39 protein-coding genes (1 of these 39 only partly in view) are annotated in these 57671 nt (G+C 58.0%); 32 read left to right on the top strand and 7 right to left on the bottom strand.

Features of this window, described 5'->3' with window-relative positions; all coding sequences use genetic code 11:
- Positions 1-896 carry the 3' portion of a class 1b ribonucleoside-diphosphate reductase subunit beta gene (gene nrdF, locus HMPREF2765_RS04190; RefSeq protein WP_049358354.1) on the top strand. It extends 82 nt beyond the left edge of the window, so 896 of the gene's 978 nt are visible here — the last part of the coding sequence; its start codon lies beyond the left edge, outside the window; its stop codon occupies positions 894-896.
- 256 nt (positions 897-1152) lie between these two features.
- Here the strand turns inward: nrdF and HMPREF2765_RS09180 are convergent, their stop codons facing one another.
- Both HMPREF2765_RS09180 and HMPREF2765_RS04180 read right to left on the bottom strand, forming a co-directional pair.
- The gene (locus tag HMPREF2765_RS09180; RefSeq protein WP_141749083.1) at positions 1153-1629 is read right to left on the bottom strand and encodes a hypothetical protein; all 477 of its coding nucleotides are present in this window, start codon (positions 1627-1629) and stop codon (positions 1153-1155) included.
- Between the two features lie 13 nt (positions 1630-1642).
- A complete protein-coding gene (locus HMPREF2765_RS04180; RefSeq protein ID WP_070604370.1) occupies positions 1643-1957 on the bottom strand; it encodes a hypothetical protein in 315 nt (104 codons plus the stop codon).
- Between the two features lie 583 nt (positions 1958-2540).
- On the opposite strand from HMPREF2765_RS04180, the gene HMPREF2765_RS04175 reads away from it, so the two are divergent.
- The 5 genes from HMPREF2765_RS04175 to HMPREF2765_RS04155 all read left to right on the top strand — a co-directional run bounded on the left by HMPREF2765_RS04175 (position 2541) and on the right by HMPREF2765_RS04155 (position 11851).
- Positions 2541-3584, top strand: coding sequence for a zinc-dependent alcohol dehydrogenase family protein (locus HMPREF2765_RS04175; RefSeq protein ID WP_049358353.1), 1044 nt, complete (start codon positions 2541-2543; stop codon positions 3582-3584).
- Positions 3585-3817: 233 nt separating this feature from the next.
- The gene (locus HMPREF2765_RS04170; protein WP_005508799.1) at positions 3818-5530 is read left to right on the top strand and encodes a formate--tetrahydrofolate ligase; all 1713 of its coding nucleotides are present in this window, start codon (positions 3818-3820) and stop codon (positions 5528-5530) included.
- 1359 nt (positions 5531-6889) lie between these two features.
- Positions 6890-7663, top strand: coding sequence for an MBL fold metallo-hydrolase (locus tag HMPREF2765_RS04165; protein ID WP_049356807.1), 774 nt, complete (start codon positions 6890-6892; stop codon positions 7661-7663).
- A gap of 140 nt (positions 7664-7803) precedes the next feature.
- Positions 7804-10692 carry an excinuclease ABC subunit UvrA gene (gene uvrA / locus HMPREF2765_RS04160; protein ID WP_070604368.1) on the top strand — a complete coding sequence of 963 codons (2889 nt, stop codon included), beginning with the start codon at positions 7804-7806 and terminating at the stop codon, positions 10690-10692.
- Positions 10693-10720: 28 nt separating this feature from the next.
- On the top strand, positions 10721-11851 hold the full coding sequence (locus tag HMPREF2765_RS04155) for a GNAT family N-acetyltransferase (RefSeq protein WP_070604366.1): 1131 nt from the start codon (positions 10721-10723) through the stop codon (positions 11849-11851).
- Between the two features lie 186 nt (positions 11852-12037).
- Here HMPREF2765_RS04155 and HMPREF2765_RS04150 read toward each other — a convergent pair whose 3' ends face one another.
- On the bottom strand, positions 12038-13519 hold the full coding sequence (locus tag HMPREF2765_RS04150) for a glycoside hydrolase family 1 protein (protein ID WP_070604393.1): 1482 nt from the start codon (positions 13517-13519) through the stop codon (positions 12038-12040).
- 192 nt (positions 13520-13711) lie between these two features.
- Entirely contained in the window at positions 13712-15193 is a 1482-nt protein-coding gene (locus tag HMPREF2765_RS04145) for an anion permease (RefSeq protein WP_070604364.1), read from the bottom strand.
- Between the two features lie 391 nt (positions 15194-15584).
- Here HMPREF2765_RS04145 and HMPREF2765_RS04140 point away from each other — a divergent pair, with 391 nt between their 5' ends.
- The 9 genes from HMPREF2765_RS04140 to HMPREF2765_RS09365 all read left to right on the top strand — a co-directional run bounded on the left by HMPREF2765_RS04140 (position 15585) and on the right by HMPREF2765_RS09365 (position 28390).
- A complete protein-coding gene (locus tag HMPREF2765_RS04140; protein WP_049342038.1) occupies positions 15585-16283 on the top strand; it encodes a lipoate--protein ligase family protein in 699 nt (232 codons plus the stop codon).
- A 68-nt stretch (positions 16284-16351) separates the two neighbouring features.
- Positions 16352-17242, top strand: a complete 891-nt coding sequence (locus HMPREF2765_RS04135) for a fumarylacetoacetate hydrolase family protein (protein ID WP_005505816.1) — start codon at positions 16352-16354, stop codon at positions 17240-17242.
- Between the two features lie 919 nt (positions 17243-18161).
- The gene (locus tag HMPREF2765_RS04130; protein ID WP_070604362.1) at positions 18162-20726 is read left to right on the top strand and encodes a Rib/alpha-like domain-containing protein; all 2565 of its coding nucleotides are present in this window, start codon (positions 18162-18164) and stop codon (positions 20724-20726) included.
- A gap of 128 nt (positions 20727-20854) precedes the next feature.
- A complete protein-coding gene (locus HMPREF2765_RS04125; RefSeq protein ID WP_049350122.1) occupies positions 20855-21280 on the top strand; it encodes an ArsR/SmtB family transcription factor in 426 nt (141 codons plus the stop codon).
- A gap of 132 nt (positions 21281-21412) precedes the next feature.
- Positions 21413-23446: a threonine--tRNA ligase gene (gene thrS / locus HMPREF2765_RS04120; protein ID WP_049350123.1), complete on the top strand. Its 2034-nt coding sequence runs from the start codon at positions 21413-21415 to the stop codon at positions 23444-23446.
- A 261-nt stretch (positions 23447-23707) separates the two neighbouring features.
- A complete protein-coding gene (locus tag HMPREF2765_RS04115; RefSeq protein WP_141749082.1) occupies positions 23708-24274 on the top strand; it encodes a hypothetical protein in 567 nt (188 codons plus the stop codon).
- Between the two features lie 1147 nt (positions 24275-25421).
- The gene (locus HMPREF2765_RS04110) at positions 25422-27188 is read left to right on the top strand and encodes an AIPR family protein (protein WP_070604359.1); all 1767 of its coding nucleotides are present in this window, start codon (positions 25422-25424) and stop codon (positions 27186-27188) included.
- Between the two features lie 315 nt (positions 27189-27503).
- Positions 27504-27929 carry a hypothetical protein gene (locus HMPREF2765_RS04105; RefSeq protein WP_070604357.1) on the top strand — a complete coding sequence of 142 codons (426 nt, stop codon included), beginning with the start codon at positions 27504-27506 and terminating at the stop codon, positions 27927-27929.
- Positions 27911-28390 carry a hypothetical protein gene (locus HMPREF2765_RS09365; RefSeq protein ID WP_246824918.1) on the top strand — a complete coding sequence of 160 codons (480 nt, stop codon included), beginning with the start codon at positions 27911-27913 and terminating at the stop codon, positions 28388-28390. Before HMPREF2765_RS04105 ends, HMPREF2765_RS09365 begins: the two co-directional genes overlap by 19 nt.
- Positions 28391-28496: 106 nt before the next feature.
- On the opposite strand, the gene HMPREF2765_RS04095 is transcribed toward HMPREF2765_RS09365, so the two are convergent.
- From HMPREF2765_RS04095 to HMPREF2765_RS09175, 3 genes are all read right to left on the bottom strand, one after another.
- Complete coding sequence (locus HMPREF2765_RS04095; RefSeq protein WP_070604355.1) at positions 28497-31406, bottom strand: FAD-binding and (Fe-S)-binding domain-containing protein; 2910 nt, start codon at positions 31404-31406, stop codon at positions 28497-28499.
- Between the two features lie 363 nt (positions 31407-31769).
- Positions 31770-32765, bottom strand: coding sequence for a restriction endonuclease (locus HMPREF2765_RS04090; RefSeq protein ID WP_070604353.1), 996 nt, complete (start codon positions 32763-32765; stop codon positions 31770-31772).
- Positions 32766-32905: 140 nt separating this feature from the next.
- Positions 32906-33136 (bottom strand): hypothetical protein, encoded by a 231-nt coding sequence (locus tag HMPREF2765_RS09175; protein WP_141744435.1) that lies wholly within the window; start codon positions 33134-33136, stop codon positions 32906-32908.
- Positions 33137-33249: 113 nt separating this feature from the next.
- Between HMPREF2765_RS09175 and HMPREF2765_RS04085 the strand changes: the two genes are divergently transcribed.
- The 17 genes from HMPREF2765_RS04085 (at position 33250) to HMPREF2765_RS04005 (ending at position 57625) form a co-directional block, all read left to right on the top strand.
- Positions 33250-34962, top strand: coding sequence for a potassium channel family protein (locus HMPREF2765_RS04085; RefSeq protein ID WP_070604351.1), 1713 nt, complete (start codon positions 33250-33252; stop codon positions 34960-34962).
- A 493-nt stretch (positions 34963-35455) separates the two neighbouring features.
- Positions 35456-36118 (top strand): hypothetical protein, encoded by a 663-nt coding sequence (locus HMPREF2765_RS04080; protein WP_049345526.1) that lies wholly within the window; start codon positions 35456-35458, stop codon positions 36116-36118.
- 87 nt (positions 36119-36205) lie between these two features.
- Entirely contained in the window at positions 36206-36781 is a 576-nt protein-coding gene (locus HMPREF2765_RS04075) for an HIT family protein (protein WP_049342029.1), read from the top strand.
- Between the two features lie 501 nt (positions 36782-37282).
- Complete coding sequence (locus HMPREF2765_RS04070; RefSeq protein ID WP_049342028.1) at positions 37283-38464, top strand: hypothetical protein; 1182 nt, start codon at positions 37283-37285, stop codon at positions 38462-38464.
- A 78-nt stretch (positions 38465-38542) separates the two neighbouring features.
- Entirely contained in the window at positions 38543-39826 is a 1284-nt protein-coding gene (locus HMPREF2765_RS04065) for a Mur ligase family protein (protein WP_070604348.1), read from the top strand.
- On the top strand, positions 39826-40593 hold the full coding sequence (locus HMPREF2765_RS04060; RefSeq protein ID WP_070604346.1) for a type 1 glutamine amidotransferase: 768 nt from the start codon (positions 39826-39828) through the stop codon (positions 40591-40593). Before HMPREF2765_RS04065 ends, HMPREF2765_RS04060 begins: the two co-directional genes overlap by 1 nt.
- Positions 40594-40725: 132 nt before the next feature.
- The gene (locus HMPREF2765_RS04055) at positions 40726-41484 is read left to right on the top strand and encodes a YebC/PmpR family DNA-binding transcriptional regulator (RefSeq protein WP_049342025.1); all 759 of its coding nucleotides are present in this window, start codon (positions 40726-40728) and stop codon (positions 41482-41484) included.
- A gap of 298 nt (positions 41485-41782) precedes the next feature.
- A complete protein-coding gene (gene ruvC / locus HMPREF2765_RS04050; RefSeq protein ID WP_049353273.1) occupies positions 41783-42439 on the top strand; it encodes a crossover junction endodeoxyribonuclease RuvC in 657 nt (218 codons plus the stop codon).
- Positions 42440-42653: 214 nt separating this feature from the next.
- On the top strand, positions 42654-43274 hold the full coding sequence (ruvA, locus tag HMPREF2765_RS04045; protein ID WP_005505871.1) for a Holliday junction branch migration protein RuvA: 621 nt from the start codon (positions 42654-42656) through the stop codon (positions 43272-43274).
- 171 nt (positions 43275-43445) lie between these two features.
- On the top strand, positions 43446-44432 hold the full coding sequence (ruvB, locus tag HMPREF2765_RS04040) for a Holliday junction branch migration DNA helicase RuvB (RefSeq protein ID WP_172855776.1): 987 nt from the start codon (positions 43446-43448) through the stop codon (positions 44430-44432).
- Between the two features lie 366 nt (positions 44433-44798).
- The gene (gene yajC / locus HMPREF2765_RS04035) at positions 44799-45158 is read left to right on the top strand and encodes a preprotein translocase subunit YajC (RefSeq protein ID WP_044150403.1); all 360 of its coding nucleotides are present in this window, start codon (positions 44799-44801) and stop codon (positions 45156-45158) included.
- Between the two features lie 99 nt (positions 45159-45257).
- Positions 45258-46949: a protein translocase subunit SecD gene (gene secD, locus HMPREF2765_RS04030; protein WP_070599942.1), complete on the top strand. Its 1692-nt coding sequence runs from the start codon at positions 45258-45260 to the stop codon at positions 46947-46949.
- A gap of 2 nt (positions 46950-46951) precedes the next feature.
- On the top strand, positions 46952-48139 hold the full coding sequence (gene secF / locus HMPREF2765_RS04025; protein WP_070604345.1) for a protein translocase subunit SecF: 1188 nt from the start codon (positions 46952-46954) through the stop codon (positions 48137-48139).
- 281 nt (positions 48140-48420) lie between these two features.
- Positions 48421-50898 carry a RelA/SpoT family protein gene (locus tag HMPREF2765_RS04020; protein ID WP_070604343.1) on the top strand — a complete coding sequence of 826 codons (2478 nt, stop codon included), beginning with the start codon at positions 48421-48423 and terminating at the stop codon, positions 50896-50898.
- A gap of 327 nt (positions 50899-51225) precedes the next feature.
- Complete coding sequence (locus HMPREF2765_RS04015; RefSeq protein WP_044150405.1) at positions 51226-52851, top strand: type I restriction-modification system subunit M; 1626 nt, start codon at positions 51226-51228, stop codon at positions 52849-52851.
- A 2-nt stretch (positions 52852-52853) separates the two neighbouring features.
- Positions 52854-54125: a restriction endonuclease subunit S gene (locus tag HMPREF2765_RS09360; RefSeq protein WP_083303615.1), complete on the top strand. Its 1272-nt coding sequence runs from the start codon at positions 52854-52856 to the stop codon at positions 54123-54125.
- A gap of 182 nt (positions 54126-54307) precedes the next feature.
- The gene (locus tag HMPREF2765_RS04005; RefSeq protein WP_052265074.1) at positions 54308-57625 is read left to right on the top strand and encodes a type I restriction endonuclease subunit R; all 3318 of its coding nucleotides are present in this window, start codon (positions 54308-54310) and stop codon (positions 57623-57625) included.
- Positions 57626-57671: the final 46 nt, after the last annotated feature.

Below are 57671 nucleotides of genomic sequence, written 5' to 3'. Positions count from 1 at the left end.
TTTGGGATCGTCTGACCGGTAACTTCTGGCTGCCGGAAAAGGTGCCGCTGAGCAACGACGTGCCCTCCTGGAAGACCCTGACCGAAGAAGAGAAGCAGCTGACCATGCGCGTCTTCACCGGTCTGACCCTGCTGGACACCATCCAGGGTACTGTCGGTGCCGTGTCCCTGCTGCCGGACGCTGTGACCGCGCATGAAGAGGCCGTGTACACCAACATTGCGTTCATGGAGTCCGTGCACGCAAAGTCGTACTCCTCGATCTTCTCGACCCTCGCCTCCACCAAGGAGATTGACGAGGCGTTCCGCTGGGCTTCTGAGAATGAGCACCTGCAGAAGAAGGCGAAGATCGTTCTGTCCTACTACATCGGTGACGACCCGCTGAAGAAGAAGGTTGCCTCCACTCTGCTGGAGTCCTTCCTGTTCTACTCGGGCTTCTACCTGCCCATGTACTGGTCTTCGCACGCGAAGCTGACCAACACCGCTGACCTGATCCGTCTGATTATTCGTGACGAGGCAGTGCACGGCTACTACATTGGCTACAAGTTCCAGCGCGGCCTGGCGAAGGAATCCCCGGAGCGTCAGGCAGAGCTGAAGGAGTACACCTTCAACCTGCTGTACGAGCTGTACGAGAACGAGGTGGCGTACACCCACTCCCTGTACGACGGTGTGGGTTGGAGTGAGGACGTTAAGAAGTTCCTGCACTACAACGCTAACAAGGCTCTGATGAACCTGGGCTACGAGCCGATGTTCCCGGCGACCGTGACTAACGTGTCCCCGGCAATCCTCTCGGCACTGTCCCCGAACGCTGATGAGAACCACGACTTCTTCTCCGGTTCCGGCTCTTCCTACGTCATTGGTAAGGCCGTGAACACTGAGGACGAGGACTGGGACTTCTAATAATCTCTTATAACAAGGGTGTCAGGTGAACATTTCAGATGTTATCTGACACCCTTGTTGGTTCTCCTCTCCGGGGAGGACAAACCATGAAAATTAGCCTATTTAGCGTGACAATAAGTATATGTGATGCTAAATCTTGGATTCAGACTTTGAATAACGAGTTGATAATTCAATGGCTGACTACGGTATAGCATAAAGGGGCCCCGTCACTATTAATAATGATAGAAACGGGCCCCCTTTATTTAAGCGTATTTAGTTATCTAATAGACTTTGGCTTCCACCTAAGTCCTTCCTCGGAAAGAGCAACGTCCACGATTCGCGCAGCCTTATCATAAGCATCAGCAGCATCGATAATAACTTCTCCAGGAAGAGAACCATATCTAGCATCGATTGAGGCGCGGTGTAATTGGTTATATGCCAACGCCTCTGACGGATATAGAGCTTGGATAACTTGATTTTGACCAATACCGCGACCGCTATTATGCCGTCCACTGTGGTGGGTAGCATATCTTGAATCTTGAACAAGACCAGGCATATGGACAAGGCGCATAATCTCTTCGTTGCTCTTGTCTAAGATTGGATCAGTTAGTATTGCAAACCGCATCGCATGGTATGCAGCATAAAAAGCACAAATCTGCGCAACAACTTGGTCGCTAACCTTGTACTTATTAGCTTTCCGCAGAAAGATATTTGCTTTATGACGGTGTTCTTGCAAATTAGGCTGGCTGTTCATATATAAGTAAGCCTTATGCCATCGCGTAGGTTTTACTCTTGGAGCTATGGTTTGAAGCAGCAAATACTGGTGAGTCAGCTACGAAAAATCGCAAGTCAAGCATAGTCTCACCAATATAGAGGGGTACAATCTCGTCGATGTACTTTTGGAAAATCTTTTCCATGGCCTCGTTAGATTGTTCCCACAAAGCAACATAGATGACAGCCTGCTCCAATGCAGGGGTATATTCGACAAAGAGTTTTTGAAGGTTTTCCTTACCGAAATAATCAACGCAGAGCTCACCGAGAGTAGTGACAAGTGCTTCGGATTCCGAGAGTTTGTCGGTCATCTAGCCGGTCTCCTTTCTTGGTATCTCAACGTCACTCCACACACTATGCTGTACTCTCCGAACTAACTTTCAGTGTTCGAGTTCCGTTGTCTCTTAGTAACTGTAACCTACCATAGGCTTACCTTGAGTCATCTCAGGTTACACCACCGAGACCCGATAATCCTCATTTTATTGCCGAGATTACTTTTATGTCCTACCCCTGGCAGGCAGACTTATAGCTTAACATGCACGATACGACTACCCTCTTCAACAACTACATGGAACGGGGATTCTAGTCTGAGGCATACTCAGCTTTAGCTCTGCTGTGGTTGCTAAACGTTGAGGCATCTTAACGTTGCGACCCCGTGTTTTCTGGATGGATACCCATCTGGAAGGTGCGGGGGGGGCGCCGTTTAACCGGGTGCGGAAGCGGGGGAGAGGCCGCGGAGAAGCAGGGGAGTGGGAGCAGTTTTTCTGGTTCCTTTCTGGTTCCGGTTGTCGGAATTTTTACCTTCACCCCGTAGCATAAAAAATTATTGATATATCGGGGTGCGGGGCGTAGTCTGATACGACTAACCATCAACGCAGATTTGAAAGGAACATCATGCGTTCAGTTGTTATGGAAGCCCCCGGCAAGGTCGTCGTCAACGAAGTTGAGAAGCCGACCCTGCTCGAACCCACCGACGCCATCATCAAGCTCGCAGCATCCTGCATCTGCGGCTCCGACCTGTGGCCCTACCGCGGCGCACAGCCCGTTGACCACCGGGCAATGGGCCACGAATACATCGGCGAAGTCGTCGAAGTAGGCTCCGAGGTCACCACCGTAGCCCCCGGCGACTTCGTCGTAGGCTCCTTCTGCATCTCCTGCGGCGAATGCGAAACCTGCACCGCAGGCTACCCCTCCCGCTGCCTCAAGGCAATCGCAGCAGGCGATGCCTTCATTGGCGCACGCTCCAACGGCACCCAGGCAGAATACGCCCGCGTACCCTTCGCAGACGGCACCCTCGTCAAGACCCCCGCAACCCCCACCGCAGAGCAGATCCCGCACCTGATGGCGGCATCCGACGTGCTCGGCACCGGCTGGTACGCAGCAGACGCAGCGCAGGCAGGCCCCGGCAAGACCATCGTCGTTGTTGGCGACGGTGCAGTCGGCCTGAGCGCAGTTATCGGCGCTAAGCAGCTCGGCGCGGAGAAGATCATCATCATGTCCCGCAACCCCGAACGTCAGGCGCTCGCTAAGGCATTCGGCGCAACCCACATCGTGGAAGAGCGCGGCGAAGAGGGCATCGCCAAGGTCATGGAGCTCACCGACGGCGTGGGCGCACACGGCGTCGCGGAGGCTGTCGGCACCCAGCAGTCCTTCGACCAGGCTCTCGGCTGCGTACGCCACGGTGGCTACATCGGCTTCGTGGGCGTGCCGCACGACAGCTCCATCGGCACCGATAAGCTCTTCGGCAAGCAGGTTCACCTGGAGGGTGGCCCCGCCCCCGTGCGCAAGTACCTGCCGACCCTCATCGAGCTGATTTACAAGGGCGAAATTGAGCCCGGCCGCGTCTTCGACATGGTTCTGCCCATTGACGAGGCGGCTAAGGGTTACGAGGCAATGGACCAGCGTACCGCTACCAAGGTTCTGCTGACCATGCCGTAATAGCCGGTCGTATCGCCGGTTCCTATACCGGTTCCTATACCAGTATTCCGGCGCGTATGCGCTACTGATCCCCGCACCGACCCTGTCGCTCCACGTGAGCGGAGGTCACCGGTTGCGGGGATTAGTGCGTTAAAAATTGGGTTTATTTGCCACCTTCCGGCGAGGTGAGGGACAAATGAGTGAGCCAAGGCATAGAATAAAAGAGCATGATTCGTACAACTCGAAGGATGACAATGACGAAGAAGCCTTTCCCTTCCGACCTCGAAATCGCACTTGCCGCCGATCTTTGGCCTATTAACAAGATCGCAGCAGACAACGGCATCAGCGAAGATCGCCTTGAACCCTACGGCAAGTATGTCGCTAAGGTCCTCCTCGACGAAACCACCAACGCAGAGACCGCCCGCAAGCGCGGCTCCAAGTACATCGTGGTTACCGCAGTCACCCCCACCCCGCTCGGTGAAGGTAAGACCGCAACCTCCGTCTCCCTCGCACAGGGCTTCGCCCAGACCGGCCGCAAGGCAATCCTGGCTCTGCGTCAGCCCGCAATGGGCCCGACCTTCGGCATCAAGGGCGGCGCAGCAGGCGGCGGCTACTCCCAGATTGTTCCCATGGAGAAGCTGAACCTGCACCTGACCGGCGACTTCCACGCCGTCACCGCAGCGCACAACCTGCTTGCCGCCATGATCGACAACCACCTGCACCACGGCAACGAGCTGCGCATCGACCCGCGCGCAATCGAGTGGCGCCGCGTTATCGACATGAACGACCGCTCCCTGCGCAACATCGTCGTGGGCCTGGGCGAACGCATGGACGGCGTGGTCCGCGAGACCGGTTTCGACATCACCAGCGCCTCCGAAATCATGGTGATTCTCTCGCTGGCAACCTCCTTCAAGGACCTCCGCGAGCGCCTGGCCAAGATCGTGATTGGCCTGAACTATGACGGCGAGCCCGTCACCGCGGCCGACCTGAAGGCTGACGGCGCAATGTCCGTGATTCTGGCAGACGCAATCAACCCGAACCTGCTGCAGACCCTGGAGCACACCCCCGCACTGATTCACGCGGGCCCCTTCGGCAACATCGCAACCGGTAACTCCTCCGTGGTCGCCGACTACGTTGGTCTGGAGTACTCCGACTACGTGATTACCGAGGCTGGCTTCGGTGCCGATATGGGTGCGGAGCGTTTCTTCAACGTCAAGTGCCGCGTCTCCGGCCTGAAGCCGGACGCAGCAGTGCTCGTCGTAACAGTGCGCTCCCTGAAGTCCCACTCCGGCCTGTACAAGATCGTTCCGGGCAAGCCCCTGCCCGAAGGCATGCTGCAGGAAAGCCCCTCCGACGTGGAGAAGGGCGCAGAGAACCTGAAGAAGCACATCGAGATTGTGCGCAACTTCGGTGTTCAGCCGGTCGTGGCAATCAACGCCTTCCCGACCGACTTCGAGTCCGAGCACGAGACCATCCGCCGTATCGCTGAGGAAGCTGGCGCTCGCGTCGCTATCCACCGCGGTGTGGCTGAGGGTGGTAAGGGCACCACCGACCTGGCAGACGTGGTTGCTGAGGCATGTGACGACGTTTCGGATCTGAAGTACACCTACGATCTTGAGGACTCCATCGAGACCAAGATCGAGAAGGTCGCGACCAAGGTCTACGGCGCGGACGGCATCTCCATCGCTCCCGCCGCCGCTAAGCAGCTGAAGCGTTTCGCTGAGCTGGGCTACTCGCACCTGCCCGTGGTTATCGCGAAGACCCACTTGTCCATCTCTTCGGATGCAACTCTGAAGGGCGCACCGACCGGCTGGACTCTGCCCGTGCGCGAGGTTCGCCTGGCTGCAGGTGCTGGCTACGTCTACGCTATCTGCGGCACCATGCGCACTATGCCGGGTCTGAGCAAGAGCCCCGCAGCTGAGCGCATCGGCTTCGACGAGAACGGCGTGATGGTCGGCCTGTCCTAAGGGCTTGTCCTAAGGTGACTGTGCCAGCTGATCTATAGCTAGTGGAGGCGGCGCTCCTTCCCCACAGCGGAGGAGGGGTGCCGCCTTTGCTGTGCCCTATGGTGCTTTTGTGGGGTGCTCTGCCCCAGATACATGGAAGCATGAGGGGTGAATACGAGGTGCGCAACGCTTGAGGGCGAGGGAGCTCTTGAAAACAGAGTGAAACCAGACTGCAACCAAGCTGAAACCTGGCTACAACCAGACTGCAACCAGGGGGAGTGAAGGATCCTGAAACCCCTGGTGGAGGGGTCTTTCAACCTTTCATTGAGGCTTCTAGGGCGCCTGTTTTGAGGGTGGAATTGGTACTTGCTAGTTAATAATTGGGCTCTATGTATGCTTGAAGGTCAGGTTTTATTAAACAATCTGTAGAGGTTGATTTTTTAGTGACACACTGTCTTGCATTTTGTGAAAATATGGCATTGACTAGGTATTTTGATTTTTGAAAGGGGTTTTAGTGGGTGCACTCAGTGAACCTGAAGGCGGGGCTGCTGTTATCGTTTTGTTATAAAAGCTCTACTTTAGGGGGTGCCTAATGGGTCTAAACAGACCAATTAATTTTTCCTTCAAGTGTATATCCGTACACTTTTTGAACGGTGAGCGGTACATTTTTTCCTGTTCATGAAGTTGCAAGTACTTGAAGATACTTTTACCTTAACCCTCTACTTCCGCGGAATACCGGGGTAAAACCGGGTATTGAGCCTTTAGGATTACCGACTGTGAAGCTTAGGTTAAAGGTGCACTGAAGTGCCAAATGAGGGAAAATCTGAAATTATTTTGGGTGAAATAAGTCACATCAAAACTCGAAAAAAATGAAATTGGTACGTATGGATACCCTAAAAAACACCTGTTTTTATTACAGAATGATTACAATGAGGTGTGGGTCACTAAATCTGGCTCTCCGTACCAAATGGGGTGGTAAAACAGCCCCCAAAAAGTTCGCTACTATTGAGTCATCAAGTAATCGTGAGATTTCTAAAGTCCTCGGGTTGCTTGTGTTTGAGTGAGTGATAGATACCCCTGGGTGTCATGAGAAGCGACTGTGTATCGATGCGCAGTCGCTTCTCTGTTTAACTTTTGAATTTCAGTGGACTTTTGAATTTCGCTGTTTGAATTTCGCTGAACCCTCAGCCGGGCGGGATCCAGCCGGAACCTAATCCGCGCTGAACCCAATCCGTACCGAGCGTGCTCCAGAATCTATTCCCTGTGCATCCCGCACAGGCAACCCGTACATGTATCCCGCGCGGTCAATGCCGAATGCGCTGATAGGGGAGCGAACCGCATAGGCGCATGCTGTGCGGTCACAACCCCTACACTGGAACTATGACTACTTACCCCGAACCCACCCTCATCTTTGAGAACCCCGAACTGACCGTCCGTGCGTTCAGTGTCTCCGAGATGGACAACAGCGTCTACCTCATCACCATGCGCGCCACCGGCGAGCAGGTACTCATCGACCCCGCAGACGATGCAGAAGAACTCTATGCTTTCACTCTCGATGCGCTCCTGAAGGACTGCCCGCAGCTCGAACTGGCAGACGGCGAAGAACGCCGCGTGCGCGTCATGGAGAAGGAAGAGGATTTCAACTCCATCAGGCCCCGCGCAATCGGTCTGACCGGCATTCTGGTCACCCACGGCCACTGGGACCACATCCGCGCTATTAAGGAGCTCGACCACCTCACCGGTGCCGTGACCTCCGCGGGTGCAGCTGATGCAGCCGCTATTAAGGAGCAGGAAGACTACACCGTCGAAGAAGAACTGACCGGCGGCGAAAGCTTCGACTTCTACCTCTCTGACACCGTCATCCGCGCCCTGCACGTGCCCGGCCACACCCCCGGATCCATCGTCTACACCCTCAAAACCACCTGGGAAGACGGCACTCCCGCAACCCTGCTGTTCACCGGCGACGCCCTCTTCCCTGGCGGCGTGGGCAAGACCGACTCCCCGCAGCAGTTCGGTGAGCTCTTCTCCAACGTGCTTGAAAAGCTCTTCGGTGGCTTCGACGATGATGCCATCGTGCTGCCCGGCCACGGCCGCTCCACCACCCTCGGCGACGAGCGCCCCCACCTGGAAGAGTGGGGAACCCGCGGCTGGTAAACCGCACGTGATGAATTGCGCCTCCTAGTCCGCCTCATATAAGTACTGCACCCTCATGCCTTCACCGGCCGCATAATCCCGCTGGTGAAAGGCGTGAGGGTGTAGAATTTAAATTCGAAGATAAGACGAAAGGATTTTCGATGACACCCCGCCCGGCACACGGTAGCACCGCACTCAAAGCGAACGACCTGACCAGTATCCGGGTTCAGGGTGCCCGCGAAAACAACCTCAAGAACGTAGACCTCACCATTCCGCGTGATGCGATGGTCGTCTTCACCGGCCTCTCCGGCTCCGGTAAGTCCTCCCTCGCCTTCGACACCATCTTTGCGGAAGGTCAGCGCCGCTACGTTGAGTCGCTGTCCTCCTACGCGCGTATGTTCCTCGGACAGGTCGATAAACCCGACGTAGACTTCATCGAGGGCCTCTCCCCGGCGGTGTCTATCGACCAGAAGTCCACCTCCAAGAACCCACGCTCAACCGTCGGTACCATCACCGAAATCTACGACTACATGCGTCTGCTCTGGGCGCGCATCGGCCACCCGCACTGCCCCGAATGCGGCGAAGAAATCACCCAGCAGACCCCGCAGCAGATCGTGGACATTCTGCAGGAGTACCCCGAACGCACCCGCCTGCAGATCCTCGCGCCCGTCGTCAGTGCACGCAAGGGCGAGTTCGTTGACCTCTTCAAGGACCTGCTGACCCAGGGCTATTCGCGCGCCCGCGTGGACGGCGAAACCGTGCAGCTCTCCGACCCGCCCAAGCTCGCCAAGCAGTACAAGCACACCATTGATGTGGTCGTCGACCGTATCGTCATTAAGGACGGTATTCACCAGCGCCTGACCGACTCCATCGAAACCGCGCTCAAGCTCGCCGACGGCCGCGTGCTCATCGATTTCGTGGACCGCGAGCAGGACGACCCCGAACGCACCCGCTCCTTCAGCGAAAACCTCGCCTGCCCCAACAACCACCCACTGCAGATCGACACCATCGAGCCGCGCGCTTTCTCCTTCAACTCGCCGTTCGGCGCGTGTAGCGCCTGCGATGGCATCGGCTCGCGCCTGGAAGTCGACACCGAACTGCTCGTACCCAACCCCGACCTGACCCTCGGCGAGGGCGCTATCGCCCCTTGGTCGCAGGGCAAGGCCACCACCGAATACTGGCTGCGCCTGCTCGCGGGTCTGGGGGAGGAGCTCGGCTTCGACCTGAACACCCCCTTCAAGGACCTGCCCGCCAAGACCCGCGCCGCTATCCTGGACGGCAAGGACTACAAGGTTGAGGTGTCCTACCGCAACCGCTTCGGCCGTGAACGCCGCTACACCTCCGGATTCGAGGGCGTGAAGGCGTACATCAAGCGCAAGCACGAAGAAACCGAATCGGACTTCGCCCGCGACCGCTACGAACAGTACATGCGCCAGGTCGCCTGCCCCTCCTGCGGTGGCGCGCGCCTGAACCCGACCATTCTCGGCGTGAAGGTTGGCGGCAAGTCCATTGCAGACATTACCGACCTGTCCCTCGCCAACGCGCTCGCCTTCGTGCGTAGCCTGCAGCTCAGCGCCCGCGAAGCCAAGATTGGCGAGCAGGTCCTCAAAGAAATTGACGCGCGCCTGCAGTTCCTGCTGGATGTGGGCCTGGACTACCTGACCCTCTCACGCTCCGCCGGTACGCTCTCCGGCGGTGAGGCGCAGCGCATCCGCCTCGCAACCCAGATCGGTTCGGGCCTGGTCGGGGTGCTCTACGTGCTCGACGAGCCCTCCATCGGTCTGCACCAGCGCGATAACCGCCGCCTCATCGAAACCCTCACCAAGCTGCGCGATATGGGTAATACGCTTATCGTGGTTGAGCACGACGAAGACACCATGCGCGAAGCCGACTGGATTGTGGACGTAGGACCCGGTGCCGGCGAGCATGGTGGCGAAATCGTGCACTCCGGCAGCTTTGAGGAGCTGCTGAAGAACACCAAGTCCATTACCGGCGACTACATGGCTGGCCGCCGCAGCATTGAGGTGCCCGCATCCCGCCGCCCCGTGGACAAGGAACGCCAGCTGACCGTGCGCGGCGCCCGCGAAAACAACCTCAAGAACGTGACCGTGTCCTTCCCGCTGGGTGTGTTCACCGCGGTGACCGGTGTGTCCGGATCGGGTAAGTCCACCCTCGTCAACGACATTCTGTACACCTCCCTGGCGAACAAGCTCAACGGCGCCAAGCAGGTACCCGGACGCCACAAGAGCATCGACGGCCTGGAACACCTGGACAAGGTCATTCACGTGGACCAGTCGCCCATCGGTCGTACCCCGCGCTCGAACCCCGCCACCTACACCGGCGTGTTCGACCACATCCGCAAGCTGTTCGCAGAGACCAGCGAAGCGAAAATGCGCGGCTACACCCCGGGTCGATTCTCCTTCAACGTCAAGGGCGGCCGATGCGAGGACTGCTCCGGCGACGGCACCCTGAAGATTGAAATGAACTTCCTGCCGGACGTGTACGTGCCCTGCGAAACCTGCCATGGCAAGCGCTACAACCGCGAAACTCTCGAAGTGCACTACAAGGGCAAGACCATTGCCGACGTACTCGAAATGCCCGTGGAAGAAGCCGCAGAGTTCTTCGCCGCATTCACCCCGATTGCGCGCCACCTGAACACCCTCGTGGACGTGGGCCTGGGCTACATTCGCCTGGGCCAGCCCGCAACCACCCTCTCCGGCGGTGAAGCGCAGCGCGTGAAGCTTGCAACCGAACTGCAGAAGCGCTCCAACGGCCGCTCCATCTACGTGCTGGACGAGCCGACCACCGGCCTGCACTTTGAAGACATCCGCAAGCTGCTCGCCGTGCTGCAATCGCTGGTTGACAAGGGCAATAGCGTCATCACCATCGAGCACAACCTGGACGTGGTCAAGTGCGCCGACTGGATTATCGACATGGGCCCCGAAGGCGGTAGCGGCGGCGGCACCGTGATTGCCGAAGGCACCCCGGAACAGGTGGCTCAGGTGAAGGGCTCGCACACCGGCGCGTTCCTTGCTGAGATCCTGAACTAGTCAAAAATTTGCCCTAGAGGAAACCTACGTGACTGATACTCAAGGAACCGAACCCACGCGGGGAGCTCAGGCAACCCGTGGCGCTATGAACCGTGGCGCTGTGACCACCGCGGACCGTGCGCGGCACATCCTGCACACCCAGCTGGAGGCGGACTTCTGCCAGGCGCCTGGCTCGATTAGCCGCGCCCTCGAAGAGCTACGCGACTACCCGGACGCCGAGAGCCTGCCGCTGCTCGCCACCGTGCAGCCTCCCTCCGAGAAGATGGGTGCCGCACGCCGCCGCAACGACGACATCTGGGAGTTGCGCGTCGCCAACTACGCGAGTGTCGGCATTCTCTGCGCCAAGCATCCGCGCGTGCTGGACAAGGCCATCGACTACATGCTCGGCGACCAGTCGAACTGGCTGGGCGATTACGCGCAGCTGCGCCAGCTCAACGAACTGCTCACCCCCTACACCCAGCAGGTCAGTGGCACGAGCATCTACTACACGCCCGGCCGCGCCCTGCTGAATTCGGTCGTACCCGAGGGCGTGCAGGCGCAGGAGGTCAAGTGCGCCGTGCCCGGTGTGGGCATGATGCGCCGCGTTGACCCCGCCGAGCTGAAGGCTGCGTTGCTCGCCGAAATCACGGGCGAGCGCAGCATCTGCAGGGAGGCGAACGCCTCCGCGGGGGCGCTTGAGGTCGACCCTGAGGACACCGAGGCGCGCGTAACCCGTCTGCGCGTGGAGCTGCTGGACGCTGAACAGTTTGAGCGTTTCCGCGGGGATAAACGCTACTCGAACGCGTTGGGCTTTAGCGTGACCCGCCCGGATGTGCTGGTGCTCGCCGCATACCCAGTGGATGAGGATACACCTGATGCACCCGCGGCGGGGGAGAGCGCCCCCGCACTCGCAGACCCTATCGCTATGGTTGGCCTGAGTGACGATTCGCCGATTATGCGCCAGATTGGCATTGATGTGCTGCCTGCCTGGCGTGGTGCCGGCATCGCCAGCGTGCTGGTGCGTGATGCGGCACGCCTGACTCTGGCGGAAGGGTACCTGCCGTTCTACGGTACGAGCCCGTCGCACATGCTGTCGCAGAGGGTTGCAATGAATGCCGGGTTGGTGCCGACCTGGTGGGAGTACGTCTCGACCAGCCTGAATGACCTGCCCATGGACTAGGTTTGCTTACAGACTAGATTTGCCCGCGCTAGGCATAACGGACATGCGCAAAAGCCCCCGAGATTCAGAGTCTCGGGGGCCTTTTGTCGCTGGTTTTGCGGGGCTCAGGCTTACGAGGGGGCCTGAGTTTCACGCGCCGTGAATTTCGCGTGCTAGTTTCGCGGGGCGGGGGTAGAACCTGACCGGTTACAGCTCCGCGCCGTTGCTGGCAATCACCTCGCGGTACCAGTGGAAGGACTTCTTACGGTAGCGCTCCAGGGTGCCGGAGCCATCGTCGTTGCGGTCCACGTAGATGAACCCGTAGCGCTTGGACATCTGCGCGGTCGAGGCGCTAATCATGTCGATGCAGCCCCATGTGGTGTAGCCGAGCACGTTCACGCCGTCCTCGATGGCTTCACGCACCGCGCGCAGGTGCTGGCGCAGGTAGTCGATGCGGTAGTCATCCTCCACGGTGAGCTCACCGTTCACCTCAACCAGTTCGTCGCGGGCGCCCAGGCCGTTCTCCACGATGAATAGCGGCTTCTGCCAGCGGTCCCAATACTGGTTGAGGACCACGCGCAGGCCGGTCGGGTCGATCTGCCAGCCCCATTCGCTGGAGGGCAGGGTCGGGTTCGCCACGCCACCGAGGATGTTGCCCTCGCCGCGCTCGCCTCGTGCCGGGTCGCCGGTCGCGCAGGTGGACATGTAGTAGCTGAACGACACGAAATCCACAGTGTTCTTCAGGTCCTCGCGGTCCTGCTCGGTGATGTTCAGCTCCACACCCTTCTCACGCAGGGCACGCAGGAAGTAGCCGGGGTATGCGCCGCGCACGTGCACGTCACCGAACGCGAAGTTCGCCTGCTCCGCCTGCAGTGCGGCGAGTACGTCGGCGGGGTCGGGGGTGAGCGGGTAGGTGGGCATGGCAAGAATCATGCAGCCGATCTGTGCGCCCGGTGCCAGTTCGCGTGCCGCAGCGGTGGCGCGCGCGGAGGCGACCAGCTCGTGGTGCATCGCCTGGTAGAGGTCGGCGTCGCTGAGCTGATCCGCCGGGGTGTTAATGCCGCCGGACATGAACGGCAGGTGCAGCATCGAGTTGATTTCGTTGAAGGTCAGCCAGTACTTCACGCGCTTGCCGTAGCGGGCGAACACGGTGCGGGCGTAGCGTTCGTAGAAGCCGATGAGTTCGCGGCTGGTCCAGCCGTTGTACTGCTCCACCAGGTGCAGCGGGGTTTCGTAGTGGCTGAGGGTGATGAGCGGTTCCATGCCGTGCTTTTCAAGCTCGTCGAGCACGCGGTCGTAGAAAGCGAGGCCCGCCTCGTTCGGGGCTTCTTCGTCGCCGCGGGGGAAGATACGCGACCAGGCGATGGAGAAGCGGAAGACCTTAAAACCCATCTCCGCGAGCAGGGCGATGTCTTCGCGGTAGCGGTGGTAGAAGTCGATGCCTTCCAGCTTGAGGTTGTCCTCGGTGGGTTCCGCGGTGCGCGGGTACAGGCCGCCGGCGGGCAGCACATCCTGCAGGCTGGGGCCCTTGCCGTCTTCGTTCCAGGCACCCTCGAACTGGTTGGCGGCGGTGGCGCCTCCGAAGAGGAACCCGTCAGGGAATGCGCCGAGCGGCTGCGGCTCGGTCAGCGCCGGGTTGGAGTTTGGCAAAGAGGTAGTCTGGGCGGTGATGTGCTGGTCCTGGTGCACGGCATCCTCCAAGGTGTTGTGGGGTTTTCTTCTACCCTAGCGGAGGGGGTGGGGGAATACTAGGATTTGCCCTGTTTTAGGAAGCTAGCGGGCGCGTAAAAGCCCGGTGTTCTCACACGAAAATTCACGTGAGAACACCGGGCTTTCTACAGCGCTTTTACGCTGAGCTAGGCCGCCGCGGGGCCTGCGCTATTAGTTGGCGAAGCCGAGCGCGAACAGCCACGCGGTACCGACCGCACCCCAGACGACGAGGTTCACGATAGCCGCCATGAAGCCGATCTTGAACCATTCGCCCACGCTGAAGTAGCCGGAACCGTAGTACACGCCCGCCGGGCCGGAGGCGTAGTGGGTGATGCCGCCAATCAGGTTGCCCATGAAGCCGAGGAACAGCGCCGCGAACATCGGCGGAACACCGGCAGCTACCGCCGCACCGAGGAATACTGCGTATAGTGCAACAATCTGGGCGGTGTTCGAAGCGAACATGTAGTGGATGAAGAAGTACGCCAGAACCAGAATCGCGAACGCCATGGGCCATGCCATGCCGCTGACGCTGTGCGCCGCCTGCTGACCGATCCAGTCGACGACCTTGAGCTTCTTCAGGTGGTCTGCCATGCCGACGAGCACGGCGAAGAAGATGAGGGTGGACCATGCGCTGGAGTTCTTCGCCATGTCCTTCCATGTCAGGACCTTAGTCACCAGCAGAATTGCGATGCCGAAGAATGCGGCGCTGGTGGCGTCAATACCCAGGGCGGTGCCGGTAATCCACAGGACCAGCAGCAGCACGAAAGTGCCGAGCATAATCCATTCCTTGGAGCTCATGGGGCCCATTTCGTGCAGTTCCTGGCGGGCGTGCTCGGGTGCGTCCGGGGTCTTCTTGATGGTCGGCGGGTAAATCTTCGACATGATCCACGGCATCACAATCAGCGCGGCAAGACCGGGAACGATAGCGGCGAGCGCCCACGTGCCCCAGTCGAGGTTGATGCCGCGGTCGTGCGCGAACTTCTGCGCTAGCGGGTTGCCCGCCATTGCGGTCAGGAACATGGCGGAGGTGATGGTGTTGACCTGCGCCTCAGTCATGAGCAGGTAGGAGCCGAGCTTACGGCGTGATTCGGGGGTTTCGTTGGTGGAGCCGTTGACCTCGGAGAGGGAACGGATAATCGGGTAAATCACGCCACCAGCACGCGCAGTGTTGGAGGGGGTGGCGGGGGCGAGAACCAGGTCGGTGATTGCCATACCGTAGGACAGACCGAGGGAGGACTTGCCGAGCACACGCACGAACAGCAGTGCGATGCGCTTGCCCAGGCCGGTGATGAGGAAGCCGTCGGCGATGAAGAACGCGGCAACAATAATCCAGATGGAGGAGTTACCGAAGCCGGTCAGTGCCTCGTTCTTTGCCGCCATGGTGCCGGTAATCATTGCGGCGCCCAGGCCGACGAGCGCCACGGACGGGGTCGGCAGCGGCTGCAGGATCAGGCCGAGGATGGTGCCGACGAAGATGGCGAGCATGTGCATGCCGCGCGGGTCGACGCCTTCGGGGGCGGGAACGAACCAGATGGCGAGGGTGACGGCTACGATGATGGCAACGTGCAGAATCAGCTTGTTTCGCTGTTTGCGGGCTGCGCTCACCTCCTGGCTGGGGGCAGCGGCTGCTGCTGTGTTGGTGGACTGTGTCATGTCCGTACTCCTTATGTGAAACGTACAGTTTGGTCCGTGGTGGGTGGTTCCGCCACGGTGTGTGCGTTTCTTCTGCGTTGTCATGCTGTGTTGTGTACTTATGGCAACGTGTGGGATGCCACGTAGTCTTTTAATCGTAATGGTTTGGATTCACGGAGTGAAGAAAATCGGCATAAAAAATGTGAATATGGCGGGGTGTATCGGCGGCTGGGATTCCGCGGGGCGTCGGCGATGACTTTGCACAGATTCAGAGGGAATCGGCGTGAGGCGTAGCGGGGGAGTGCCGCCTCCTGAACTACTTCCGGGCTGCCTCTGGGGCGCCTACAGGTCGCTCCTGAGACGCCCCACCGACCATGCACCGTAGTGACGGGCGTAACCGTAAAATAGGAACGTGCAGATTATTCGAGAGACCGGCCCCGAATCCGGCGATATCCTCATTCACCACGACCAGACGGTGCAGATGCTCCGCGAGGTGGCAAGCGGGCAGCGTGAAGCCACCTTGCGCATGTATCAGCCGAACCCGACGGTTGCGTTCGGCCGCCGTGACGAACTGAACCCCGGCTTCGCGGAGGCCTCCGCGGCGTGCGCCGAGCACGGCTTTGAGGTGCTGGTGCGCAAGGTCGGTGGGCACGCCGCCGCCTACCATCAGGGGTGCCTGGTCGTGGACCATTTTCAGCCCGCCACCGACGCCCGCAGCGGCAACACCCTACGCTACGAACTCTTCGGTTCCATGTACGCGCAGGCGCTACGCGAAGTCGGCGTGGATGCGCGCATGGGTGAAATCCCGGGGGAGTACTGCCCCGGCGAGTATTCGGTGCACGCGCAGCTTCCCGCCTCCGCAGGTGGCGGCCGCATTAAACTGGTCGGCACCGCCCAGCGTGTGGTGACCGGCGGCTGGTGGTTTAGCACCGGCATCGTGGTCTCTGATTCTGCACCCCTGCGGGCGGTCACCGCGGATGTGTACCGTGCCCTCGGCATGGAGCTGGACCCCGCCACGGTCGGCGCGGCGCAGGACGCGAACCCCGCCCTGCTCATGGAAGACCTGGAAGACGCCATCGTTGAGGTGTACGCCCAAAACGGTTTTCACTAGGTTGTTTTATTTCTGACTTTTATCCGTAACTTATTCGATATATCCCCACCTGAAGCGAAGGAGCATCCATGCGTTGGGCACAGATTAAAGACTCGAAGGGCAGCCGCGCGGTCTGCTTCTTTGAAGAGACCGTGTACGAACTTCCGGCGAAGCTCAGCCCGCTACTGAATTTCTACAGCCGGTTCCGCCTGAACTTTGGCGACCCGAAGAACGCCGTGGCGATCCTGAAGGAGAACGGCGCGACCGTCATGGGCCACGGCGAGGAGCTGTGGAACTCCCTACCCTTTATTCGCCCGCTGGATAAGCCCGGCAAGATTGTGTGCGCCGGCCTGAACTACCGCGACCACGCCGCGGAAATGAACCTTGAGGTGCCCGAGCACCCGGCGCTGTTCGCGAAGTTCCCGAACGCGCTGATTGGGCCCGGCGAGCAGATCCGCATGCCCGCCGCCGACGGCACCGGCAGCACGAAGGTCGACTGGGAGGTTGAGCTCTGCCTGGTCGTGGGCGCTCGCCTGCGTAACGCCACGGAGGAGCAGGCGCTTGAGGCTCTGATGGGGTACACGGTCATGAATGATGTGTCGGTGCGTGACTGGCAGGGCCGTTCCTCGGAGTGGTTCCAGGGTAAGAACTGGGATGCGATGACTCCGTTTGGTCCGGTGATTGTGAGCCCCGATGAGGTTGACCCGGTTGCCGGCCTGGAGCTGGTCTGTGAGGTGGACGGCGTGGTGCGTCAGCGCGGCACGACGGCGGATATGGTGTTTACCCCGGCGCAGCTGCTGTCCTATATTTCGCGGTTTATGACCCTGGAGCCGGGTGACCTGGTGGCGACGGGTACCCCGGCTGGGGTTGGTTTGTCGCTGCATCCGCGTCAGTGGTTGAAGCCGGGTCAGACGGTGCGCACCCGTATTGAGGGCATTGGTGAGCTGGTGAATGTCTGCTCGGAGGCGGGCGCACTGTAACTATCGTGCGCCGTAACTATTTTGCGCTGTAGCTAACCCGTGGCGCCGTGGTTTCCCCTGGCTCTGTGAGCAACCTCGATTGAACCCACGTGAACCCATGCTGGGGGCTACCGATACCTGCTGCGGGGTGTACCCGTGGTAGCTATAGATGAATATATATGCACTCCGCATGTGTTTTTAAGGCACATGCGGAGTGCTTTTTGCATTGATAAAGCCCCCGGTGGGCGGCTTGGATTCGTTGATGGGAGCTGCGTGCGGCACCCCGTGTGGGGGAGTGGTGCGTTTGCATGGTTACACGCTGACAAACACATAGAAACTTTGAACTTTTACGTGAATTTTAGGGTTTTAAGTGGGTTTTGAGGGGTCTGCGGGGTGAAACGCAGGATGCTCCTGCTGGGTGGTGGTTGCCAGAAATCGCTCTTTGAGGGGTGGCTGGGTGCCCGTCTCGGTGCATGGGGTGCTATCTGCTCTCGGCGCAGAATCTCAGATTGTGGTCACGTGTGAGAAATTCAACAGGGAGTTTTGGCGCGTCTTTTGGGGAATTTTAAGGTTTAAGGTTTAGTTTCCCGTGCGCATTTTTCGTTTTCTTCACATCGCCCTCGCTTGACTAGGAGTAAAGCCTAAACACTGCGGTGCAAATTCCATGTCTTCAAACACCAATAAATACACAAAGGTGTAAGGAGGCATGACTCTAAGTCTGAACCTTTATCAAAAAATCGGTGCCCAAAATCACAAACTCGTTTTGCGTTCACCCAAAAGACTATGTAGGGTATGGGGATTATCTGAGAGTTTCCTGAGAATTCCTGCCAGAAGATCAGGACCCACCCGGGCACACCCTCAGATGCATATTTCACTCACGTCCGTGTTTGTTCATACAAACGCACTCACTCAAATAAGCCGACACGAACGAAAGAAAAACATGACCGCAACTGCATCCAAAAACCCGGCACAGCGCCCTGCAAACCGCCGCCGTGCCACCATCGCTGCCTCCGCAGCACTGGCAACCGTCATCACCGGCGCGAATCTCCCCGCGACCTTCGGTGCAACCGCCCCCATCCGCAACGTAGCCGGTACCACCTGCGTCGACGCAGGCTACCGCACCGTGCCAACCCTGGCGAACCTCACCAACGTGGCGCCCGGTCCGACCTGCTACTGGAACCCCGACCAGAAGGCACAGAGCATCGCGACCCTCGCACCGGTTAACTCCTCCCTCACTAAGGCGCAGCTGACCACCACCGAGAACACCTCGCCCCTCAGTGGTAAGCTCGCCCGCGATTCATTCGCCGCCAAGAAGCTCACCGGCACCGAAGCCGTCGTAGCCAATAGCAGCGAAATCAGCCGCACCTTCCTCGAATACAGTGCCGATGCGGGTAACCACCCCATCACCACCGCCATCAACGCGGGCACCGTGAAGAAGGACCGCGCCCAGACCGTCGGCGGCCACGAAAACATCCCGACCCTCGCCGTGAACTCCGCGAACCCGCACCAGGAGTACGTCGAGGTCGTCTCCCGCGATGGCCGTGTCAACGCCAATGCAGAGAACAAGCGCATCCTCACCGGCGGCGTCCCGATTCCGAAGTGGTTTGCCGAGGACCACGGCCTCTCCGGCGACCAGTCCGTCGCCCTCTACGACGAAGCGACCGGCATCTGGCGCTCCTACTTCAAGTTCGTCAAGGATGCAGACGCACAGACCTACACCAGCACCGCCCGTGTACAGGTGGGCGGCGGCAACGTATCCACCCCCAAGAGCGCAAAGATTCAGTACGACAACGTCGGCCGCGGCAACGCAGGTCAGACCGTCACCATCAACGCACCCGTGAGCATCGACGCGAAGTCCGGCAATGCCCGCACCTCCTACCCGATTGCTCGCGGCGCGAAGTTCCGCCTGGCAAAGAACGTACCCGGCGCGTCCATCGACGCGAACACCGGCGTTATCACCTACAAGATTCCCGCAGGCACCCGCGGTACCGTGGACATCCCCGTTGCGGTTGACTACCCGGCAACCTACCACGTGTCCTCTGGCGGCTACATGCTCGCTAAGCCGAACTTCGGCGGCGTGGGCGAAGACAACTACTGGCTGACCCTCAAGAACGGCACCTCCTCCGTGGTGGGCCTGGCAAATGAGCTCACCCAGATCGGTGTGGACGAGCTCAAGGCAGGCAAGATCAACCACATGGTGTCCATCACCGCGGCTGACTATGCGGCGCTGACTTCCTCCTTCCCCGCGAAGGGCACCGACGGCAAGCTGGACATGAGCAAGTACCCGAACGCACCCCGCGCAGGTCAGCGTGGCTTCCTGCCCGCAAGCTTTGATGTGGAAGAGCACCTGGCAAACACCGGCCACGCTGACGACCAGCTCACCCGCATGATTCTGACCGCGATGAAGGAATACGGCTTCATCATCGCGGACCGTAACCTCTTCACCAACGCATTCAACCTGGAGGCGGCAAACTCCTACGCGCCCTACGCCCGCCAGGGTAAGAACGTGTACAAGGAAGACCCGCAGCTGGCGGCAATGTTCGCGAACTTCGTGCCCAGCGGCTTCACCGGCAACCAGTTCCCCTGGCAGCAGGTGCAGTGGATGCCCGTGAACTACACCGAGTCCGCTGAAAACAGTGCAGGCCGCAACACCGCCCGCGCAGATACCAGCGTGAAGTTCAAGTACCCCTCGGATTCCTACGGCAAGACCGGCACCGGCTCCGGCGTGTTCTACCAGCCCGCCGAGCACCACGCCACCGTCTACGCCGGCGAAACCGCAGTCGCGCAGAGCGTTCACCAGTCGCACAAGGTTTCCCCGAACTACCGTTACGCCCGCGACTACAACTTCCAGGAAATCGAGCAGACCCCGAACTTCCGCCCCAGCCGCTGGGTCAACAAGGAGAAGGTCAACACTGCTGGCGGCCAGTTCTCCAGCGCGGAGACCGGCATCCGCTTTGCCTCCAACGGCAAGACCGGCACTTACTCGATCGATTTGAACACTCACGAAGTCACCGGCACCACCTGGGATCTGCGCCGCGACAACGGTACGAACATCACCGTGAACCGCACCGGCAAGGCACCCGCACGCATGTCCGATGTGAAGGCGAAGAGGGGCTCCGCCGCGCAGCTGTACTCGATTCCGCTGAAGGTACACGTGGTCGACAAGAACAGCCCCATCGCACGTGAGGATTCCGTCTCTCTGTACTCGGGCACCACCCAGAACGTGGCAGTCCTGAACAACGACGAAGCATCCTTCGGCGCATACAGCCGCGGCGAAACCGTGAAGAAGCTCGAGCTGCTCAACCAGCGCGGCCAGGCCGTCAGCGCATACAGCGATGAATACGGCACCTACCGTGTGGTGACCCTGCCCGACGGCACCCAGGGCATTGCGGTATCTGCTAAGAATAAGCAGGGCTTCGCGCCGCTGGTCCGCTACCGCGCAGTGACCGACAAGGGCGTAAAGTCCGCTGAAGGTTACCTGCAGGTGGCAGTCGCTAACCGCTAAGGGCCCGCTAGGGTTGCATGCCCGCGAGCTGATGCGCAGTTAGGGGAGAGGGGCACGTCAAGAAAGCACGCCGCGCAGGCGTAACTTCCTTGACGTGCCCCCTTTCCTGTACATAAGGTGAAAATACTATGACTCAGAGCCAGCACACAGACCAGACCGAAACTAACACCACCCACACTGACCATGCCCATGAGCATGCATCGGACCATACCCACGAGGTACCCACCAACGCGCCCCTCCTCGAAGGCAGCGGCCCCAAAGACTGGGAGGAACAGTTCGGCGGATCCGTCGCGATTTTCTCGGCGCTCGCGAACCCGCTACGCCTGGCGATTGCGCACCACCTGATGCACCGCCCGCACAGCGTGAGCGAACTGCACACCTGCCTGGGTATTTCGCAGCCGCTCGCCTCGCACCACCTGCGCATCCTGCGTGAGGCTCACGTGATTGACCGTGAGCAGCAGGGACGCACCACCATTTACCGTCTGAAGGACGACCATATTAGCCACATTGTGGTTGACGTGTATGAGCATACGCGTGAGCATCATGCGGACTAGTTTGCCCTCAAGCTGAGCGTTGCCTGGGAGCCGTTGTAAGATGGTGTGTGTCCGTGCACCAGTACAGTGCGGAATAGTATGCGCACCGGCGGCGCCCAGAGTGGCACGCTTGCGCCTGAGTTAAGGAGACTTATGTCTGCCGCTGATTCTTCAGCAATTGTTATTAGCGTTTCTGGTGAGGAGCGCGAGGTCACCGCGAAGACTGCCGCTGAGCTGTTCGCTGACGACCCGAAGATCGTTGTGGCACGCGTGAACGGCGTGCTCGTTGATCTCTCCCACGAGCTGTCTGCTGGTGACTCCGTTGAGCCGGTTTTCATTCACGAACCGGACGGCCTGAACGTTCTGCGCCACTCCGCTGCGCACGTGATGGCGCAGGCGGTGCAGGAGTACCGCAAGGACGCCAAGCTGGGTATTGGCCCGTACATTACTGACGGCTTCTACTTTGACTTTGATGTGGCTGAGCCCTTCACCCCGGAAGATCTGAAGAAGATCGAGAAGTCGATGATTAAGATCATCAAGTCCGGTCAGCTGTTCCGCCGCCGCGTGGTCACCCACGACGAGGCTGTCGCCGAGATGGCGAACGAGCCGTACAAGCTGGAGCTGCTCTCCCTGACCCAGGGCCCCGGTTCTGGTGCGGATGCTGCCGAGGGCGCATCCGTGGAGGTCGGCGAGGGCGAAATCACCATTTACGACAATGTACACCCGAAGACCGGCGAGACCGTCTGGAAGGACCTCTGCCGCGGCCCGCACCTGCCGAACACCAAGCTGATTGCTAACGGTTACGCCCTGATGCGTGCCGGTGGCGCGTACTGGCGCGGTTCTGAGAAGAACCCCATGCTGCAGCGTATTTACGGTACCGCTTGGCCGACTAAGGACGAGCTGGTGGCGTACAAGGAACGCATCGCTGAGGCGGAGCGCCGTGACCACCGCCGCCTGGGCCGTGAGCTGGACCTGTTCTCCTTCCCGAAGAATATTGGCCCCGGCCTGCCGGTGATTCACCCTAAGGGCGGCGTGATTAAGCGCGAGATGGAAGACTACGTGCGTACCCGCCACATTCAGGAGGGTTTCCAGTACGTCAGCACCCCGCACATTTCGAAGGAAGACCTGTTCTACACTTCCGGTCACCTTCCGTACTATGCGGACGGTATGTTCCCGCCCATGGAGCTGGATAACGGTCATTACCGCCTGAAGGCTATGAACTGCCCGATGCACAACGAGATTTACCGTTCTCGTGGCCGTTCGTACCGTGAGCTGCCGCTGCGTTTCTTCGAGTTCGGCACCGTGTACCGTGACGAGAAGTCCGGCGTGCTGCAGGGCCTGACCCGCGTGCGCATGATTACTCAGGATGACTCCCACTCGTATGTGACGAAGGAGCAGGCACCGGACGAGGTGCGTCACCTGCTGAAGTTCATGCTGAGCCTGCTGGAGGACTTCGGCATGACTGACTTCTACCTTGAGCTGTCCACCCGCGACACTGAGGGTGATAAGAAGGATAAGTTCATCGGTACTGATGAGCAGTGGGAGGAGGCTACCGCGGTTCTGGAGCAGGTTGCGAAGGAGACCGGTCTGGAGCTCGTTCCTGATCCCGGTGGAGCTGCGTTCTACGGCCCGAAGATTTCGGTTCAGGCGAAGGACGCTATCGGCCGTACCTGGCAGATGTCGACCGTTCAGTATGACTTCAACCAGCCGAGCCGTTTCGGTCTGGAGTACCAGGCTGCGGACGGTACCGTGCAGGAGCCGGTCATGATTCACTCGGCGAAGTTCGGCTCGATTGAGCGCTTCTTGGGTGTGCTGACCGAGCACTATGCGGGTGCGTTCCCGGCGTGGCTGTCGCCGGTCCAGGTGATTGGTGTGCCGGTGGCTGAGGCGTTCAACGACTACATGACCGAGATCGCGGATAAGCTGCGTGCGCACGGCGTGCGTGTTGAGGTGGATTACGGTTCGGACCGCTTCACTAAGAAGATTCGTACCGCGTCTACTGAGAAGGTTCCGTTCATTCTGATTGCTGGCGGTGAGGATGCGGAGCACGGCGCTGTTTCGTTCCGTTTCCGCGGCAACAAGCAGGAGAACGGTGTGCCTGTGGATGAGGCTGTGGCACGTATTGTGGAGCATATCCGCAACCGTGTGAACGAAGACCCCAAGCCCAGCACTGAAGCTGCTGAGTAATAAGGGTTTAGGCTTCTAACCTAGCTATATAGAAAACCACCCCCTTCGTGGCGACAAGCTGCGGAGGGGGTGGTTTTTTACGCTCTGAGATTAATTGCAGATTTGGCTATTGCAAAGCAAAGATAAGAGGTGCTAGCGTGGCAATGTGCTAAAAATTGCACTACTTTCACTGTATCACGTGTTTGGTCGTTCAGCAATGGAGAGAATCTGAATCTCACCATGTGAACCGGTTGACTTGTGATCTAACGTCTTGAAGGAGACATGATGAGCAAAATTTTGCCCATTCTTCAAAAGCATTGGTACAACTTCCTGGTTGTCTTCTCATGGTTCTATCTGTATACATTTTTCCTCGCGAGATATGAGTCTTTGGGAAAGGCAATCGATGGAATGATTTCCGTGTTCGAATTTTTGCGAATCACAGTTGTATCAGATGCTCTTATCTCAACGAGAGGGTTTATCGAACAAGGCCCGTGGCCAACAGTAATGAGCACAGTTTCCATCCTGCTTGTTATCTGCTCCACCTGGAGCTTTGTGCTGTACTTCAAGAACCCTCCAGTCGGAGTAGTTAGAATCCTTCCTGCTGGATTCCTTGTGATGTCCATACTTCTGGTGTTTGATTATGCCCAGTCCGACGTCATGGCTTTCTGTGTATCTCTGGCATCGTTGCTCTTTATCTCGGTATACATGCTGACTAAGCGGGATGAGCTGAGGTATACCGCTGGTGGGACTTTGTTCCAAATCTATGCGGAGGTGTTGCTCTTTGTCGCGTTGCCCGGTGTTCTAGTATGGATACTACTGGGTAACCTGGCGTATAAAATCAGCAAGTAAACAAACAGGAGAACGGTGTGCCCGTGGATGAGGCTGTGGCACGTATTGTGGAGCATATCCGCAACTGCGCGAACGAAGACCCCAAGCCCAGCACTGAGGCCGCTGAGTAGTACTAGGCTTTCTGGTCTAGCTTATATATAGAAAACCACCCCCTTTGCGGCGACAAGCTGCGGAGGGGGTGGTTTTTGCGTACATTGAGGAGACGAAGGTGGGGGAGGGTCGGTTGGGGGCAGAAAGTTGTGTTGTGGGGGAGTTTTTAACCCCAGAGTGCTAGCGTAGTAGTAAGGTGAACGTCCATAGTCATTCAGAAAATGGGTAGCTGTGTAGCTTTGAGAATGATGTATCGCCGTTGATTATTGAGGGAGCACGAGCGTATGAAGTCGAATAAGTATGTTCCTGTTGGGATGCTGTTCTTGATCCTGGCAATTATCTTGAACGTAGTTTCAGATGTCAGCGACCTAGTACTTGGAATTCTCTACGGCATCTCGATAGCAGTATTGATTATTGGACTATCTAATAGTCGAAAATAAGTGCTGTAGCAGACGAAAATGGACCCGGCGGACTATCCATCAGATAGCCCGCCGGGTCCTTTCTCTATGCCGCTATGCGCTCAACCCTATAGCGGGTGGTGCGTTCCAGCAGCTGCAGCACGTTCTAGTAGGTGTGGCCGGTGCGGGCTGACTGCAGTTGACCGTGGCCAGCTAAGCTAGCGAACTGGCACCGAGCCTATATATAGGACCCCCGGCGGCGACAAGCTGCGGAGGGGGTGGTTTCCATGTGCTTTGAGGAGGTGCGGGTGGGGGAGCGCGGTTGGGTGCAGAAAGTTGTATTGCCGGGGAGTTTTTCCTAGTCCGGGCGGGTGTCTTCGTGCTAATGTGAATGATGGTACTTGCGTTCGTTGCTGTTCGGAAGTGCTGGTAATTGTACGATTTGGATAAGGACGTCTGGGAGCGATTTAGACACCTCATGCGTGTTTAATCGCCAGGTATTCTATATGCAAAAATAAAGGAGGAATTTATATAAGTAATTGATGAAACTAAACGATTTAGAGTTAATGAATTTTTGATTGATTATTGCATTCTTTTTACTACATCCTAGGAGAAAAATGGTTAGCCAAAATGACCATCGATTAGCGGCACGAAAGAGCATGGACGCTTACCGTGACGCATATGAATCTGATGTGATACCTGACTCATTTGAGCTTAATGAAAAAACGACCGACATTGATCGCATAAGAATTGGTTTCTACTTTCTGACTTTAAAATCTATAACTAGTGTTAGTGATGATAAAGATATTTCGGATATGATTATTGATACAGATTATTTGTCAAAAATTAAAAATAGGGTCAATGATGATTTGGGAGTGGATGCTTATTATATAAATGAAAAAGAGGGGGAAGTTAATTTATTCAACTTTAAATACAGGGAAAAATGGAACAAGGATTCAAAATTTAAGGGGAGTGAAATTTATAGCTCCCTCAGATTCCTTTCATTTATTTCTGGGGAGAAGGAAGCTTCAGAAATTCTGAATGAATTCAAGGATTCAAAGCATACGATTGAGGTGCTAGAAGAAATTGATAAATTTAGGGAGAATGGTGATGTAGATATTAATCTATATCTTGTCTCAAATGAAGTTCAACCTATAGGTATGAAAGATAAAAAGATTATTCAAGACGCAAATGGTGTTACTGTAAAGTCAGTTACATTGGGTAGTATCTCGGATTATCTAATTGAGGTTAAGAGAGATGTCTCAGCGGTAATGAAAATTAGCAATAAAAATGTGATGGTATATAGGGAGGCGGAGGAATCTTCTTATACCTCATATGTATTTAGTATTTCTCTCCTTGAGCTTGCTCGAATTACGAGTAAAGATGAAGATTTTCGGGTGAACTTTAAGGAGTATGGAACGACTGAAGTATCTGATAAGGAATGTGTTAATCTTTTAGAGTATGTTGATCTTGATCCTTCTGTTCTTCATGATAATGTCCGTGGATTCTTGGGTAAAACTCCTTTTAATGATGGAATTATAGAGACTATTGCAAATGATCCTAAAAAATTCTTTATGTATAATAATGGCATAACCATAACAGCTGAACGTATTGATTATAATCCTCCTCCGGGTGTCAAAAAGTCACCGATGTCATTGGTTAACTACCAGGTTGTTAATGGGGGTCAGACCTTAAGATCTGTTCATAAATTTATTGAAGATAACATTGATGAGAACCCCGATAAAGTTGTCTCATGCTTGAGAAGTGCTTCGGTTATTATTCGAGCTTATCCCGTTGGCTCGAATCAGGAAGAAGACTTGCATGGCAAGGGGAAAGTTTATTCTATGGGAACTCAGATTGCTAGGTTTACCAACAGTCAGAACGCCATCAATCCTGCTGATTTGCATTCAAATGATACAGTGCAGCTTCTGCTTAAATCATACCTGGATGGCAAGGAATATGAATATGTCCTTAAGCGTAATTATGAATCCAGGAAAAAGAAGAATGGTAGGCAGTCTGTTTCTATGGAGTTAGTTGCCCAGATAATCATGGCAGCTATTGAAGGAAGGCCAGATAGGGCTAGTAATCAGAAGCGGAAATTATTCACTGAGTTTTATGATGATATTTTTAATGAATCAATTGGATTTGACAAAATTAAAGAGCTTCTTGATAGGTACTTCCTAGTTATGGAATACTATGAATCTCAGACGGATGAAAATGGTAAAAAGCTGGGAAAGAGTGTCCAGCGCGATTTGTATACACTGTATATTATGGAGAAAACTGGAATTAAAGATATTTCTGAGGCTGGAAAAGTTCTAGATAATGCATTTGCGGCATTTATGACAGGCGTAGATATGGCGAAGTATAGGCGCCTTGCGTATGCAAAGTTTAAGGATGCTGTAGACGAGCAGATTGCTGTGCTGTAAAACTTGTATTTAAATATAAAGACCCGATGAATGTTTCTTTGTCATCATTCATCGGGTCTTCTTTATATATGACATGTGCTCAGGGGAACAAACTATCTCCAAGAGCCCTCAAAGTTCTGTAAGAGCGCATCTGATGAATAGCCTGACTGGTATCTACAAGCCATAAAATCATGGTCCAAAGGTAGCTTGCGCTGTTTTCCACAAGTCATCTTTTTCTCGCTCTCGAGGCTAGTTTTCCACAGATTGCCGAACGGGGCGCACACGCTCCTCAAAATCAGGGTAGGGTTCAGATACCCACATGAAGGAGCGAAAACCATGGCGAAAAAGAAACGCCTCATATCCGGCGAGAAATTCTACTGTCGGTGCCCCAGCTGCACCGAAACCTGGGATTACCCTCCCGTCATCTCATACCTCGACGATGAGAACACCCTCCGCATCACAGACCGCCACACAACCTGTACAGCTACCGACCCGGCGCGGGATATGGCGTACAACTTCAGCATTGCCCTATCCTGCCGCGACGAAAAGACACAGGATCAGTACTGGCAGGTGATTCGTGGCTGTTCCTCCCACCGGAACTTCCACTACCACCGCTACAAGTACCGCAGCGACCGCTCCATAGTCGAAGAGAACCGACCCCTGAATAGTATTATGGAAAGCAACGCCGCTTACGAAGAAGCAACAGCCTTTATCGTAGAAGGTGCATTTGAAAGGATTGAAGAATGGCAAGCATCGAAGTGATGAAAGAACGAGCTCGCATCGCGGGACGCTTCAACCTGTCTGCCCGCCGCAATCCAGAACACCGCGCACTTGTAGCCCTCGCGGCTCAGCGTGCCGGGGGAGAGTGCCACGTCATCCCCGCCGCACCCGGTGAGAAAGTCGCTGACGTTTTCCGCCGCTCCCGTAACGTCGCCGGAGAATCAGCCGTCATCATCGTCACCGAAATCAACGGAACGCTCTACGCCCAAATCATCCAAGCCGAACGCGTCCGAAACCTCGGGCAAGACTCACGCGGTGTAACAACCGTGGCGAGCGCATCTGGCGTTACCCAGCCGGAAACTGCACACGAAGACCTGACAATTGGCACCTTCTTGCAGTATGCACAGATGATTCCGAACGGCTCAGTTGTCCTAGAAAGCGACCTGAGCCCGGTGCAGGCAGTTGCACAGAACGCGCTGGGAACCCACCTGGTCACTGCCTAAAGAAAAGCCTAGAAGAACCGAAACAGACAAAGGAGGGACCCGGCAGGCTATCCATCAGATAGCCCGCCGGGTCCCTTCTTTACGCCGTTGCTATGCGCTCAGCCCTTTAGCGGGTGGTGCGTTCCAGCAGCTGCAACACGTTCTGGTAGCTGTGGCCGGTCGCCTCCGTCATACCCTGCTCACAGGTGCGGTTCGCCGAAATGTATGCGGCGAACTGCTTCTGCTCGCTCAGCTCCGCAGCCTCCGCCTCCGTAGCGCTCGCAGTCAGCTCAGGGTGCAGCATACCGCGGTCACCCGCATAACCACAGCAACCCCAGTGCTTCGGCACGTACACGTCGGCACTCATCGCGTTCGCAATCTTCTCAAACGCAGGCTGAGTACCCAGGTGAGTCATGGAGCAGGTCGGGTGCAGCGCAACCGACGGCAGGGGAGCAGACACAGTCAGCTTGTCCAGCATGTTATCGGCGGCGAACTGCACCGCATCGTACATGCGCAGACGCGAGTAGTCCGGCTCACCCGGCTTCAGGCCGTTCACGATCTTGTGCTCAAGCGCCTTAATAACCTTCTCGCGCATCACCTCAAGACCCTCAGTACAGGACGAAGCATCACACACGACCGGCAGGCGGCCACCGTCAGTAGCCTCCCACAGGGACTTCAGCACACGGTCGCTCATGATCGAGTAGCCGTCGGTGAAGCCCTTCGACTTCCACGGGGTGGAGCAGCACATCTCACCAATATTGTCCGGGATGCGGTACTTCACGCCCGCACGCTCGCACAGGCGAATGAACGCCTGGGTTGCGTTGACCGGGTCGTGCTTACCGTCGCCGTCCACACCGCCGAACATGGAGTTCACGCAAGCGGGGAAGAACACAATCTCAGCGGTTGCGTCCTTGTGCGGCTTACGTGCCGGGCCACCGACCGGCAGGTCCTTCTTGTAGGAAGGAACCGTGTCGTCGCCCATGACCTTACGGGCAATGTTGGTGGTGCCGTGCACCACGGGGAACGGCAGCTTCTTAGCCACAGTCAGGGACTTACCGGCAACCTTATCCATGATGCCCCACTGCTGTGCGGCGATCTTCCAGCCGGTAGCGGCCAGCTTGTCCTGGTTCTCAGAACGCAGGCGGCGAATCAGGTCACCGGTGTTGATGTTCACGGGGCAGCGGGTCTGGCACATGCCGTCCACAGCACAGGTCTCAATGCCGTAGTACTCGTACTCCTTACGCAGGCGCTCAGCGAGCTCGTGATCGCCGTTCACCTCAGCGGCAGCAATCTCACGGCGCAGCACAATACGCTTACGGGGGGTCAAAGTCAGGTTGCGGGAGGGGCAGACCGGCTCACAGTAGCCGCACTCCACACAGCGGTCGACTTCTTCCTCGACGGTTTCGGCGACCTTCAGATCGGTCACGTAGTCGGTGTCCGGCTCGGCGAGCAGAACACCGGGGTTCATGAAGCCCTTCGGGTCAATGAGGCGCTTAATCTGGCGCATCACGTCGAAGAGTTCCTCACCGAACTGGCGGCTTACGAACGGAGCCATGATACGGCCGGTACCGTGCTCAGCCTTCAGCGAGCCGTCAGCGGCAAGAATCAGCTGAACCATTTCTTCAGTGAAGTCGCGGTAGCGGTCCAGCTGCTTCGGGTCGCGGAACTGCTCGTTCAGCATGAAGTGGATGTTACCGTCCTTCGCGTGACCGAAGATCACGGAGTCCTGGTAGCCGTGCGAGTCGAACAGCTTGGTCAGGTCGCTACAGGTGTTGCCCAGAACCTCAACAGGAACAACCACGTCTTCCAGCAGTGCGTTAGTGCCGGAGCGGCGGTTACCCGCAACGGTGGTGTACAGGCCGCGGCGTGCCGCCCACAGTGCGTTACGCTCAGACAGCTTGCTGGTCATCGACACCGGCGAAGCCACCGGCAGGCTCTTAAACATGGGTGCCGCAGCGGCAGCCAGGTCGCTCAGCTCCTGCTCGGAGTTGCCCTGGAACTCAACCAGCAGAGCGGCGTGGTCCTTCACGTCGATGGCGGCGAGCGCCTCCGCAGCCTGGCCGGTACGCTGAGCCACACGAATACTGGTGGCGTCCATCAGCTCGACGGTTGCCAGCTTGTTAGCAACCAGTTCGGGCACGGAGCGTGCAGCATCAATCAGGTTGTCGAACACGAGCAGGCCGGTGGAAATGTTCTTCAGAATCGGCAGGGTGCGGTAGGTTGCCGAAGCAACAAAACCGAGGGTGCCTTCCGAACCAATCAGCAGGTGCTGCAGAATGTCCACGGGGGTTTCAAAGTCGACCAGGGAGTTCAGGCCGTAACCCATGGTGTTCTTCATGGAGTACTGCTGGCGGATCTTCGCCATGGATTCGGGGTTCTCGGTGACGCGCTTGCGCAGGCGCAGCAGGCCCTCGTGAAGTTCAGGTTCGAGGGAGCGCAGCTTCTGGTCAGCGTCCGGCTCAGCGGTGTCGATGATAGTGCCGCTGGGGAGCACGAACACCATGGAGTCCAGGGTGTTGTACGTGTTGTACTTGGTGCCCGAAGACATGCCGGAGGAGTTGTTCGCGACCACACCACCGATGGTGCAGGCGGACCAGGATGCCGGGTCGGGGCCGAGCTTGTAGCCGTAGGGTGCCAGGTAGTTGTTGACCATCATGATGGTCGCGCCGGGCTGTACGCGCACTTTCTTGCCGTCTTCAAGGACTTCAATCTTCTTGAAGTGGCGGCGGGTGTCGACCATGAGGCCGTCGCCGCTTGCCTGGCCGGAGAGGGAGGTGCCGCCAGAGCGGAAGGTCAGCGGCAGGCCGAGGTCGCCGGCTGCGCGGAAGATATTGGCGACATCTTCGGCGGAATCGGGACGAATCAGGCCGGCAGGCACGAGCAGGTAGTGGGATGCGTCGTGTGCAATAGCGAGGCGTTCGAGTTCGGAGACGCTGGATTCGACTGCCTCGGCGCGTGCGTCGCTGAGCAGGCGCTTGAGGGTGTCCTCGTAGGGGGAATTGAGGGCTTCAGATGTATTTGACACAACGGTGGTCATGATCTTGCTTCCTTACTGGTGACAGGTGTGTGAATGCTGTCTTTATTCCAGTATGTTCCTTTGAACGCCGTCTTTTCTGGTTAGTTATGGCTAAGCTTGGCGACTACTTGTCACCATACGGGGTGTCGGTTTTACACCGAAGCGAGCGGCGGGGTGTGCCGCGTGTTGGCGGGCTTCCCGGGGGTATTATGCTCATCGTGCGGGGTTGCTCGAGCGTATCTGTGGAGGCGCGCCCACCTCCCACAATCCGGTTTGAGTTTTTCTTAGGCGCGGCCGCCGAGGGCCGTAACATTCCAGCGGCTAACCCAAAAGAAAGCGTGGGGCAGAAAGCTACATGCTTTCCACCCCACGCTTGTGTAACGTTTAGGCTTCGTCGAAGAAGTCCTCATCAAGCTTCATGATGGTGTACGTGCGTGCCACCTGTACGCCAACACCGTACTTAATCATGAGGCGCGCCAGGTGCTCACCATCAATCAGAACGAGGGAAACTCCGCCACCAAGTTCCTCCGCATAGCCGCGTGCGTCAGACGTATAGGAGCTCGACGTGATGAACACTCCCTGCGTTGCCTTGCCATGCAGTGCGCCCACAAAGCTCTGAAGGGCAGGGCGTCCCACCACATTGTCCTTGGCGTAACGCTTAGCCTGGACATAAATCTTTGAAAGACCCAACGCATCCTGGTCAATGATTCCGTCCATGCCGCCGTCATTGGAAGCCGGAGTAACGGTGCCGCGTCCTGCCGGGCCGCCGTAGCCCATCGCCAACAGAACATCCACCACCAGATGCTCAAAAGCAGTCGGAGACATTGCGCGGACGCGTTCCAAAATATCGTGCGTCAGCGCGGACTCAATCTGAGTGATGCTTTCATCAATGAGTTCCTGCGGGGTGCTATCAGACACCTCAGAGGGTGCAGTCGTGACGGCAACAGTCTTGGTAGCGGTCTTCGGGGTTTCCTGCGGGTCCTGCTCGGAACTATCAGACTGGGAACGCTCACGCGTGCTGCGGGCGGAACGAACGATATGCGCGACGACATCATCGGGGATGCCCCCAGGATGAGCCTCAATCAGCTTCAAGCCTTCGTCAGAAATAACCTGCTGACCGCGGCGAGGGGAATCAACCGCACCGAACATCTTGAGATAGGTCAAGCCCCAACTAATGCGGTCCACATAGACGGGACGCTTGCCGTTCGGCAGGTAGGGTAGTAGCTGCTCGTCAGAAAGCGGGTAGCGCTCTGCTACAGCGCTATAAATCTCTTTATTGGTGCGGGAGTTGCCGTCAGATAGGTAAGCAAGAATGCTGGGAATGAATTCGTAGAACTTGGGAAGTTCAACCTCAGTGGTATCAGGCGACTGAGCGGTCATCGGTGTATCTCCATTGATTGATAACGGCTGGTTAATAACGGCGGGTAGTCCGTTCTTAATATACCTCTAATACAAAAGATAATCGTTACCAGAGGTGCCTGTTTTCCCTTGTGCAGGCTTTATTAGCGCCGCAGCTGCTCTTAGGCACGCCCGCCGAGGGCCGTAACATTCCAGCTAGCAGTACTATCAGAAGTCACCACACCACAAAATAGGGGAGAACCCGCCGAAGCACGCACCCCCAAATCCTCCACAAACACGCGGCCACCCGCAGGCACACTACGCTCCTTACGATCCACACCCGCACAATACACCGTCATCTTCGCACCCGAACGGTTCTCCACCGCAACCGAACCGCCGCCCGATTTCGACACAGTATCGTGCACAAAACCGCGGTGTAAAGACCGCCGCCCAAAGGTCACAGCACAAGGTCACAGTGCAACGAAATAGAAACGCAAACGCAACGGCGTGGAGTATCATTCACACTATGGATAAGGCAGAACAGAACCAGACAGACAACACGGTAAAGAACGGCACAGCACCCAATACCTCGGGGAATACCTCGGGCAATATTCCGGGGAACAGCCCGGTGGGTGCGTCTGCGCGCCCTGAAACTGTTGCATCTGAAACTACCGCATCTGAAGCCGCCGCTGAGAATACCACGAAGGCTGGTTATACCCAGTCGGCACCGGCAGAATCCAGTGCCGCCAAAACTAGTGCTGCAGCAAGTAGCCCCGCAGAGGCTACCGCCCCCGGCATGGAGGCAGTACAGGTTGATGCCGTGCAGATTGATAGCGCCCGCCTGGACAGCACCCACTCCGTCTACTCCACCGACCTGGACCCCGACGACTACGAAGAGGTCGTCGAAGAATACGCCACCACCGACGCGCCGGACGGTACGCACCGCGAGGAGCGTCGCATCACCCGCACCACGCATCACCCGCACGGCAAGGGCGACCAGAAAGCTGGCACTCCGAATACGGGCTCCCCGAAAGCAGGCACTCAGGGCAACCCCGATGATGCCGCCGAGATAATCGATGCGGGCGAACCCGAAACGCACACCACGACCATTCGCACGGTCACCCGCACCGTCACGGACCCGCCGCGTCGCGCCCCGCGCACCCGCCTGTTCCGCACGCTCAGCAAGTACCGCGGCGAGAAGAACCTGGCGGCGTGGGAGGAACGCTCCTCCACGCCCATGTTCGTGGCGTCCGTACTGTACCTGCTCGCGTTCGCCGCGCCCATCATGAGCACACGCATTCAGGAGCCGTACGACGCGTACCTCAACATCATTCAGATGATCCTGTGGGGCCTATTCGCCGCCGACTACTGCATTCGCCTGTACTTGGCGCCGCGGCGACTCTACTTCATCACGCATAACCTGATGAACCTGGCGATTGTGCTGCTGCCCGCGTGGCGTATTGTCAGCTTCCTCTCCATGATTTATATGACCGCCAACCGCCAATATAAGAGGCTCTCAGAGCTGGCGGTGAAGCTCTTCGGATACACCGCGATCTTCATCATCATGTTTGCCCTGTCGATCTATTCGGTGGAGTCCTCCGAGCCGGGCGCGATGATTCGTGACCTGCCCACCGCCTACTGGTGGATGTTCACGACCCTCACCACGGTCGGCTACGGAGACGTTTACCCGGTCACCGGTATCGGCAGGGTCATCGCCGTGATCGTCATGCTGTACGGCGGGGGCTTGGTCGCGGTTGCTACCGGTGCGCTCGCGAGCTGGATTATCGAAAAGTTTGGTGGCAGGGAGGAGCAGGAGTACCCCGCAACCAAGGCTGACGTGGACGATCTTCGCCAGGAGATTTCTGAGTTGCGTGCCCTGCTGGCTCGTGAGTATGCGCGCCGTGAAGCCCGCGACTACACGTTGCGTGAGGTCGTGGATGAAGACGGTGTGCACCCGGTTCCTTCGGATGCGGAGGCGGCACACCGCGCCGGTTTCAGCGCCGCCGCGGGCTTTACTGCCCCTGGTACTCCTGGCGCTCCGGGTGCTGCTGCGGCAGCTTCTGCGGAGGCTACCCCGAACACCGCGCCCGGCGCCGCGCGGGCTGGTGAACCTGCCGACTCCTCGGCATCTCATGAGGTTGCGGTGCGCGAGCAGGAGCCGGTCGCCCTGCTGGAGGAGACCCGCCAGACGTTCACGATTATTCGTGAGAAGTTCTCGCTACGTTCCCGCAAGCAGTAGTCCGCTCGCAAATACCCTGCGGACAGTAACCGGGCTGTAGCGGCTCGGTTGCGGTAGCGCAGATAGCAGCGCAGATATAACAGTTCAGTTGAGGCTTGGCGCTCAAACCCACACCGCATACTTATTGAAGCGGTGGGTTTGGGTGCCGAGCCCACGCGAAGGCAAGACGAAGGCAAGAAAATTGCCGCCCACGCCACCGTGCGGGATATTTCGCCTTGTCGAGGCAAAATTAGCCCGTGGAGAGTGCAAATTGGGGCTCGTGTGCGCGAAAAACCCCTCAACTTAAGATCTAATGTGACCAAACTATCTTTTAAAAATGGCCGCCACTGGTGAAACTCCTAGCCAGAGCCTATAAACTATCTACCGTGCCGGTTATCGAACGCCCTGTAGCCTCAATGCGCTACGGGGTGTCGTCGTATCCCCACCTCACTCACGGGGAGGCACCACTCAACTCACAAACTCACTCAAACACATACTCTGTTAGGACACGTTCGTGGTACCTAAGTCCACTCTGGGCGCGCTCGCTCTACTCGGCGCGCTCTCTCTCACCGCGTGTGCACCCGCACCGAATAACGCCTCCGCAAGTGCGGTTGTTGACCCCGCAGCTTTTGAAACCGTCGAGCCTAGTGCCGTTTCCGCCCCCGGCGATGACAGCACCGGAATTAAGGCGGCGGTTAATGCCTCGCATGACCCGTCGATTCACCCGGCTGCGACCCAGCCTACTGAGACCCCCGCGCCGGCGGGTGCCGGTAGCTATACGCCGGATGCTCAGGAACAGACCGCATACACCGCGGCGCCCATGCCTTCCTCGGCAGCCGTTGCGCGCTCGCAGAAAATCATGGACGGCACCTGGGTTCAGCAGGACTCTACCAACCTTGAGAACTACATGGACGCAGTCATTCACGACGGCATTATCGAGGTCACCTACCACCTGAACCACGAAGAGCTGGCAACCCCCTTCTGGGCTGGCACTTTCGAGGCGAAGACCGGCAACTTCAGCTACATTTCGCACGTGGACCACGCGAAGCTGAGCCACGCACCGTACGCCTCCGATAAGGAAACCAAGGAATTCGTCATGGAGGACGGCGTGCTGAGCTTCCCCATGACCTTTGAGGGTGCCACCCGCATCATTCACCTGGAAAAGCAGCACAGCTAAGCGCGCTGCCGGGGGAGTTATCTCATATCTGGCACGCATGACGGACGGGGCGTTCCTGTTGCCGCGTGTGGGTTATAGAATGGGACTATGAGCGAGAACACGACCCCCGAGCACGGCACCGCAGCCTCGGTGCAGGATTCCTTCGAGCTGCCCGGCGCACCGGACCAATTCCAGCGCCTGTGGACCCCTCACCGCACCGCCTACGTGAGCGGCGGCCAGAAGGATTACACCGAGAAGACCTGCCCCTTCTGCACTGCGCCCAGCCGCAGTGACGAGGAGTCGCTGATTGTGCACCGCGGCGAGCATGCCTTCGTGATTCTCAACCTCTACCCGTACAACCCCGGCCACCTACTGGTCTGCCCGTACCGCCACATCCCGTTCTACGACGATGCGACCGAGGCAGAAACCATGGAGATTGCGCAGCTGACGCAGCTTGCCATGAAGGTTCTGCGCGAGGTGTCGCATAATGACGGCTTCAACATTGGCATAAATCAGGGCAAGGTTGGCGGCGCGGGCATTGCTGATCACCTGCATCAGCACATTCTGCCGCGCTGGAGTGGAGACACGAATTTCCTGCCGATTATCGCTCACACCAAGACTATGTCCCGCACGCTGGACGATATGCGTGTGGCCATTGCGGAGGGGTTTGCCCGCCTCAGCTAGATGGCCCGGTGCGCCGGTTGAGAGGCTTGGTGAGTTTGCGAATCTGCACTCATTGCTTCAATTTGCAAACCAGTGCAGAAAAAATTTGCTTCATAAATGCGTAGATTAGGCAGTCGACGCGTATTTGAATGATGTTATGTCCATTGGATATGGCAAAGTTTTAAATGCAGCGACGCTGTTGGGAAGCTTCCGGCTTCCAGAAACACCGCATAGCTCACCGAAAAATAGCGGTCACCGATCGCTTTCGGGCTTGGCAGGGTAAGCGCCCTGCCTCAACCACAGAGGTCAGCGCCTCAGCTGAGAACCCACCCCGCCGTGCGTGAACGCACGGCAACACTGCGAGGGGTGCGGATCAGCGTGAAGGACGCTGGCCTCTTTTTGTGTTCTGCGGATGCGCGTGGCAGATGCGTGTGGGGGCGAGCGCGCCGGTCGTGCCGCGAACCGCCAGAGCCGTTAGATTTGCCAGCACTAGATGTACCAGACCCGCTAGAGTGGAATGCTATGGACTACCCCAACCTGCTTGAGACTGCTTTCGACGAGTTTAGTGCTGCGCCCGCCGCCGGTGATTCCGCAGGCGCACCGCAGCTACTCATCTGGAGGCAGATCCGCTGGTCCAACCGCCGCCCGCTCATTGAGGTGGAACCGGTCGTGCCCGGCGGGGTCGCTGAAGGAGCTCATAACCGGGCATCTCAAGCGGCGGGGGCGCCCCATATGACGGGGGAGAGCGCCCCTAACCGGGAAAGTAGCCCCGCGCAGCGTGGCGTTCCGAGCGGGGTTCGCATCCAGATTCCGTTGACTCCCGGCGCCTACCTGGGGTTGCGTATTCCGCGCGATAGCGAGGGGGAACTCTACCGCTACTGCGCCGGCTACACCACCGGCACGAGCAATGACGCCGCCCCCGAATCCGCGGGAATCCGCCGCGTACCCTGCCCCGAGGGCACCCGCATCCAGCGTGGCCAGCAGTGCCCGCGCTGTACCGCCCGCGACGAATTTACCGCCCTGCACAGCGCGCACCTGTACCCCGGAACGCTCACCGAATCCATGCGCGCCTACGCCATGCTGGAGCATCGCCTCTACATCGCGACTTTCCCGGACGGCACGCACAAGGTCGGCACGAGCTCCCTGCATTCGACCCCGCGCCGCCTGGACGAGCAGGCGGTCGCCACCGCCACCTACATTGCGCTCGCACCCGACGGGCTTGCTATTCGCCGCGCCGAGGACGCCGTGACCGCTCTCGCGAAGATTCCGCAGGTCAAGCAGGTGGCGAGCAAGTACCGCGCCTGGACGAACCCGTTGCCCGGCGCGCAGCTTCGTGTTGCCCATCAGGAGGCGGTCGCCCGCGCCCGCGAAGTGCTCGCCGAACTGGCACGCACCGAGCCGGAGGTGCCGCTCACCGCCCTGGATGAGCCGTGGATTCCGTCGCTCGCCATGAACCGTCCGTATGCGGCTCTGCGCGCGCAATCGCCCGAACCGCTGGCGCCCTGTGATCCTGGTTTGGGCGATTCCGGTACCGAGGACGGGGCGGCTGGTTTCTTCTGCACGGGCGCGGCGGGTCAGTTTCTGAGTGCCCACACCGGCGATGCTGACGCGGCGTTCCTGGTGAATACTGCCGCGTGGCGGAACGTGTTGGTGGAGCCGGCGCAGGAGTTCACGCGGGTGAGGGTGCAGGGCTCGCTGTTCTAATACCCCCGCACCCCGCCCCGTCCGGCATGAGCGAACGAGCCCGGCGGGCCATTCAGCCGCTGGCGTGCGTGTACTAAAATGGTAAGCATGTCCAAACCCCTCATTCGTCTTCTCGGCCAGGGCGTACGCGCCGCGACTAAGCTTCGCGGCGGCGGCTCCGCCTTCCCCGGCCTTGTCATGGAAAAATTGCACCCCGACTTCGTCGCTGAAGAGCTCGCGAAGCTGCCCTACGGTGTGGTTGTTGTCTCCGGCACGAACGGTAAGACCACCACCACGAAGATGGCTGTGCAGCTGCTTGAAGCTCAGGGTCTGAAGGTTTTCACTAACCGCACCGGTTCGAACTTTGTGCGCGGTGTCGCCGCGGCACTGCTGGGCGAGATGACCCTCGGCGGCAAGCTTGACGCTGATATCGCTGTGCTTGAGCTGGACGAGGCGCACGCCGTGCACTTCGTCAAGGCCGTCAAGCCCGATTACGCTCTGCTGCTGAATGTTCTGCGTGACCAGCTGGACCGCTTCGGTGAGATTGACACGACCCGCCGCATGCTGGCGACTGTCGCCTCCGCAACGACCGGTACCGTGGTGCTCAACCGTGAGGACCCGCGCATCCGCTCCCTCGCTGAGAACGTGCAACCGGGCGTGACCGTCAAGTATTACGGTCTGGATGAGTCCCTGCGCTCGTACTTCCCCTCGGATGATGAGATGCGCGGCGGCACTGTCGCGAAGGCAACCCTGCCCGAGGCTGACGTCACCCTGACCGCGTTCTCCGGCACCTCCGCTACGTTCGACCTGGCGGGTGTGGAGCGAGTCGGCGAGATTAACCTCTACGGCATTTACAACATCTTCAACGCGGCTGGCGCTATGGCGCTGACCCGCGCCGTCATGGGCGAGAAGCTCAACGAAGATAAGCTCATCGCCGAGCTGGCGAAGATTACCCCCGCCTTCGGTCGCGGTGAGACTCTGAACGTGAACGGCCGCCCGCTGCAGCTGCTGCTGGTGAAGAACCCGAGCGGTTTCCGCCTGTCCCTGGCGAGCGCGAACGCTGACGACTACGCCACCATGATCACGATTAACGACCAGTACGCTGACGGTCGCGACGTGTCCTGGCTGTGGGATGTTGACTTCGACAGCTTGCAGAAGACCGGCGTGCAGATGGTTTCGGGTGTGCGTGCCTGGGATATGGCGCTGCGTCTGGAGCATGACGGCGTGAAGGTTGACGAGGTCAACGAGAACCTCGCTGATGCGCTCAAGCAGTTTATTGCTTCCAGTGGTACTGCGCCCATGCGTATTTTCTGCACCTACACCGCAATGCTGGCTCTGCGTGAAGAGCTTGCAAAGATCACTGACGTTGAGAGGGTCTCCTAATGACGGCAACTCACACTTTTGAGGGCACCCCCGCCTCCGGCCCCAATAACGGTAAGACTCTGCGTATTCTGCAGCTGTACCCGCTCGACATGAACATTTACGGCGACTGGGGTAACACTCTGGCGTTGGCTCGTCGCGCGCAGGCGCACGGCTTTGACGTGCAGATTCTGGACCACAACCCCGGTCAGCCTTTCCCGGAAGATGTTGACATTATTCTGGGCGGTGGCGGTCAGGACTCCGGTCAGTCCGTGATTCAGGATGACCTGCACGCGAACGGTGATACGCTGCGCTCGCTGGCTGAGGCTGGCGTGCCGATGCTCGTCATTTGTGGCCTGTACCAGCTGTTCGGCAAGGAATTCCGCACCCGTGAGGGTGAGGTGCTGAAGGGTATCGGCATTTTTGATGCGCACACGGTCGGCGGCGATGACCGCCTGATCGGCAATATTGTTGCGGAGTCTGAGGAGTTCGGCACCGTGATTGGTTTTGAGAACCACTCGGGCCTGACTTACCTGGGTTCCGGCTGCACCCCGCTGGCTACCGTCACCAAGGGTGAGGGCAACAACGTGACCGATGCGTATGAGGGTGCGCGCGTGCACAACGTGATTGGCACCTACCTGCACGGTTCGCTGCTGCCGAAGAACCCGAAGATTTCGGACTACCTGATTGAGCAGGCGGCTAAGCGTAAGTTTGGCGAGTTCACGCCGAACACGATTGACGACTCGCTGGTGGAGAAGGCGCGCGCTTCGGCTGCGTCCCGCCCCCGCTAGCCTATTCCTGGTGGTGGCGTGCACTTTCTGAGGTGGTGTGCGCCTCCGCTACGGTATAGTTATGTGAGTACAGTACGGTGCGTGGGACGTTTCGCCGTGTCCGCACGGAGGTTTTGACTAAGGGAGATACGAATGTCCGGTCACTCTAAATGGGCGACTACTAAGCACAAGAAGGCTGCTATCGACGCTAAGCGCGCGAAGGCTTTCGCGAAGTTCATTAAGGCTATTGAGGTTGCGGCACGTATGGGTGGCGCCGATATCGCCGGTAACCCCGCTCTTGACCTTGCTGTGTCGAAGGCGAAGAAGAACTCCGTCCCCAACGACAACATCGACCGCGCTATCAAGCGTGGCGCCGGCCTGACCGGTGAGACCATCGACTACACCGAGATTATGTACGAGGCACGCGGCCCGCAGGGTACCGCCCTGTACATCGAGTGTCTGACCGATAACCGTAACCGTGCAGCGTCTGAGGTTCGCCTGGCTGTGACCCGTAACGGCGGCACCATGGCTGACCAGGGTTCGGTTGCGTTCCTGTTCGAGCGTAAGGGCGTTGCTGAGGTCACCAAGACCGACGGTCTGACCGAGGACGACGTTCTGATGGCTGTTCTGGATGCAGGTGCCGAAGAGGTTCTGGACGAGGGCGATATTTTCACCGTTGTTTCCGCAGCGACCGACCTGCCCGAGATCCGTAAGGCACTGGACGAGGCTGGCCTGGAGTACAACAACGACGACCCGGTCTTCCGCCCGACCATGCAGGTCGACCTGGACGCCGAGGGCGCCAAGAAGTTCCTGAAGCTGGCAGACGCTATTGAAGAGCTCGACGACGTTCAGAACGTCTACTCGAACGCTAACGTCTCTGACGAGGTTATGGCAGAGCTGGAAGCTGAGTAATCACTCGGATTCTGATATCTGATGCTTGAAGAAGCCGCTCCTTTAACCGAGCCGCCGTAGGGTGGCTGGTTGGGGGAGTGGCTTCTTAGCGTCTGGGGCTTTTTTGGGGATGTGCTGGGTACTTTTCGCGGGGCGCACGGTGACTGTTCTCGTGGTGATTGTTTACGCGGTGACCGTGTTCGTGGCACGCCCCGGTACCGGGTGCTAGGATTCTGAAGGGCTAGAATCTAGAGATTCTATAGGGAGTTTGTCGAAAGGGGAGATGATGGCTGCCGCTCAACCTGCCGCACGCGATAGCATGCGTGAAAACCGTACTGCCGCTGCCGTGGAGCGTGTGCCGGGTGCAACCCGCATCATGGGTGTTGACCCCGGTCTGACCCGCTGCGGCTTCTCCATGCTCGATATGACCGCCGACCGTAAGGCGCACTTCGTGAACGTGGGTGTTGCCGGCACGATCCCGGCGGAGTCCCTAGACCAGCGTATTCTCTGGATTTTCAACGCCGCCTCCCACTGGCTCGACACCTATAAGCCGGATGCCCTGGCGATTGAGCGCGTCTTTGCGCAGGAGCAGGTGAACACGGTGATTGGTACGGCGCACGCCTCGGGCGCGGTGATTTCTGCCGCGGCGATGCGCGGCGTGCCGGTGTTCTTCCATACGCCCTCCGAGGTGAAGGCGGCGGTGACCGGCAGCGGTCGCGCGGATAAGGCCTCGGTGGGCCGCATGGTGACCCGCATTCTGGGCTTGAACGCCATGCCGAAGCCCGCGGACGCGGCCGATGCGCTGGCCATCGCCATCTGTCACGGCTGGCGCGGCGGCGGCATCGGTTCGGGTATTAACATGTCGGCCCAGACGCAGACGCACCAGGGATCGCGGCCCGCGAAGGCTCGCCGTGCGGGTTCGCTGACCCCCGCGCAGCGCGCCTGGATGGAGGCGGAGGCGCGCGCTCGCCGCTAGAGGTGCCGTCGTGGGCTCCGGTGCCCCTCGCGCTGACTCTCGTATATTCGCTAAGAAGTTCGAATATATGCTTGATTTCAGAAGAAATATTCTAATATACTTGTAGTGTCTCCCCGTTGAACTGGGGGAGTGCGTTCTGTGGGTGCCGGAGTTCCCGGTGCCCTCACACTGCCGCGAACCTGATCCGGGGCGCGGTGTTGAAAGGTGGAGAGAAATGATTGCATCCTTGACCGGTCGTGTGGCTCAGGTGGGCCTTGATCATGCGGTGATTAACGTGAACGGTTTCGGCATGCTCGTGTACGCTACCGCACGTACTCTCTCCAAGCTGCGCACCGGTGAGGAAGCTACCGTGCTGACCACCATGATTGTGCGTGAAGAATCGATGACTCTGTACGGTTTTTCGGAGCCTGCCGAGCGTGAAGTGTTCGATATGATGCTTTCGGTTTCCGGTATTGGTCCGCGTATTGCTCTGGCGGTGTTGAGCGTTCACACTGCCGCTGAGGTGGAGCGCGCCGTGGCGACCGGTGACGATAAGGCGTTCACGAAGGTTCCCGGTATTGGCCCGAAGGGTGCCCGCCGTATTGTGCTGGAGCTTGCCGGCAAGCTGATTCTCAGCGATGGCCAGACCGATGAGCTGCCGCTGAGCCAGGGCATTGTCTGGAAGCCGCAGGTGCTTGACGCTCTCACCTCTCTGGGCTGGAGCGAGAAGGACGCTTCCGCCGCTATTGACGCTTACGTGCAGCACAACCCTGCCGCAGAGACTGAGCCGGTGGGTGTGGCTCTGCGTGGTGTGCTCGCCTCCTTGGGTACTCAGAACACGGTGGGCCGCCACTAAGCGGCGCGCCCTGTTCGACGTATCCCACTCAAACTTTTGTGAAAGAAGAATTCTATGAGCCAGAATCCCTATGAGCCGCAGCCCGCGGCGTCCCTGGTTTCCGGCGGGTATTTTCCCGGTCAGGTGCCCGGCACTCAGGCGTCTTCAGCTCCCGCCCAGCGCCTGGTGGCGATGGAAGAAGAGCCTGAAGAGAAGATGATTGAGGCGGCACTGCGCCCTAAGTCCCTGGATGACTTTGTGGGTCAGCGCCGTGTGCGTCAGCAGCTGTCCCTGGTGTTGGAGGCTTCGAAGATGCGTGGCCGTAGCGCCGACCATGTGCTGCTGTCGGGCCCTCCCGGTCTGGGTAAGACCACTCTCGCAATGATTATTGCGGCAGAGATGGAGGCGCCGCTGCGCATCACCTCCGGTCCGGCGATTCAGCATTCGGGTGATTTGGCGGCGATTCTGTCTTCGCTGACTCCCGGTGAGGTGTTGTTCCTGGATGAGATTCACCGTATGAGCCGCCCGGCTGAGGAAATGCTCTACATGGCGATGGAAGATTTCCGTGTGGACATTGTGGTCGGTAAGGGTGCGGGTGCGACTTCCATTCCGCTGGAGCTGCCGCAGTTCACTCTGGTGGGTGCGACGACCCGTGCGGGTCTGCTGCCCGGTCCTCTGCGTGACCGTTTCGGTTTTACCGGTCACCTGGAGTTCTACTCGGTGGAGGAGCTGGAGCTGGTGCTGCGCCGTAGCGCTGGTCTGATGGATATGCAGATTACCTCCGAGGGTTTCACCGAGATTGCCGGTCGTTCCCGCGGCACGCCGCGTATTGCGAACCGCCTGCTGCGTCGTGTGCGTGACTGGGCACTGGTCAACGGTGTGGACCGCATCAATGCGACCGATGCCGCAACCGCGCTGGACATGTACGAGGTAGATTCGCGCGGCCTGGACCGTCTGGACCGCGCCGTGCTGGAGGCGCTGATTCACAAGTTCGGCGGTGGCCCGGTGGGTCTGTCCACCCTCGCCATTGCGGTGGGTGAAGAGACGGAGACCGTGGAGACGGTTGCCGAGCCGTACCTGGTGCGTGAGGGCCTGATTGGTCGCACCCCGCGCGGTCGTGTGGCTCTGCCCGCGGCGTGGGAGCACCTCGGCTTGGAAGCCCCGGAGATTCAGCTCTAGATCCGTATCAGCTTTAGGTCGGCACCAGCTGATAACACTGTAGTAGCCCGTAGGAGGCAGTAACCTCCCGCGGGCTTCTCTGTGCCCCCGGTATCTCTTCTGCAGGGGCGGTAGTTCTTCTGCAGGCGCGGCAAGCTCTTCTACCGGTTCTGCAGGCTCCATCGAGCTCTGCCCGGCTCTGTCGGCGACATAAAATTACGCCGAGAGAGTCCAAAACTCAGGTTAACCTCACAAAAACGCTGGTTCGGGGCGCTAAAGCTCATGCTCTCGCGTAGGATGGATACGTACTGTATCTACGATTCCACACCTTCTGGTACGCTCAACCCTCGCGGTGAGCGGCACGGGTGCGGATGTGAAAGTGAGACCATGGATTTTAACCTCCTGATTATGATTGCCATGATGGCGCTGCTGGCATGGATGATGTTCTCCGCCCAGAAGCGTCAGCGTAAGCAGATGGAGGAACTGCGCGCAATGCAGCAGTCTCTCGTCCCCGGCACCCAGGTGATGACTGGTTCCGGCATCTACGGCACCGTTGTCAGCACTGACCTTGAGAACAACAAGCTGCAGCTTCAGATTGCGGACGGTGTTGTTATCACCCTGGCACTGAACGCGATTATGGCCGTCGTCGAGGAGGAAGCCCCCGCAGCGCCCCTGACCGAGGACGCGTACGAGGCTACCGCATCCGAAGCTCCCGCTTCCGATACCTCTTCTGATACTGCTAAGTAATTCAGCGCGTATGAGCCCGGCGCCCAGTGAGCGGCGTCGGGTTTTCGCGTTACGGAATCTGTAGAACACTCAATACTATTCACACGAAGAAGGAACATTATGGCTAAGCGTTCACCGCTTGCAGCCGCGCGAGGGGCGCTCCTCTCGATGGTCCTGCTCATGGTTGTTATGGCTGCCGGTATTTTCGGCACCACCTACGCGGGAGGTTCTTGGGCACCGAAGCTCGCCCTGGACCTTTCGGGTGGTACTCAGATGATTCTTTCTCCGAAGGTCAATGGCTCTTCGGATGAGAACGTCTCCCAGGAGCAGTTGAACCAGGCGGTTGAGATTATTCGTCAGCGCGTTGATGGTGCCGGCGTTTCGGAGGCGGAGGTTACCACCTCCTTCGGCTCGGGTAATAACGTGGTTGTTTCGGTTCCCGGAACGATTAGCGCTGAGACTCGTCAGCTGATTCAGGCGTCTGCAAATATGACGTTCCGCCCGGTTCTTGTAGCCGGTGCCGGTACTGCGGTGGCTGAGGATGCCCGCACTGCGGACGATAAGCTGCCCAAGCCGTCCGCGGAGCCGACTGACGGTTCGGACCGTAACTGGATTACTGCGGACCTGTACAAGCAGTATGAGGCGAAGGACTGCACCGCGGCACGTAATGAGGACGCCGATAGTGCGGACCCGACTAAGCCGATGGTGGCGTGTTCCACTGACGGTCAGGAGAAGTACATTCTGGGTCCTGTGGAGCTGAGCGGTAGCGATATTTCTACTGCAAGCCACTCGCAGGAGACGACCGGTCAGGGCGTGACTACGGGCCGTTGGGCTGTGAACATTCAGTTCAACGATGCTGCTCGTGAGAAGTTCCAGAACATTACTTCTCGCCTGAACGCGATTCGTGCACAGAACGCAAACGATCCGCGTGCCCGCTTCGCGATTCTGCTGGACGGCAAGGTGCTGTCCTCCCCGGTGTCGCAGGCAGTGATTTCTGATGGTAAGCCGCAGATTACCGGTAACTTCACCGAGCAGGAGGCGAAGGCTCTCGCCGATCAGCTCAAGTACGGTGCTCTGCCGATTAGCTTCACGATCCAGTCGGAGCAGCAGATTTCTGCGACCCTGGGTTCGGAGCAGCTGCGTGTGGGTCTGCTGACCGGTCTGATTGGTCTGCTGCTGGTGTTCGTGTACTCGCTGTTCCAGTACCGTCTGCTGGGCTTTGTCACGATGATGTCGCTGGTTGTGGCTGGCATCATTTCGTATGAGGCGATTGTGCTGCTGGGTTGGGCGTTGAACTACCGCCTGTCCCTGGCTGGTGTGGCGGGTCTGATTGTGGCGATTGGTGCTACGGCTGACTCGTTCATCGTCTACTTTGAGCGTATCCGTGATGAGATCCGTGCGGGCCGCACGATCCCGTCGGCGGTGAACCACGGTTGGCAGCGTGCATCCCGCACTATTCTGGCGTCGAAGGCTGTGAACCTGCTGGCTGCTGTGGTGCTGTACGTGGTGTCGGTCGGTTCGGTGAAGGGCTTCGCGTTCACCCTTGGTTTGACTGCGATTGCTGACCTTGTGGTCGTGTACCTGTTCACCCACCCGATGCTGACTCTGCTGGCGAATACTCGTTACTTCGGTGAGGGTCACCGCCACTCGGGCTTGTCGCCTGAGTCGCTGGGCGCTACGCCGCTGTACCGTGGTGCCGGTCGCCTCCGCAGCCCGGAGGAGAAGCAGCTGAGCATTGCTGAGCGTCGCCGTGCAGAGCGTGCTGCCGCTGAGGCTGACGAGTCTGCTTCTGATGAGAAGAAGGAGAGCTAAGCATGGCTACCGATGTGAAACCTAATGCTTTTGCCCGCTTCGGTAATGACCTGCATTCGGGCGCCCGCTCGTACCCCTTCGTGGGTAAGCGCCGCCTGTGGCTGCTGCTTGCGGCTGTGCTGATGGCGGTTTCGGTTCTGATTCCGGCTGTTGGTGGCGGCTTCAACCTGGGTATTGATTTCCGTGGCGGTTCGGAGTTCGTGGTCTCGAAGACTGCGCACGTTGATACTGCTACGGGTGAGCGCATTATTCACGAGAAGGCGAAGGACGCTTCGGATGTTCGCGTGACCAATATTGCCCCGGGTACGATTCGTGCCCAGATGAGCAAGCTCAGCGATGATGAGACTCTGCAGGTGAAGGCGGCTCTGCAGGAGGGTTACGGCGTCTCTGAGAATGACGTGACCTCTTCGTTTGTGGGCCCGACCTGGGGTGCGGATGTGACCCGTCAGGCGTTCTGGGGTCTGGTCGCGTTTGTGGTGCTTGCGCTGATTGGTATGGCGTTCTACTTCCGTACCTGGAAGATGTCGTTGGCGTCTATTGCGGGCCTGTTCTTCACCGTGGTGGTGACGGTTGGCCTGTACGCCGCGTTCGGCTTCGAGATCACTCCGAGTGCGATTATTGGTTTCTTGACGATTCTGAGCTACTCGCTGTACGACTCGGTGGTGGTGTTCGATAAGATCCGTGAGAACACCGAGGATGTGCTGGAACGCCGCGACACGACCTTTGCCGAGCAGATTAACCTGGCGGTGAACCAGACCCTGGTCCGTTCGATTAACACCGCTATTGTGGGTGTTCTGCCGGTGGGCGCGATCCTGTTCATTGGTGCGTTCATCCTGGGTGCGGGTACTCTGCAGGACCTGTCCCTGTCGCTATTCGTGGGTATTCTGGTGGGCATGTTCGGTACGCTGTTCGTGTCTGCTCCGCTGTATGCTTCGCTGCGTTTGGGTGAGGCTCAGATTCGTGAGCACACCGCGAAGGTGGAGAGCGGCAGCTTCAAGGACGCTGAGGATGCTGACGAGGCTGAGGGCGACTCTTCGGAGGAACCCGCCGAGGCTGCGAAGTCTGAGAAGTCCGCAAAGTCTGAGGAATCTGCTGACAAGGCGACCGAGGACGAGAAGGCACCCGAGAAGCCCGCTAAGAAGCCGGCACGTGCAACCATTGAGATTCACCGCGTGAACCTGAACGGTTAGCCAGCGTTCCGCCAGCGCTACTGGCGTTGCTAACGATAGGGGAGTCGATACCGAAAGGTGTCGGCTCCCCTTTAGCGTGCCCAAATATTTCCCACACAACGCGCTCTGGTGTGTTAAAACGTCGCATAGTTTGGCGCGTTCCAGACCGCTGGGTAGGATAAGAAGTGAAGATACTGTGCGCTCGCGTTTGAGCCTGCTGATGGCTGGTTTGGCCGGTATAGCCCTCAACGATGAGGAACCTGAGTGTGCGGCTGATTATCTTGAGTCCGAAGGAGCCTGGAATGAGTGCAGAACCTGCCGTGAACACCAACGCTGAGAACCCTGCAGGGACCGCCGAGAAGCCCGCGGTTCGGCCCGCTGGCCCGATTCCTCTGCCTGAAACTGATTCGTCTGATGCGAAGAAGAAACGCGGCTCGCACCGCGTCATGGCTGCTGGCGGACGTGTGCCGAACCGCCTGGTCTTCGGCAGCCGCAGCAGCAAGATGGAAGCCTCCGACTCGAACGGCGGCACCATCCGTTTCTCCCCGATGATTGCGCCGGTTGTACGTGCCGTGCGCCGCTACCACCCGGACGAAGACATCCAGGTGCTGCAGCGCGCCTACGAGGTGGCGAACCGCTGCCACGAGGGTCAGAAGCGTAAGAGCGGTGACCCGTACATCACGCACCCTGTCGCTGTGACCGCGATTCTTGCGGAGATGGGCGCGACCGGCCCCGTGCTCGCCGCCGGCCTGCTGCACGACACCGTGGAAGACACCGACTACACGATGGAGCAGCTCACCGAAGAGTTCGGTGAAGAGGTCGCCTACCTGGTCGACGGCGTGACCAAGCTGGACAAGATGACCTACGGCGAGAACGCCTCCATTGAGACGATCCGCAAGCTCGTGCTGTCCATGAGCAAGGACATCCGCGTGCTGCTCATCAAGCTTGCCGACCGCCTGCACAACGCGCGCACCTGGCGTTTTGTGCCGCAGGCTTCCGCCGCGAAGAAGGCGGAGGAGACCCTGAAGATTTACGCGCCGCTCGCGCACCGCCTGGGCCTGAACACGATCAAGTGGGAGCTGGAGGACCTGTCCTTCGCCGCCATGAGCCCGGAAATTTACGCCGAAATGGTGCGCATGGTCGGCGAACGCACCCCCGCGCTCGAAAAGTTCCTGAACGAGGCACGCACCAAGATTACCGAGCGCCTGAAAGAGGTGGGCATCGACGCGACCGTGACGGGCCGCCCGAAGCACTACTACTCGATTCATCAGAAGATGAAGACGAAGGGCCGCAGCTTCGACGAGATTAACGACATCCTCGCCGTGCGCATCATGGTTGAGGAAGAGGCGGAATGCTACACCGTGCTCGGCCACGTGCTGTCCCTGTGGCCGTCGATGACTGGCCGTTTCAAGGACTACATTAAGAACCCGAAGAACAACAACTACCAGTCGCTGCACCTGACCGTGTACGGCCCGGGCAACCTGCCGCTTGAGATTCAGATTCGCACCTACAAGATGCACGAAGAAGCCGAGTACGGTGTGGCGGCGCACTGGCGCTACAAGGCGGCATCGCGCGGCGAGAAGGTCGCAGCTCGTGGCGGCGCGCCCGCGAAGGACCCGAAGGAGCCGGGCACCCAGACCTCGGCAATGATGAACGTCGGCATTCTGCAGTCCATTGCCGAGATTTCGAACTCCAACCCCGAGTCGGAGAAGTTCTACGAGTCACTCGCTGACACCCTCGACACCGACGAAATCGTGGTGCTCACCCCCAACGGTGAGGCAATCGCCCTGCCCAACGGCTCCACCCCCGTGGACTTCGCCTACGCCATCCACAGTGAAGTTGGCGACCGCACCGTCGGTGCGAAGGTCAACGGCCGCCTCGTGCCGCTGCACACGGTCCTGCCCACCGGCGCGACCGTGGAGATTATGACCACGAAGAACGAAGACGCCGGACCCAGCGAGGACTGGCTGAAGTTCGTTCGCTCCTCACGCGCTCGCACGAAGATCCGCCAGTACTTCGCGAAGGAACGCCGTCTGGAGGCGCTGCTCGCTGGCCGCGAGATGCTCACCAAGAGCATGCGCAACAGTGAGCTGCCGCTGCAGAAGATGATGAGCCCGGAGATTATGACTCAGGTGGCTCAGCTGCTGCATAAGAATGATGTGGCGTCGCTGTACCGTGCGATTGGTGAGCACGAGATCGCGCCGAAGCAGGTCATTGACACCCTCGTTGAGGTGCACCGCGGCGACGAGCCGGCGCCCGAGGTTGAGGTCAGCGACTTTGACGAGACGCTGCTGAAGTCGACCCGCAAGGCGATTGGCGATAACGGCGTGATTGTGCCGGGTGCTGAGGGTGTGCTGACGAAGATTGCGCGCTGTTGCACCCCGGTCCCGCCGGATGACATTATCGGCATTGTGACCCGCTATAACGGTATTTCGGTGCATCGCCGTGACTGCCCGAACATGCGTAACGCTGACGAGGAGCCGCGCGTGACCACGGTTGAGTGGGCGTCTTCGCCGACCGCTACGTACCGTGTGCAGATTCAGGTGGAGGCGCTGGACCGTAAGAGCCTGCTGAGCGACCTGATCCGTGCGATTTCTGAGTCGGGCGTGAACATTCTGGATGCGCGCGTGCACACCTCGGAGGATCGTACCGTGGTGGACCGCTTCGCCCTGGAGCTGGGTGACCGCTTCATGCTGGAGCACGTGCTGAACGTGGTCCGCAACGTGACGGGCGTGTACAAGGCGTACCGCCTGACCGGTGCGAAACCCTCGGAGGCGTAAATACTTCTCTACGCTGACTTACGCTGAGAAGCCACATGTGTTTCGAAAAGCCACCTTTGGTGGCTTCTCGAAACACATGTGGCTTTTCGCCGTTAAGCGGGGTGGGGTCCATAATGACGAACCGGTGAGTGTGGGGTCGGGGAAACCCGTATACTGAAAGAGTTCGCGCCGCCGGGTACGAAACGGCTTGTGGAAGCTACGAATGCTCCCACCGAGCAGAGCTTCTGAACCCGCACCGCGCATGTGTACGACCGGGACCGTACGGGTCCCGAACTTTTGACGTTTCTTCGGCTAGAAACGATAACTAATGAGAGGTTGACCGCCCCTATGACGACGCAGTCTACGGATTCTTCCGCTACCACTGACGAGCACCGTAACCGTAACGCCGAGCGTGCTCAGCTGCACTCCACGATTTGGCGTATTGCGAATGACCTGCGCGGTTCGGTAGACGGCTGGGACTTTAAACAGTATGTACTGGGCATGCTCTTCTACCGTTACCTCTCTGAGAGCCAGGCACGTTTTATCGATGAGAATTACACGCTCAAGGGCCCTTTCGTAGAGCTCAAAGATGAGGACTGTAATGAGGGAGGTAGGCAAGTAGTTCTTCGTGAACGTGGTTTCTTCCTGCTGCCCTCGCAGCTGTTCTCGAATGTATACGCGAAGGCACGTCAGGACCAGAACCTGAACGAGACCCTGGCGAACGTGTTCAAGGCATTCGAGGAATCGGCACGCGGTACCGAATCCGAAGAGAATGTGAAGGGCCTCTTCGACGACTTTGTGCTGGACTCGAACAAGCTGGGTGTGAGCCCGGCGGCTCGTCACGAGAACCTGCTCAAGCTTATGGACGCTGTGGCGGGCATGAACCTGGGTAAGGGTTACGAGGATAGCGAGAACGATGCTTTCGGTGACGCCTACGAGTACCTGATGGGCATGTATGCGGCGAATGCGGGTAAGAGTGGCGGTGAGTACTACACTCCGCAGGAAGTCTCGGAGCTGCTGGCGAAGATTGCCATGGATGGCCGTGACGCCGATAAGATCCGTAGCGTCTATGACCCGGCGTGTGGCTCAGGTTCACTGCTGTTGAAGTTCAAGCGTGAGCTGGGTAAGAACTCGAAGGGCCTGCGTTTTATCGGCCAGGAGATTAACCTGACCACCTATAACCTGTGCCGCATGAACATGATGCTACATGGCGTTCCGGTGGATGAGTTCAGTATTGCGCACGGTGATACTCTAATTGACCCGAAGCACCGTAACGGCAAAAACCCTAAGTTTGTAGAGCCCTTTGGCGCGATTGTCTCCAACCCTCCGTATTCGACGAAGTGGAAGGGCGATGATGACCCGACCCTGAAGCACGATGACCGTTACGCCCCTGCGGGTGTGTTGGCGCCTAAATCGAAGGCTGACCTGGCGTTCACGATGCACATGCTCAAATCCCTTCATGAGGCAGGTACGGCCGCTATCGTTGAATTCCCCGGTGTACTATACCGTAGCGGTGCAGAGCGCACGATTCGTGAGTACCTGCTGATAGAGAACAGGGTAGACGCTGTGATTCAGCTACCCTCCAACCTGTTCTACGGAACCAGCATCGCCACCTGCATTCTGGTGTTGAAGAAGGGCCGCCGCAAGGACCATTCGGTGCTGTTCGTGGATGCATCTGCGCTCTTCGATAAGGGCAAGAACCAGAACATTCTGGGTAAGTCACACCGTGAGAAGATTCTTGATGTGCTGGCAACTCGTGAGGAGCGTGAGCATTTCTCAGCTCTCGTTCCGGTGCAGAAGCTGCTGGAGCAGGAGGCGAACCTGGCGGTGTCGAGCTGGGTTGAGCCGGAGGATACGCGTGAGCGCGTGGATATTGTTGAGCTGAATTCCCGTATTGAGAACATTGTGGCTCGTCAGGCTCAGCTGCGCGTGGAGATTGACGCTATTGTGGCGCGCTTGGAAGGCGGCGAGTAGTCGTGGCGGAAGTGACGAATTATATTGACCGCCTGGTGGCTGAGCTCTGCCCGGACGGGGTAGAGTACCGCCCGCTGGGTGAAATTGCTGATGTAACGTCAGGATATGTTTTTCCGGTTAAATACCAGGGAAATGAAAAGAGTGCAGAAGATAATATTCCGTTTTATAAGGTGAGTGATATGAACTTGCCTGGTAACGAAATGTTTATGACATCTTCTAACAATTACGTATCTGCTGAATCAGCTGAAGAGATGCGTGCGTCGCTCGCTCAGCCTGAATCCATAATCTTTCCTAAGATTGGTGCTGCGATTGCAACAAATAAGAAGAGGATTCTGACCGAGAAATCAATTGTGGATAATAACGTTATGGCAGTAACTGCTCGTAGCGTTATTAACTCTAAATTTCTCTACTATGTCCTATCTGGTTTTGACTTGATGTCATGGTCGATGGGTGCTGGCGCAGTGCCTTCTATCAAGAAGAGTGTTGTCGTTAAACATGAGGTTCCTGTTCCTCCCATGGAGGTCCAGGAAGCGATTGTTGAAATTCTCGACAAATTCACGAACCTGGAAGCGGAGCTGGAAGCGGAGCTGGAAGCGGAGCTGGAAGCGCGTACTCTGCAATACGAGTACTACCGGGATTTGCTCCTGGCTTCTTTCTCCGAGCCAGCGGTCAAGTTCTACTCGATAGAGGAACTGTTTACCACCCGTAATGGTTACACCCCGTCTAAGTCCAATAGCAGCTATTGGGAGAACGGAACTGTTCCGTGGTTCCGCATGGAAGATATTCGTGAAAATGGCGGAGTCCTTTCAGAAGCTTTGCAGTCTGTTCATGAAAGCGCTTTGAAAAAGGGCGGGATGTTCCCTGCTGGTTCAATCATTGTGGCGACTTCTGCAACGATTGGTGAGCATGCGCTGATTAACGTAGATTTTCTGTGCAATCAGAGGTTCACTGTTCTGACCCCTAAGGAAGAGTTCAAGAGCCTTCTGTTGCCTAAATTCCTCTACTACTACTCGTTTGTTCTGGATCGTTGGTGCCTTGCAAATACTACGCAGTCTAGCTTTGCCAGCGTGGATATGAAGCGTTTCAAGAAGTTTGAGTTTCCCCTTCCATCTCTGGAAGAGCAGCAGCGCATTGTCGATATTCTTGACCGTTTCGACGCCCTAACCAGCAGCCTCTCCGAGGGTCTACCCGCAGAGCTCGCAGCGCGTCGCAGCCAGTACGAGTACTACCGCGACCAGCTACTTTCTTTCCCCCGCAAGGGCGAAAACCAGTAGCCACCCGCGCATCAAACTGCGCATCACGCGCGAACCCCGTGCAGGGGTAGTGGTCACCCACCACCCCTGCACGGGCCGCTAGACCTCAACTACATACCTCAACCACACTCAACAAACCGGGATCACCAACCCTGAGCCCAAGCATCCACGCACTCAACCCATCTATGCAAAGGAGCACCCCCGTGGAAACCGTACCTGATTACTCCCACCCTACCGAGGGATTCACTGAACGCATCCTCAGCTCGGATACCTTCACCGTCTTGGGTGACCGTACCGAAGCCCCCCACTACGATGAGTGGGCGAAGGCTAACGAAAAGCGTAAAGGCCTGCAGACTGAAGCGCAGCTTGAAGCTGAACTTATCGATACCCTTAGGGATCAGGGCTATGAGTATCTGTCGAACCTGACTGATGAGACTGCTCTTATCCGTAATCTGCGTGAACAGCTTGAACGTTTCAATACCCGCCCTGAAGAAGGCGCCTACGGGCCCAACAGTGGTTTCCACTTTACTGATGAAGAGTTTGACCGTCTGCTCACCGAGCACCTTGCCCGCTCTAACGATGGCATCTTGGAGAAGGCCAAGCTCATCCAGGAAGAACGCTTCATCGACTTCCGCCTTGATGACGGCACTTTGCGCAACATCATGCTCATCGACGCCGTCTACCCCGCACGCAACCGCATGCAGGTTGTTAACCAGTACCGTGTACCTGCTGCCAACGGTAAGACGCGCAACCGTTATGACGTGACCATCCTGGTCAACGGCCTGCCCCTGGTTCATATCGAGCTGAAGAAGCGTAGCGTTGGTATTCAGGAGGCCTTCCAGCAGATTGAACGCTACCAGGGCGCCGGATTCCAGGAAGACACCCACCGTTTCTTCGAATACGCCCAAATCTTTATCATCAGCAACGGTGTAAAAACCAAGTACTACTCCAACACCGTGCGCCATAAGCACATTGAAGACCTACAGGAGGTCCGCCGTAAGAATCCCTCGGGCGGTTCGGCAGGCAAGAGCTTCGAATTCACCAGCTACTGGGCTGACGCCAAGAACAACCGCATCAGCGACCTGATGCTTTTTGCTCGCACCTTCCTGGCTAAGAACGCTCTGGCGAACATCCTGACCCGCTACTGCATCCTTACGGTAGATCAGGATCTGCTGGTGATGCGCCCGTACCAGATTGCGGCGACTGAACGCATTATTAATTGCGTTAAAACCGCTGATAAGTCCAAGAACAGTGATAAGACCTTCGGCACTAAAAAGGCCGGTGGCTACATTTGGCATACCACCGGTAGCGGTAAGACCCTCACCAGTTTCAAGACCGCGCGCCGCCTGGCAGAAACCGGGCTTGTCGAGAAGGTCATCTTTGTCGTGGACCGTAAGGACCTCGACTACCAGACCATGCTCGAGTACAACAACTTCCAGGCGGACTCTGTTAGCTCCAGTAGCAGCACTCGTCAGCTGAGCGACCGCCTGGCAGACCGAGGAACCAGCATTGTGGTCACCACCATTCATAAGCTGTCTAACCTCACTAACGCCGAACCCAAGCACCCCGTCTACGGCCAGCGTGTAGCCATCATTTTTGATGAATGCCACCGCTCCCAGTTCGGCCAGATGAACGCCAACATCAAGAAGTATTTCAAGAACTACTGCATGTTCGGGTTCACTGGCACCCCCATCTTTGATGGAAACTCCGCAGGCGGCCCCGGCACCACCACCGGTGAGGTCTTTGGTGAATGCCTGCACACCTACACCGTCGTGGATGCTATCCGTGATGGGAACGTGTTGCCTTTCCACCTGGAATACACCAACACCAGCCCTACCTTTGCTTGCCTTGAAGAGAGTGTCTATGCCGAGGAAATTGCTGCTGAACGCGCCGCAACCCCCGACGCGAAGGAACTTGAAAAGCTTGCCAAGGCCAAGGCAGTACTTGAAAGCCCTGAACGTATCGAGGCTATCGCCACCTACATTCTGGATAACTACGACCGTAAGACTAACCAGAAAGAACGTGACTACGATCTGAAGAAGAGCCGCACCATCAACAAGGTGACCGAACACTACGTAGAGCGCGTGCGCGGCTTCAACTCGATCCTGGCAACCTCCTCCATCGACGCTGCCTGTACCTACTACGACGCCCTTAACACCCTGCAGGAAGAACGCATTGCTGAGGGTGTGCTTGACCCTGCCAAGAAGCTGAAGGTTGCCATCATCTACTCGCAGGGTAACGGCGGACAGCTGATTGATACTTTTGGTGAGGGAGAAAACTACGAATTCCCCACCGGGGACACCGGCAGCCGCATGGACGGCTTCCTCGAAGACTACAACACTATGTTCGGCACGAACTTCAGCACCGACGGTGACTCCTTCGACAACTACTACAAGGATGTCTCCCGCCGCATGAAGGTGCGCGAACTGGACCTGCTCATTGTCGTGAACATGTTCCTGACCGGTTTTGACTCCAAGACTGTCAACACCCTCTGGGTGGATAAGAACCTGAAGATGCACGGGCTGGTGCAGGCGTACAGCCGTACCAACCGAATCTTTAACTCGGTGAAGCGCTCCGGTAACGTGGTGTGCTTCCGCGACCTGGAACAGGCGACCAAGGACGCCTTCACCCTCTTCGGCGACACCGAAAACAGCGACGGCCAGTCTGCCCTTGATATCGCGTTCACCCGACCCTACAAGGAAGCTTTCGAGGAGTACCGCGAAGCGGTCACCACGCTGCGTGAAGAATTCGGCATGGATGAGGGCGGCTCCATTACCGTGGACACTCCGGAAGAGAAGGCCCGCTACATCAAGCTCATGAACGATGTGCTTGAACTGCGGCAGGAGCTGCGCGTGCATGACGAGTTCATCCGTGACGGCGGCGATGAGCTGATCAGCGACTACGACATGCAGGGCTACACCGGTGTCTATAACGACATTTACGACGAGATTCGTGAGATGCGTAAGGCTCGGGAAGAAGGAACCGACGAGGGCGAGGACCGGACCGATGACGTGGACCTGTTCGCTAATGTCCACTTCCTCACTGAGCTGGTCAAGCAACAGGAAATCGGTGTCGACTACATCCTGGCTCTCATCGAGGCAGCACACGAATCTAACAGCGACGCCACCGAGGACATCGAACGTGCCGTCAACAGTAGTAGCGAACTACGCGCTAGCGCCGACATCATCACGGATTTCTCCAAGGAGTATAGGAACACCCCGAACCCCGGAGACGTCTACGAGCACTTCAACCGCTACGTGACTGAGCGTCGTAGCCGTGAAGAAGACGAAATTGTGCGGGATGAAAACCTAGATCCTGAGGAGACTCAGCGCGTAGTCAACCGTGCTCTGAAGGAGGGACGCCGAACAATCTCTGGCAAGTTCACTTCCCTCATCAAGGTGAAGATGCCGATCTTTGGTGGCGATCCTAGTAGTGAGGATGCTGTGTCTAAGACTAAGCGTGTGAAGCAGAGGCTGGAGAAGCATCTGGACCGTTTTATGTCGTTGCTGGGCGGCCGCTAACCATCAGTAATTTACGCAGAAGCCACATGTGTTTCGAAAAGCCACT

The sequence above is a fragment of the Rothia sp. HMSC062H08 genome (assembly GCF_001810775.1).
In the GTDB taxonomy this organism is placed as follows: Bacteria; Actinomycetota; Actinomycetes; order Actinomycetales; family Micrococcaceae; genus Rothia.
This window is presented reverse-complemented; position numbering and strand designations above follow the sequence as displayed.

Coding starts and splice junctions, on each gene's coding strand:
- HMPREF2765_RS09180 (WP_141749083.1), bottom strand. CDS start 1,629: ATGAACAGCCAGCCTAATTTGCAAGAACACCGTCATAAAGCAAATATC.
- HMPREF2765_RS04180 (WP_070604370.1), bottom strand. CDS start 1,957: ATGACCGACAAACTCTCGGAATCCGAAGCACTTGTCACTACTCTCGGT.
- HMPREF2765_RS04175 (WP_049358353.1), top strand. CDS start 2,541: ATGCGTTCAGTTGTTATGGAAGCCCCCGGCAAGGTCGTCGTCAACGAA.
- HMPREF2765_RS04170 (WP_005508799.1), top strand. CDS start 3,818: ATGACGAAGAAGCCTTTCCCTTCCGACCTCGAAATCGCACTTGCCGCC.
- HMPREF2765_RS04165 (WP_049356807.1), top strand. CDS start 6,890: ATGACTACTTACCCCGAACCCACCCTCATCTTTGAGAACCCCGAACTG.
- uvrA (WP_070604368.1), top strand. CDS start 7,804: ATGACACCCCGCCCGGCACACGGTAGCACCGCACTCAAAGCGAACGAC.
- HMPREF2765_RS04145 (WP_070604364.1), bottom strand. CDS start 15,193: ATGACACAGTCCACCAACACAGCAGCAGCCGCTGCCCCCAGCCAGGAG.
- HMPREF2765_RS04135 (WP_005505816.1), top strand. CDS start 16,352: ATGCGTTGGGCACAGATTAAAGACTCGAAGGGCAGCCGCGCGGTCTGC.
- HMPREF2765_RS04130 (WP_070604362.1), top strand. CDS start 18,162: ATGACCGCAACTGCATCCAAAAACCCGGCACAGCGCCCTGCAAACCGC.
- HMPREF2765_RS04125 (WP_049350122.1), top strand. CDS start 20,855: ATGACTCAGAGCCAGCACACAGACCAGACCGAAACTAACACCACCCAC.
- thrS (WP_049350123.1), top strand. CDS start 21,413: ATGTCTGCCGCTGATTCTTCAGCAATTGTTATTAGCGTTTCTGGTGAG.
- HMPREF2765_RS04115 (WP_141749082.1), top strand. CDS start 23,708: ATGATGAGCAAAATTTTGCCCATTCTTCAAAAGCATTGGTACAACTTC.
- HMPREF2765_RS04110 (WP_070604359.1), top strand. CDS start 25,422: ATGGACGCTTACCGTGACGCATATGAATCTGATGTGATACCTGACTCA.
- HMPREF2765_RS04105 (WP_070604357.1), top strand. CDS start 27,504: ATGGCGAAAAAGAAACGCCTCATATCCGGCGAGAAATTCTACTGTCGG.
- HMPREF2765_RS09365 (WP_246824918.1), top strand. CDS start 27,911: ATGGCAAGCATCGAAGTGATGAAAGAACGAGCTCGCATCGCGGGACGC.
- HMPREF2765_RS04095 (WP_070604355.1), bottom strand. CDS start 31,406: ATGACCACCGTTGTGTCAAATACATCTGAAGCCCTCAATTCCCCCTAC.
- HMPREF2765_RS04090 (WP_070604353.1), bottom strand. CDS start 32,765: ATGACCGCTCAGTCGCCTGATACCACTGAGGTTGAACTTCCCAAGTTC.
- HMPREF2765_RS04085 (WP_070604351.1), top strand. CDS start 33,250: ATGGATAAGGCAGAACAGAACCAGACAGACAACACGGTAAAGAACGGC.
- HMPREF2765_RS04075 (WP_049342029.1), top strand. CDS start 36,206: ATGAGCGAGAACACGACCCCCGAGCACGGCACCGCAGCCTCGGTGCAG.
- HMPREF2765_RS04070 (WP_049342028.1), top strand. CDS start 37,283: ATGGACTACCCCAACCTGCTTGAGACTGCTTTCGACGAGTTTAGTGCT.
- HMPREF2765_RS04065 (WP_070604348.1), top strand. CDS start 38,543: ATGGTAAGCATGTCCAAACCCCTCATTCGTCTTCTCGGCCAGGGCGTA.
- HMPREF2765_RS04060 (WP_070604346.1), top strand. CDS start 39,826: ATGACGGCAACTCACACTTTTGAGGGCACCCCCGCCTCCGGCCCCAAT.
- HMPREF2765_RS04055 (WP_049342025.1), top strand. CDS start 40,726: ATGTCCGGTCACTCTAAATGGGCGACTACTAAGCACAAGAAGGCTGCT.
- ruvC (WP_049353273.1), top strand. CDS start 41,783: ATGCGTGAAAACCGTACTGCCGCTGCCGTGGAGCGTGTGCCGGGTGCA.
- ruvA (WP_005505871.1), top strand. CDS start 42,654: ATGATTGCATCCTTGACCGGTCGTGTGGCTCAGGTGGGCCTTGATCAT.
- ruvB (WP_172855776.1), top strand. CDS start 43,446: ATGGAAGAAGAGCCTGAAGAGAAGATGATTGAGGCGGCACTGCGCCCT.
- yajC (WP_044150403.1), top strand. CDS start 44,799: ATGGATTTTAACCTCCTGATTATGATTGCCATGATGGCGCTGCTGGCA.
- secD (WP_070599942.1), top strand. CDS start 45,258: ATGGCTAAGCGTTCACCGCTTGCAGCCGCGCGAGGGGCGCTCCTCTCG.
- secF (WP_070604345.1), top strand. CDS start 46,952: ATGGCTACCGATGTGAAACCTAATGCTTTTGCCCGCTTCGGTAATGAC.
- HMPREF2765_RS04020 (WP_070604343.1), top strand. CDS start 48,421: ATGAGTGCAGAACCTGCCGTGAACACCAACGCTGAGAACCCTGCAGGG.
- HMPREF2765_RS04015 (WP_044150405.1), top strand. CDS start 51,226: ATGACGACGCAGTCTACGGATTCTTCCGCTACCACTGACGAGCACCGT.